This is a genomic window from Maridesulfovibrio ferrireducens (genome assembly GCF_016342405.1).
GTDB classification, from domain to species: Bacteria; Desulfobacterota; Desulfovibrionia; order Desulfovibrionales; family Desulfovibrionaceae; genus Maridesulfovibrio; species Maridesulfovibrio ferrireducens_A.
In genome coordinates this window covers 1-57671 of the sequence record NZ_JAEINN010000001.1, presented here as the reverse complement: position 1 = coordinate 57671, position 57671 = coordinate 1, and the positions used below count along the sequence as shown (strand labels likewise).

Here is a 57671-nt window from a genome sequence, read left to right as displayed (position 1 = left end):
CCCGGCTCCAGTTCTTGATACGGTTTGTTTTCAGCTCACCTCTAAAGGTACTAAGGAAATGGACGAATTAATGGTTCGTCAAATCGTTGATTATATTAAGAACACAGGGGTTAAACACTCTAATCTTGGTTTCTACGGTGAAATGCTGAACCGTAAAGGGTGGACGAAATATGCACAGGAACTTCTGAATCAAGCAATTAAATTACATATCTGTTCAAATTTTAATATGAATTTAACGAATGAAGAGCACCGCATTTTAAGCAGATTCGATCATATTCAATTGAGTATTGATACTGCTGACGAAAAAACACTTAAAGAAATTCGCCCCCCTGCCAACCTCAAAACCATGTTTTTAAATATCCATAAAATTCATGCAGCAGCTATTAAAGACGGCCGGAAACAACCCAGAATTCAATGGTGCTGCACCCTTGTTGATGAGATTGTTCCGCAATTAGTCGACCTGGTATGTATGGCCGCTTCTAATCATGTAACGGAAATACAGCTCAACGATTTAGGCTATTTCGATGAACATAATTTGCCTGTAAACAGTATTTTTGCATTGAAAGACAACCATTTCCTTAAAGCTGTAGAACAGGTCAACGCCGCTCGCAAAATTGCAGAAGAAAACAACATTTCACTTAGTCTCAAAGCAAATTGGGACCAGATGGTTGAAAACAAGATAGCCATTGAACAAGCCAAAGCGGAATTCGATGTCAACATTGATATAGCAGTAAAACCTGTTGAACTCGGATCACCGATGCAAAATATTCAGGGCATTGGAAGATTTTATGAGCAGAAAGCGGCAATCCCCGGACCGGGAGAAACAAGAGAGTGTCTGTACCCGTGGAACTCTGCTTACATAATGCCCGACGGAGATTTATACTCTTGTTGTATACGCGGTAAATCAATGGGCAAAATCGGGCCTGACGATTCTATAAGTGAAGTAATGCATAATGCTGAATACTCCGACTTGCGAAAACAACTGATAACCGGAGAAATCACAGATCCGGTGTGCTTGCGTTGCCCGGCGACAGCTGTTGTTCCTGTAAGAAGACTTAAATATATGGTTGCAAATTTAATCCGCAGCAGCAGAGAATCACAAAGAGCGGCTAAAGAGATCGTAAGAGAGAGGTAAACAAATCAAAGCCTTAAGACCTTGGCTCCCGCCAAAGGTCTTCCAACCCGAAAAGTCTATTTTTCAACAATTGATTATGAAAGGGAAACTATCAACGGGATAACGTGCAACTGCTTATTCTTCTCTTGCGTGGAACCGAGTTTCCAACTTACGTTTTCGCTTTTACCCACTGCTTCGCCAATTTTTTCAGCCAGCCCTTGAATATTAATAATGGGGTGACGCGAAAAAACCTGTGGCAACCCATAAGTCAAATTACAAGCAAGACAACATCCGGGACGCTCTTTTAAACGCAACTCAAAATTCAAAATATCGCTTGAATCTCCAACATATCCAAGCTCAATATCATAACTGCCTTCTTCCGCATCTCCGAACAGAGCCTCAAAAAAATCATTAGAAAGGCTTGCCGGGAAAAGAGATTCAAGCAGTTGATCGATAAAAACATCACCATACTGACCCATAGAGTTTCTCCTGTACTGTCTATTAATAAAAGCAATCTAGTGTTGCCATACAAAAAAGTATAATTCTTTTCAACCATAAATAAAAAAATAACGCCGGACAGAATCCATATCCTGCCCGGCGTTCATCTTTTATTTACTCAAAAACTGACTAGAACTTATCGAATTCATTATCGCTTATTGCACGCATATTTTTAACGCTTGTTGCAGCAAATGCATTTGTATCATCGATCTTGAAAAAGGACATAGTCTGATGCAAATGAGAAGACTGCCCCGCTAATTCTTCAGATGTGGCGGACATTTCTTCCGCCGCTGAAGCTATCTGCTGTATTACTTGATCAAGCTGATTTATCGCACGATTAACCTGCTCAGCACCCGAGTCCTGCTCTCTTGATGCAGCAGCAATTTCTTGAACAAGTTCTGCTGTCCGCTGAATATCAGGAACCATTTTACTAAGCATATTTCCGGCAGACTCAGCAACAGCAACACTTGAGGCAGATAGAGCATTGATTTCGGCAGCTGCCTGTCCACTACGTTCGGCCAGCTTACGGACCTCTGCTGCGACAACGGCAAACCCTTTGCCATGTTCACCGGCACGAGCCGCCTCAATAGCCGCATTCAAAGCCAGTAAATTTGTCTGGCGGGCAATATCTTCAACAATTGATATTTTATCTGCAATCTGGCGCATAGCCTCAACAGTCTGAGTCACAGCCCTTCCGCCTTCTTCAGCATCCTCTGCCGAACGACGGGCTATTTTCTCAGTCTCAAGAGCATTCTCGGTGCTCTGAGTAATATTCGTCACCATTTGAACCATATTTGCTGAAACTTCTTCGACATTAGCTGCCTGCTCAGTTGCACTCTGCGAAAGATTTTCAGCAGTGGCAGATAATTCGCTACTGCCGGAAGCAACCAAATCAACAGATTCACGAACGTTACGGACTACTGACCGCAGCTTATGCCCCATCCCTGTCAGATCGGCAGCAAGCTGACCTATCTCATCTTTTTGCTCAATATCAATTGAAGCGCTCAGATTTCCTGAAGCTATCTGCTGTGAAAAAGAAACTCCTTCGCGTATGGGAGCTACGATAGATCTGGCAAGAATATAAATAATGAAAATTAAAATGAGGATAGAACCAATACTCATAAATACGGACAGCCAGACAACTTCATTAGAAGCCGCAAGCACTTTGCTCATGGGAAGAGCAACGCCGAGACACCATCTCTCGCCAGTCCCGCTAATCGAAAAGGGCGAAAATATCAGCTCGTATTCTTCCCCGTCTTTCTTCAAATAATTAATAGCAACTTTGCCAGTCTTCAAAGAAGATAAAATTTGTTGCGCCATTTGAGAAGGCACAATTTTACGGACACTTTTTCCTATATAATTTGAGTCAGGATGCGATACAACTTTTCCGGATTGGCTTATCAAAAACCCGTACCCCGTTCCGAATGGAGCAACGGACTCTGTCAGCTTCGCCATCTGCGCTACGTCTATATCGACACCGGCCACACCAATAACAACACCGTTATTTTTGATAGGAACACATGCTGATACGAGCGTAACTTTTGATCCCCCAAAATCATATTCTGTAGGGTCTACAAGAAAATCTTTACCGGAATGAAGAGGCTTCTGATACCAATCCCCATTCAACCCTGTAGCATATGACAGACTCTGTCCGGTGCGATACCATGGGATATACCGCCCATCTTTATCGGCCCCGGGGGTTCCAGAAAAATCAGCATCTCTCCCGTCAAACTGATTAGGCTCAAAAGCCACCCACGAACTATCTACCGCGGGGTTAGAATCAGCAACTTTTTTAAGAATCTCATTAGCTAAACCACGCTCAGGCGTATCTGAAAATTGTTTTATACCTTCAAAAGTATGAGCTAAAGACCTTGCGGCAGTTAAAGCTCCATCCAAATCAATCTTGATAGTCTGCCCATACCGCGCGGACATCTCCATCCCGATAATTTTTGCATCATCATAGGTTACATCCTGAAAACGAGTAACCAATACGGTAAGAGTAATTCCCATGACCAACAGGACAACAGCCCCCACAGGAACCATAATTTTATTCCGTAGGCTCATATTACTATATAACTTCATACCCCTCCCGATAGAAACAACCTATTAGATTTACAGACACTATACTGCCACTTAAGAGTACCCTTATACCTCCCAATTTATAAATAATAAAGAACGATTAAGGTTGTAAAATAAAATGGAAATAATTATCTCCATCAGAGACTGCAAACCCAAAACAACTAGGTAAAAAAATATGGCTCAAAATAAAAAACAATCCACCATTGTATATTCCACCGATCACGGGACCATATGCCCGGCCTGCAATCGCCCGAAAACAAACTGCTCCTGCGGTCAAAAACCCATCCCGAAAAACGATGGAATCATACGTATTGAACGTCAAACCAAGGGGCGTAAAGGTAAAGGAGTCTCGCTTATTACAGGCCTTCCTCTTGACGGGAACGATCTCAAAAAACTGGCCAAGACTCTAAAAGCTAAATGCGGAACCGGCGGAACTATCAAGGACGGAATTATTGAAATTCAGGGAGACCACAGACAAGCTCTGAAATTTGAACTGGAAAAACTCGGTTATAAAGTCAAACTGGCTGGAGGGTGAAACGTAAAATTAAATTTCTCAAGGTTGCGTAGAATTCTTAATAAATGCTACATTACCTGTAAGTCTCTTTTTTTGAATTAACTAAATTCGGAGAACACAGGTGGCGGGTGAAACCAAACTGTTCTTAATAGCTATCAAAATAGCATCCATTTACGCAGCTTTCGGTTGTTTATGGATACTTTTATCCGACAAATTTTTACTGCTTCTTGTACAGGATACAGATACGGTTAACAGTCTTCAAACTTACAAAGGATGGTTTTATGTCCTTGTAACGGCTTTATTAGTTTATGGATTGATAAAAAAACTTCTTCGCTCAGAGCAACAAAGTCACAAACGCTACCAACGATTGCTGAACAACATTGCAGATCCTATCTATCTGGCAGATTCACAAGGAAATATCCTTGATGTTAATAATTCCGCATGTGAAAAACTAGGATATACCCGGGAAGAAATACTTGGCCTTAAACTTAATGACATTGATGCCGATGCCAATCTTCACGAGTGGTCTGATTTTATTAACACAATTAAGGATGATCACTCCTTTTCTCTGGAGAGTTACCACAAGCGTAAAGATGGATCTCTTTTTCCCATCGAAATATCTGCATACATATTTGACGAAGAGAACAATCGCTACTGTTTAGGGGTAGCTCGAGATATAACCATACGAAAAAAAACTCAGGATCTTCTGATTCAAAATGAAAAAATGAGTTCTCTAGGTGAGTTGGCAGCCGGTATCGCTCATGAAATTAATAATCCTCTCTCTGCCATCATGGGAGCATCTCAAAACATTTATAATCGTATATACGATGACACGGGTAAAAACATTGCAACGGCGGAAGAGAACTCAATTTCATTAAATGATATGCGGAACTACCTCAATAAAAGAGGGGTCAATCGCATGTTAAATTTTATTTCAGTTTCTGGTTTAAAAGCTTCAAAAATTGTGCACAACGTGCTCAGCTTCAGCCGGAAAACAGTTAGGAAACTTTGCATTTGTGAAATCAGTGAACTTTTAAATGAAACTATTGAATTAATTTCTAACGACTACAATTTAAATAATGAATTTGACTTTAGACAAATAAAAATTACGCGCGAATTTGAAGAAAATATTCCTCAAGTCTGCTGCCTTGCAAATGATATCCAGCAAGTTTTTATGAATGTGCTGAAAAACGCCACAGAAGCTATGGCTGAAAAAATTTACGCGAAAGGAACAGCACCAGAACTTATACTGCGGATAAGTTCAAAAGAGTCAAAGGTTACTCTTGAAATCGAAGACAATGGCCCGGGGATGACTGAAGAGATCCAAAACAAGATTTTTGAGCCATTCTACACCTCAAAAGAAGTGGGAAAGGGAACCGGATTAGGATTATCTATATCCTATTTTATCATCACAGACTTACATCACGGCCAAATGAGTGTAACCAGTGTCCCGGAAGTGGGAACATTATTTACCATCACACTGCCAAGCAAAACAGAAGAAAGGTGCTCTTAATCCCTCTCAAAAACATAATACCCAACTGGAATAACAATCAAAGTAAACAAAGTTGAAGCCAGCAGTCCAAAAATCAAAGCCCATGCGAGACCGGAAAATATAGGGTCCAAAGTAATGGGCCATGCTCCGAGAGCAGTTGTTGCCGCCGTCAAAACTATAGGGCGTAAACGCACAGCCCCGGAACGGATAAGAGCAGTTTTAAGCTCCATTCCTTCAGCCATAGATTTACGCACAAAATCAATAAGAACCAGAGAGTTACGAATAACAATTCCACCCAGCGCAATCATCCCGATCATACTGGTCGCCGTAAAAAATATCGGATCCGCAAAAGCTTCGCCGACCATTCCCGCAACTTCTCCCGCCCCTATCAGATTGAGCAGCCAGAATCCGGGCATGATTCCCAGTAAAGTAAGAGGGATCGCGCTCATAATAAGAAGCGGCATACCGAATGAGCCTGTCTCCACCACCAGTAAAATATATATACCGAGCAGGGCCGCGGCAAAAGCCAGTCCCAAATCACGGAACACATCAAGCGTGATCTGCCATTCACCTTCCCCCGCCCACTCGGACCAGATAAAAGGAGGTAGAGGATCAGCTTTCAATTTCGACTGCATATCAAGAACAGCTTCACCCGGAGCACGCCCGGCCATTTCAGCGAACACATAAACAACCCGTTTAAGATTTTTATGATAAATCGGCTGTTGCTGATCAATCTCCACAAGCTCGCCAAGTTCAGCCAGCGGGACAGATTTCCCCTCTATAGTTTTAACTTTGATCTGTGACAGAGTCCCTGCATCAGAACGACGCACTCGCGGTAAAATGAGTTTCACAGGTAAGGGGCGGCGTTCTCCTTCAACATGCACCGTGGCCGGAACCATACCGGATAATGCCATTTGCAAAGTCGCCACGACGCTACGAGCTGTAACCCCGTGCAAGGCTGCTTTTTCTTTATCCAACACAAAATCAACCATGATCCGGTCAGCTTCGGTGGAATCATCCACATCGACCACCCCTGGTTCAGTTGCCATAATCCCCTCAATCTGATCCGCCCCTTCAATCAGAGCTGAATAAGGGCGGTCCTCTGCCCCATAAACTTCTGTAGTAATGGTCGATATAACCGGAGGTCCGGGAGGAGATTCCACAATTTTAATCCGGGCATTGTTACGCCCGGCAAAAGCTTCAAGCTCATTCCGAAGCCTGAGCACAATGGCATGACTCTGCTCACTGCGCTGAGATTTATCCGCCAGATTAACGCGGATATCCGCCATATGCCCGCCGTTTCTCCAGTAATAATGGCGGACCAGCCCGTTGAAATCCATTGGGGAAGGTTCGCCTGCATAAGTTACAAAATTTGTAACCTCCGGCACTCCTCGTAAAATCTGCTCGAACTCACGAACCACTCTGTCGGTCTGCTCAAGAGGTGTTCCCTCATCCATATCAATGACAATCTGAAATTCATTTTTGTTATCAAACGGAAGCATTTTGAGTGGAACAAATCGCATTCCGGCAAGCCCAATTGAAAAGAGCAGTCCAAGAAGAATAGCACACAGCAACATCCAGCGTTTAGCTGAGGATTCAAGAAAAGGTGTAATAATCCATGAATAAAAACGCTCAATTTTACCGGGACCGGAATCAAGCTCAGAACCGGGTTTAGGCTTAATATCTTTTAAAAGGCGGAAAGCCAGCCACGGCACAATAGTAAGAGCGCAAACCGTTGAAAAGATTACTGTCAGCGGGACATTGGCTGCCATAGGAGCCATATAAGGCCCCATCATTCCGGTAATAAAGAAAAGCGGAACAAAGGAAACAATAATTGCCAAAGTGGACATGATAACCGGCGGCAGAACTTCGGAAACAGCATCAAGTGTAGCCTCGGCAGGCTTCTTTTTTTTCATGAGAATGTGACGCTGAATGTTGTCCACATTAGTAATAGGATCGTCCACCACCAGCCCGAGTGAAAGAATCAAAGCAAAAAGAGTTACACGGTTAATAGTGAACCCCAGCATATAATTGACGAACAGGGCCAAAGAAAAACTGACAGGAACAGCAAGAGCAACAATCGCCGCTTCTCGCCAGCCGAGGGTGAAAGCGAGTAAAAGAACCACGGTAAAAACCGCAAACCCGAGCGAATTTAACAGGTCGCTCACTTTAGCATCAGCAGTTTTGCCGTAATCACGGGTGATTTCCACCTCAATTCCGGCGGGTAGTACTGTCGTTCTAAGCTGATCAAGACGGGCAAGAACGGCTTCGGAAACGTCGACGGCATTGCTTCCTTTCTTCTTAGACAAGGCAATAGTCACTGCCGGAAGTGAAGGCTGTTCTGCATCCTGTCCTATACTAGTTAAATAGAGTCTTGAGAAACCAATCCTTGAATAAGACGAAGGTTCTTCCGGTCCGTCCTCTATAACGGCAACATCGCGTAAGTAGACAGGCTTTGAATCAAAAACCCCGACGATTAGATTGCGCACATCTTCCGCCGATTCAAGGAAGGAATTGGCTGAAATAGTTATCTCACGGTTACCCGAAAGAACAGTCCCGGCCACGGCAGACTGATCAGCGCCATCCAAGGCTTTGACTATATTCATGGGCGAAACATTTAATCCCGCCATACGTTCGGGATAAAGCTCAACCCGAATCTCACGGGACCGACCGGAAACCAGAGATATACGTGAGAGGTCTTCCACTTCCGCAAGTCGCTGCGACAACTCTTCTGCGACGCGGCGCAGTTCAAAATCTGAAATTTCGGGATGATCGGAAGAAGGATATAACGTTAACGCGACTATCGGCACATCATCAATCTCAACAGGCTTAATCGCCCACCCTGAGACTATACCTGGAACAAGCTCCGCGTTTTTAGTAATGGCATTGTGCAGCTTGATAAGTGATTCTTCACGATTCTCCCCGACAAAAAAACGAACCGTCACCATAGAGGTGTCGCGGCGGGAAATGGAATATACGTACTCGACGCCATCAATCTGCCACAAAAGGCGTTCAAGAGGCGTGGTAATAAGCTTCTCAACTTCCTCAACACCAGCACCCGGCGCCTGAACCACAATATCTGCCATAGGCACAACTATCTGCGGTTCCTCTTCTCTCGGGGTCAATTGAATAGCGGCAACGCCGAGCAGGACAGAAGCAATCACCAGAATAACGGTAAGTTTTGAATGTAAAAAGAAACGGACAGTCGATGCAATCAACCCTTTGGACTTTTCACCTTCATGGTTTGCGTCAGAAGTGCTCATTTTGATTCTCCGCCTGCCTCCAGTGCGGTCATCCCCAAAGTCTCATTACCTCGCAAACCGGACAAAATTTCTATCTTATCTTCGTAGACATTTCCGGTACGGACATACACGGGGTCCCATACCTCTCCATTCTTTATCAAAACTGTTTCAAGCTGCCCCACCCGCGAAACAGCATGCACTGGCACAACAACAACTTCCTTTTCCCTGAGCGGAACAAGCAGCCGCCCGAACATACCGGGATATAATCCGGGGATAGGGTCCAGCCCTATTTTAACCAGAAAAGAGCGTGTGGAAGGATCGGCAGACGGAACAACTTCTTCTACAATTCCGACAGTCCGCTCACCGAGGGCCTGAACCTCAACCGACAATTTTACACCGGGTCTAACCTTTCCGATTACTCCTTCACGAACCAAAGCTTCCAGACGGAGCGATCCGCTGGTCTGAATAAGCATCAGACTTTTACCGGGAAACGCGATGTCACCGGGCTCAACCATCCGCTTGGCAACTTCACCATCAGTATTAGCAGAAATTGTAGTATACCCTAAATTTATTTGGGCTTCTTCTACAGCCTTGGATGCCTGCTTAACTCCGGCCGAGGCCGCAGCCAGTCCATCATTAGCCTGTGCAAGATATGCCTTTGCCTGTAAATATTGAGCTTCAACGCGATCAAGTTCGTCAAGAGTGGCAACCTTACTGTCAAATAAGGTCTTCATGCGCTTCCATGTGGATGTTGCTGTGTATGATGCAGCCTTTGCCGCATTGATAGCCTCTCCTGCCTGACGATGTGACGCTTCGGCTGACTTAAGTCCCTGCTCGGCACTTTCAAGACGGGTCTGAAAACCGCGACTGTCGAGCACTATAAGCTTATCATTCTTGCTGACTTTATCGCCGGCGCGAACCAGCACAGTAAGCACTTTACCTGTGACTTGAGCTTCGATATTTGTTTCAGTCTTAGGCCTTATAGTTCCGACAGCTTCATACATAACCGGAACAACTATTATTTCAGCCTGATCGGTCAAAGCCGGTTCTTCAACAGGTCTGGTAGGAACCACCCGCCCCGGCTGAATTACACCTGAATTAAAAACACCTACCAGCCATAAGACCAGCAGTGTAACTCCGACTCCCAGCCCGGCAACCAAAAAACATTTTTTACCCATTTTAAATCTCCGAGAATCACAGACTTCTCAACCCTTTAAAAAATCAAAAGGAGAAGGCCCATTTAGACCTTCTCCCGTTTAAAGTTATTTATATTTTATACTGCTTTTTCTTTAATAAGAGTCAGCAACATTTTAAAGCGCTCCTTTGCCTTAAGTCCATGAGGAGTATTTGCAGGCATGACAATCGACTGTCCTGCCCCGACAGTGAAAACATCTCCGTCTATTGTAACCTCGGCGGTGCCGTCAAGCACCTGAACCATAGCATCGCCCGGAGTGGTATGCGTGCTGATCCCTTCTCCTGTTTCAAAGGCAAACAAAGTAAGAGTCACTGTTTTATGTTGCGACAACGTTCTGCTGACGACCTGCCCTTCCTGATAGCTGACAAGGTCAACCAGATTTACAACTTTGCCATGATCAATATTTTTAATAGTCACCGGATTAGGAACTTTTGAAAGAAAGCTTGAGTCTGCCATGACTTCTCCTTTGAATAATTTTTCGAGTTACAAATACATAATACACCTTTTTTAAAACATAGAAAACAAAACTCGATAATTACATGTATTATTCGTAATGACAGCCCTTTTTTTAAATTATCATCACTTCGATTCACCTTTTTTTAACTTGTAAATTTTTTACTATTTTTAAAATAAACATAGATATTATTATATTAAGAAGCTCACTTTTATTCACAAAAATTTTGCATTGTACTTTCTACTTCTATAATATATTCGGCAAGCGTTATCAGAGTCAAATCTGCGCCGCTACAGCAAGGAGACAGGGCATGCGTAAACAACTTATAACCACCCGCAGTGGTCAACATCTCGAAAAACCAATCGAAAAACAAAAGCCCAAACATGACGTTAAACTGGTAATAGAACAGTCTTATGAAGCGAACAGACTACACTCTGAATTTGATTATCCACGCGACCAGTTCTGGCGGGAAGACTTCAAGGACATAGTTAAAACTAAAAGCAAAGCCATGCAGGATGTACTGCAAAAAGTGCAACAGGTTGCAAATACCTGCACTACGGTACTTCTTTCCGGAGAAACCGGAACAGGCAAAACACTCATTGCCAGACTCCTTCACGCACACAGCAACCGCAAAGAAGATCCGTTTATCAGCGTACATTGCGGAGCCATCCCGGATACTCTTGTTGAAAGTGAATTGTTCGGACACGAAAAAGGAGCTTTTACCGGAGCCTTCCGGCGCAAGCTTGGAAAATTTGAACTTGCAAATATGGGCACTCTGTTTTTAGACGAGGTAGGAACCATCAGCTCTGCGGTACAGGTTAAACTGCTCGATGTGCTGCAAGAACGCCAGATTCAAAGAATCGGCGGGGAAACAACCATCCCCTTGAATGTGCGGGTAATTGCTGCGAGCAATGACAATCTGGATGAACTTTGTGCAAAAGGATCTTTCAGGCGTGATCTTTTTTACAGATTAAACGTCTTTCCAATTGTTATTCCACCGCTACGCGAACGCAAAGAAGACATTCTCCACCTTTGTACCGAATTCATTACACAGTTCAACACCCCGCTTAACAAAAATATAACCGATATCGCCCCCGAAGTAATGGAAGCTTTTCTTGACTACCAGTGGCCGGGAAATGTCCGTGAACTTGAAAACATCATTGAGCGGGCATGTATCCTTGAACCGACTTCAATGCTCCGCCCTTCAAGCTTTCCAATTGAATTTTTCAAAAACAACTTCGGACAACATCCTGTAGACATTGACGCCAGCCTTCCTCTGGGATTGGCTCGACAAACCGCAATTGATGTTTTTGAAGTCGCATATCTCACCCGTCTTCTTGAAAGATACGAAGGAATTATTAAAGATACTGCTAAGGGTGCAGAAATAAGCACCCGCCAGCTTAATAAACTGATGAAAAAGCATACCCTTTCCAGGCACGATTTCACATCAAAATAGGAACCAGAAGTTCTCATTTTAAAAAAAAGCAAGAACTTAAAGTTCCTGTCATTCCAAACAATATTCAATCATAAAAAACAGCTTTGAGTTCCTAAAAGATATAAAAAAATCAGCAGAATACACTAAGCCATCTCCCTCCACCCCATCCACCATACCGGGTTAATAGGAACTATCAGTTCTCATAGCTCTATATCTTTAAAAATTAAGCTTATATTACAATGTGTTAGAAATGGCACGCTCCATGCTATTGCCCAATTTTGAGTTCATCAGTGCCAACTATTGATATCTGCCTATTATAGATATTTTTTAGTCCGCAGTTGATGAAGAATTGCTTCCTATTGCATCCTCAGGGCTGCAAAGTTTGATTATTTGATGAGTGAGGAAATCAAATGACGATTGATATTATTGAGGACGAAAAAGCTGCCCCGGCAGAAGAATCTGAAATTCAACTAAAGCTGAGCCTTGGATTACAAGCAAAAGAAGCTGAAGAAGTACTGCAACTTGCCGGCAAGTGTCAGAACTTTTCTCCGAATGATCTCATGCTTGCTGAAGAAATAGCATGGGAGGCGGCTTTCGGCACAGAAGAATCAAGCCGTACTTTTATTAAAGCGCACGTAATAAACGACGATGAACAAATTTTAGTCGGTTTCGTATGCTTTGGTACAATCCCGGACGAAGAAGACTGTTACGAACTTTATCTCGTCGCAGTGGATGATGCCTATCAGGGAATCGGTATCGGCTCTGCGTTACTTGATGAGGTGGACAGACAGGTCTCAATGGACAACGGAAGTATGATTTTCTGCGAGATACCGGAACACAGATCCCTCGCACCGGTTCATTATTTTTTTGAAGCCCTAGGGTATGACAGACAATCGCAGTATTACCGTTTTTTTGTGCCGTCTCAAGGCAACCTAGTTTATGCCCGAGAAGTGGAACAATTTGATGACGAAAATTAGCCCCAATTACATATGGAGAAAATGCCGTGTCGAGTGAATTTTACTCAGATACAATTTATGGACAGGTCGTACCGTTTGACGGTGACTTAGATGATAAATTTCAGTTAGCCATTATGGTAGACGGAGAAGAAGAATTCATTGTCGAGCCGGATATTAATGGACGGAATCTGCATGAATTTATGGATCAATGGATCAAAGCTCAGGTTCTCGTTAATGAAACAGACGAAGGCTTTTTCGTAAAAATACGTGAAGTCTCAGTTGATGAGGGAGGCTGGGAATACGACGATGACAACTGGTAAATGGTAATTATCCGGAGGCCGCATTATTCTCCTTTTCTCGGAGTCTTAGTGCGGTCTCCTTCTGAAGTTCTTTTGGACAGTCTCCGCATTAAATCTTCCTGCAATCTTTCCATATAATCATCCGGAAAGCCCCAGACCGGCTACCTTCTTCCTTTACGAATCCTCGCTCTTTCGGCGATGCATTATATCACTGCTGTCACAACTTAGAATTATCTTTTAGGTATCTTTATAACAACAATTCATTTTTTCACGACCATTGTCTAAAACACAAAAGGAATCTATATATAATTAATGAAGTTTAGCTCTCAACAATAAGGAGATACTTTTTGGATTCTGAATATCAGGACAACCCAGATCGTCTGCCGGAACAAATATCAGAAGTATTTGAATCTTTTTCTGATTTCATTCTGTTTGCAGACAAGGAAGGAATTATCTGCCGCGCCAATAAACCCGCGCAATCTTTTTTCGAGGACAAATTGATTGGTAACACTCTCTGGAGTGTCTTCAGAGTAGAAACTGACAATATAGCTAATTTTGTTAAGCTCTACCCCACAGAAAATGTTCATGAAATACCATACGGAGAAAGCGGTGGAAGCTACTCCTTAAGACTCATATCGCTACCGGTCCCTTTTTGCTCAGACGGTTTTTTAGCGATTGTTACCAACAATGCGCCTCTGGTTGAACTCCATGAAACATATGAAGAACGTCTTGAAAGCGGACTCGAAAAAACCCGCGAACAGGTCGACGGTATGAATGTCGCATTACGGTCTGTCATCGAATCGGTAGAAGAAGAAAAAAAAGACATGCACGAAGATTTTGCATTGCAAGTGCGCGAGCAGATCATACCCGCCCTCGACAGAATGATTAAAGAGCCACTCCCGCAAATGCGAAAAAGCTTCGGAAAATTTATTAAAGAACGATTAGAAGCTCTTACAGGAAAAACAGGAGATCAATTCGAAGATCTTCTACTTAAGCTAACTCCTCGCGAAATTGAAATATGCCGCTACATAGAAGCGGGAAAAAGCAGTGAACATACCGCGGAACTACTCGGACTTTCTGTGGATACAATTCTGACTCATCGGAAAAATATCCGGCGCAAACTCGGCCTGCGCGGGAAAAAGATTTCACTCATTTCCTACCTCAAGCATCAAAACAACTCATAGTTAAATGGGTACCAAAACTACCCATTAAGTACCTAGTAAGTCACCTTGCGACTTAACTGTTAGTTTGATTTAATCAAAAAATAAGAACAATTACTCAATTTATTTTTGTTTTTTTAATGTTTTACACTCTAAAATTTAATTTTACTGATGTAAAAGAAATTAATTTCATTGCTATTTAATATCTATTTGCATTCTCAATGCATTAAAATATATATTTTACATACTCATAATATGCTTACACAGCATACTACTGACTTTTTTTACGACATACAAAAATTTAACATCAAAAATTATCGCGTGTAACAACAGGCTTTAATAACCCTTTTTAACGCCTTCTACCTTATTGATTTTACATTATTTATAACGACACGGCTGTCAAAGGACTTACAATGGAAGTATACAATTCACATCAGCAGCAATTATCCGACATTTTAGACGAAGATTCGTCCAAAACGGACTGGACTGATTGGAAATGGCATATCCGCAATTCAATAAAGACAGTGTCCGGTTTTGAAAAAGCGCTCGGTATAAAGTTCAGCGATAAGGAACGAAGGTTACATGAACAAACGCTCAAAAAATTCCCTCTTGCTGTAACTCCTTATTATTTATCTCTTATCCATACAGATAACTACAAAAACGACCCAGTATTCAAACAGTCCTTTCCAAATCCGCGCGAACTTATAATCAGCCGCAGTGATATGGTGGACCCATTACATGAAGATAAAGACAGCCCTGTACCGGGCCTTACTCATAGATATCCGGATCGAGTTTTATTTCATGTCAGTAATCTCTGCTCAATGTATTGCAGACATTGTACCCGCAAAAGAAAAGTGGGAGATGTAGATTCCATCCCCGGTGAAGCTCAGCTTGAAGCAGGGTTAGACTACATCCGCAACACTCCGCAAATCAGAGATGTTCTGCTTTCCGGAGGAGATCCGTTCATGCTCTCCGATGAAAAACTGGACTGGCTGCTCACTAAAATAGGTGAAATTGACCATGTGGAAGTTGTAAGAATCGGAACACGTATGCCTGTTGTCCTGCCGTATAGAATAACGGACAAACTCGTAAATATGTTGAAGAAGCATCATCCCCTTTGGATCAATACCCATTTCAACCATCCACGTGAGCTGACAGCATCTTCGCGAAGGGCTTTAACAAAACTTGCCGACGCCGGAATCCCGCTTGGTAATCAGAGTGTCCTTCTAGCCGGAATCAATGATTGTCCGCGTCTTATAAAAACGCTCAATCATAAATTAGTAAAAAACAGAGTTCGTCCATACTACCTTTACCAGTGCGATCTTTCCGAAGGATTGTCACATTTCAGAACTCCAGTGGGCAAAGGGATAGAAATCATGGAAAGCCTGCGCGGACATACCAGTGGGTTTGCTGTTCCGACCTATGTCATTGATGCTCCCGGCGGTGGCGGAAAAATCCCAGTGATGCCGAACTATATTGTTTCGTGGGCTACAAACAAGATTATTTTGCGAAATTACGAAGGGGTTATAACCACTTACGCTGAACCGGAAACCTACGAATGCAATTATTGCGACCGCGACTGCGAGAATTGCAAACTGCAATTAATGGAAGATGACGCAGAAGAAAACCCCATCGGAATTGCAAAACTGCTTTCCGATTGGGATGAGACACTCAGCCTGACTCCTGAAGAAAACGAAAGAACTGAAAGATGTGCTAATGATTCCTGATAAAATAATTTCAATCGGACAAAGCAAAATTCAGATTGGCCCGCTTAATGACAGAATTTATCTGATGAACCTGTCACCGGACGACATGCCTGAAATTCTTTTTAAGCTTAAAAGCAAAGCCGAGGCAGCCAATGTCTCAAAGATTTTTGCCAAAATCCCAAGAATTTACTTGCCGGACTTTGTAGCAGAAGGATTTACAGAAGAAGCGTCAGTTCCGAATTTATTTTCTAATGATGACGGAGCTTTTTTAAGCTTATACAGACAGCCTTGGCGTGAAAACATTGAAAATCAAAGTGAACTTGATAAAGTTATTGCTGTTGCTGAAAGAAAATCAGGAGCAGGAGTTGAGAACAAACTTGAAGAAGGGCTGAAAATCAGGAAATTAACCGTTCAGGATTGCGAACTCCTTGCAGCCTTATACAAAGAGATCTTCAGCACCTACCCCTTCCCTGTTCATGACGCTGAATTCCTCAAACATGAAATAAATCAAAACGGCTGTTTTTATGGAGTTTTTAACAAGGATAAATTAATCGGTGCGGCTTCAGCAGAAGCAGGCTCGGACGGATGGAGTGCGGAACTTACCGACTTTGCAGTTCTACCCGCATATCGCAAGAAAGGTATAGCCGGATCATTACTGCACAAGCTAGAAAAAGAATCCGCAGCAACAGGTAAAAAGTGCTTTTTCACGATTGCACGGGCCTGTTCATACGGAGTAAATTCTCTTTTTGCCAAAGCCGGGTATACTTATTCTGGAACAATCCCGAATAATACTAATATCAGCGGAGGACTAGAAACAATGAATATATGGTTTAAGCATCTACCCTAAGGATCTTAATTCATAAACTATTCATTAATACCCTGCTTCATCATGCGTTTGAAAAGGGTTTCTACAAACTTACCGGAAACAACATCCGGCAGAGAAAAAAGCGGCATCTTTTCGTCAGACAAAACTCCGGTGTAAGCAAACCATATTTCCGAAGAAATCTTATTCAATGCGGGAATCAGAAACTTGCCCCACAATTCTCCATCCTCGGAAAGATCCAACCCGAAAGCTCTGCATTGCAAAGGACGATCATCAAATAAAAGGCATGATTTATTTTTAAGCAACGGACAAACCGAGCCTGCCCCGGACAGACAAAACTCAAGAACTCCTTTTTCTTTGCTCAGTTCAGATGCAGCCCTCCTTTCAGCCCAAGCGGTTTCAACAGCCCGTTCAATCACAGCAAGACGTTCTTCGTGACCAAGCTCCAGATTAATCTGATGACTGAGATGTACAGCTTCCACCAAGGTAAGACTGACCGGAGTTCTACAACACTGATCATTATTGAGTCCGCAGGCTTCAACTTGTGCAGACTCACGAGCGACAGATTCAACGCGCTGAATCAATTGATCATAATCATTAAAAAAAGGAGACAGATCAACCAGCCTTTTGAATTCCAGATAAGGTTCACGAATCGTTAACTTGCCGCTCTTTTTGCCGTATTTACGGATGACCCACCACTGTTCGAAATTGGCAGGTTTGGATCTCAGTTTTCTTAAAGCTTTCCAAGCCAATCTATGCCCCAGACCTCGACGAAGCAAATAGGCATTGAGAATTGTTCCGGTACGCCCGATACCGTGACGACAATGAATCAAAACCTTTTTACCTAGATAAATAGCTTCATCCAGCCATTCCAGAGTCTTTTCAAGTTCAATAAGCCCCGGAGCCTCTTCATCCTTGAGCGGAAGATAATAGACATCAAACCCGGCCTCTCTCTGGATGTCACAAAGGTCGCAGAACTCCCCGCACAGGTTCAGGATCGCATCCACCCCCTGTTCCTCCAGCGATTTAAGTTGGACACAACTCATGGGAGCACACCCCACGGCAAGCTGGTCCGTAACCCATGTCAGATGATATGCCGGTTTATTATGATCAGTACCCATCAAGCCTCTCCGCACTCTCAATAAACAGCCGGACTTCGGCTTTCACTTGTTTCTCATTTTGAAGACGCATATCCATCAGTCGCGTAACCGCCAGCAGATACCCCAATATATTTAACAAAACACAGGTATCTTTCTCACTGATTCTGGAACATATGGCGTCAAGCATATCCCCGTGTATTTCAATTTTGAATCCGTAATGATCAAGCACTCGACGAATAAATTCCAACCGTAAAAGCCTGTTTTCAAGTTCAGATCCACCGCCTCTAAATCTAAAATTAATATAATTCGCCCCTGCGTTGGGTCCGCAGATGGAATCCACTACAGAAAAATGATAGCCAAAACGAATCATAAGATGAAGATAGTCTTCCGAAACAATGCCGTAACTAGCAAGCAACTTCGAATTAACACTGAATATTCCGGCAGAGACCCGGTCGAACTCCTCCCAGTCTATATGAGTCAGTCCCTTTGACCATTTCACCATAGGACTGGCCAGCCCCCTCCAAAGCTCCCGCATTGGCTGACTCTTTATATCCTGAGGAGTTATGTGCCCCCTTTTAGGTACGCTTGAAACTAATCCCTTACCGAGATCAAGAATATACATAACCAGAGGTAACTCACTTTTCAATTCTTTTGCCGCGCCCATACCGCGACCCATTTTATCCACCAATGAAAACATTTCTTCTACTGATTTTTCATGGCAAAAACGAACTAAATCATGCAGCGAACAACACCCTTCAGCCGTAAAATCAGCAGACTCAGGGTTCGTAAGGTTCAGCTTTACAGTAAAAGGCGCAACTTTGGAGGAAAAATCAAAGACTCGCTGTGCAATTTTCTCTTTCTTAAAATTTCTAGTTACCACTTCCTCCACACAGCCATCGAACACCGTTCCATCACCCCCGTCTACCGTCACAAATTGTCCTGTTGAAAAACGCCCTAGAGTGTCCCCGACCAAAACGGGTAGACCACACTCACGTGCAACGGATGCAAAATGACTTGCCCGGCTGCCTGTGCCGGCAATAACCCCGTTCATTTTAGAGATAAACAGAGAAAGTACGGGCTTAAGAGTCGGTGTAACAACGATCGCCCCTTCAGGAATATTCGCAAAATCCTTACCGGTTACTGCAAAATAAATCTCACCGCATCCCACTCCCAGTGACGCACGCTCAAGCCCTTTGACTATAGGAGTGTTCTCTATTGGTGAGTGAACCTCGGCAGCTTTATCTGTATTCTGCTGTATCGGACGTGTCTGTAAGATATAAACATTGCCGGAAGAGTCTTTAGCCCACTCAATGTCTTGCGGAAAGCCGAAAAGAGATTCAAGCCGCATGGCAATCCGTCCGAGCTCAAGAAGAGTTGCCTCACTTGGAAGAGCATCCCTCTTTGTAGAATTGATTCGAATCAATTTAGGTTCAGGATCTCGGGAGAGAAAAGCTTTTGCAGGAGAAATACTTCCATCTACCAAAGAGTCACCAAGCCCGTGAACTCCATAAATACAGATATTTTCACTACGGAACTGAGAGTCAGGATTCTTAGAATAGATAACCCCCGCTTTCTCAGCTTCAACCATGGGAAGAATCAACACAGCCATAGCAGTTTCGCTGTCGGAAAGTCCGTTAGAAATTCGGTAAAAAACAGCTCGGGGACAGAATTTACCAGCCAAAACCCGTTTATACGCTTCAAGCACATCTTTTTTCTGCACACTGAGTTCACTGGCATATTGTCCGGCAAAAGAGATATCACCGTCTTCGGCCAACGCACTTGAGCGGACAGCTATCAACTCCTCCTCCGAAAACATCTCCGACATAGCCAAACTGATACCATCCGCAATTTCATCGGGAACATCTGCGGCCAAAATCAGTTCCTGTATTTCAAGGGTAAGCTTCGCAAGGAGGGAATGGTTATCAACCTCCATAAGGCTTAAACGACTTTCTATTGCATCTCTCAACCCGTTAAAATCAATAAACAGATTAAAAGCATTCGCAGTCACAACAAAACCGGGCGGAACATTAACACTGCCTTCGTTGAAAGCACGCCCGAGATTAGCTCCTTTGCCCCCGGCCAAATCAGGAAAGTCTGCGGCTTTGTCAAGAGAGAGAATATAAGGAGGGTCAGAGTCCGGCAGATCATGATCAACAGCAAGCTTTACGCGGTCATCTATTCTACAAAAATTTTCCGCTAAATTCATGTAACGAAGGGGATTCATTTCGACCAGTTGCCCGGTCATAGCCTCAACTGCCAATGATAACCGATGAATCAGCCAGATCACGCGCTGATTATCAACCTTTTTTTTACTGTAAAAGACGTCTTCAAGATCAGCAATTAATTCAAGGGCAGTAGCATCATGGACTAAAAGAGACTTAAACGCCGAATACTTATGCCTAAGGTGAGCGCCCGGAGCAAAAAAAAGATACGTCCAATATTTAAAAAGTTGTTTGACCTGCATGAGCCCCGTTCCCTTTCAAGAATTTCTACACTCTTGGATTCGAGTTCATCGACACTAAAGATCTAATCCTATTATTGCCTATGATGTAATACTACCCTAAAACTCTATAAAACCAACATTAATTTATACGAAAATAAAAATCTCATATTAATAATCAGTTATTGCACTGGACTGATTAAATACTCAGGAGTAAACCACTTTTGCGTTTTGTATACTATAGCCGACAGAGAGTAAGTCCTTATAGTTATTGCGGCAATAAAACACATTAATAACGACAATACTCGCTAACAGCCTAATTATGTCCATCAAAAAGGAGAATTTGATGCAACCTACATTTTTGCAAGCACTAGGCAGCAACTTTCTGGGAGCTGCCCCTAAATGGTACAAACTGACCATTTTATTTTTTCTGGCCTTGAACCCGTGCCTTATGCTCGTTGCCGGACCATTTGTAGCTGGCTGGGCGCTTATTGCAGAGTTCATTTTTACACTGGCAATGGCTTTGAAATGTTATCCTTTGCCAGCCGGTGGACTACTAGCATTTGAAGCAGTCTTTCTGGGCATGACTTCAAGTGAGACAATTTACCATGAAGCTATCAAAAATTTTGAAGTTATCCTGCTGCTGATTTTTATGGTCGCAGGGATCTATTTCATGAAAGAATTTCTGCAATTCACATTTACACGCATTCTCGTTCGAGTCCGTTCTAAGATAGTTATCTCAGTACTGTTCTGTCTTGCAGGCGCTATATTATCAGCATTTCTTGATGCATTGACTGTAACCGCTGTTATTATTGCCGTGGCTTATGGATTCTACAATGTCTATCACAGATTCGCCTCGGGAAAGACCCTGCACTGTGACCATGACCTGTGTAACGATCAGGCTGTCATTGCTAAAAACCGTGAAGATTTGTTGGAATTCCGAGCTTTTCTGCGTAATCTTATGATGCACGGTGCTGTAGGAACAGCCCTCGGCGGAGTTTGCACACTGGTCGGAGAGCCTCAGAACCTGCTCATCGCCAGTGAGATGGGCTGGCACTTCGTAGAATTCTTCCTGAAAGTCATGCCTGTATCAATGCCTGTTTTAGTTACAGGACTGCTGACCTGTGTAACCGTTGAATACTTTCATCTCTTCGGCTACGGAGCACAGTTGCCCGGAAACATTCGTTCTCACCTACTTGAAACAGCTATTAAAATGGAAGAACAACAAGGGCAGAAAGGTAAGGTCCGTTTATTCATTCAGGCAATAACAGGTATATGGCTCGTTACTGCCTTAGCTTTACACCTTGCTGCGGTCGGCGTTATCGGCCTGTCAGTTATTATTCTGCTTACTTCTATGAACGGTGTTATTGAAGAACATCATTTAGGAAAAGCTTTCGAGGAAGCACTGCCCTTTACTGCTCTTCTCGTAGTATTCTTTTCAGTTGTAGCTGTAATTCATGATCAGGGTCTATTTCATCCTATCATTAATTACGTGCTCAGCCTGCATGGCCAAACCCAGCTTGTTGCATACTACATTGCCAACGGCTTGCTCTCGGCTATTTCTGACAATGTATTTGTCGCTACCGTTTATATCTCCGAAACCAAAATGCACTTTGTTCACTTGCTCGGAGCCATTCCCGACATCGGAATGACTGGACAGGCTCTGATGGACAAGCTCACCGATCCACATATTGCACGGGCTGATGCAGTTGCTGGCTTACCACAGGCAGCAGCAACTCAGGCGCTCAGTATTATGACAAATCTTGATAAGCTGGCAGTAGCAATCAACACCGGAACCAATATTCCGAGTGTTGCAACTCCTAACGGTCAGGCTGCATTCCTTTTCTTGCTGACCTCGGCTCTTGCTCCGGTTATCAGGCTTTCTTATGGGAGGATGGTGCTTCTGGCTCTACCTTACACTATCACCATGTCTCTCATGGGTCTCGCGGCTGTTAACTACTTATTGTAGTTTTGATCTAAACGTTTTTAACTTTAAATTACGATACAAAGGAAAGGCTGGCTCCGTAAGGAGACAGCCTTTTTTTAATATATCTTCAATTAAAAGACACTTGCAATCACTAGATTGACTTGTCATATGCGTCAGACTAAAGATTAGAATTTCAAGAACTGCAGCTAGATATAAATATAATACGACAACACGATTTTCAGGGGCGGATATTTAAAATCATGAACAAAACAGAACATTTCGGACTTGATTTTGAAACATTTGCAAAACTTATCGACAATCTGCACGATGAGATAATTATCTACGATAATAATTACCGCATGCTTTACGTGAACAAAGCCTGCGAAAGACACTACGGGTTCTCTCAACAGGAAATGATCAACATGCCTTTCTGGGATGTAGTGGAAAAGCACAACTCCTGGGATCGCCCCATTCTGCCCCTTGTTTACGAAAAAAAAATTCCGGTTAAACAAAAACAAAAGACATATCTGGGGCTTGAGGTTTTAACCATTGCGGTCCCTCTTCTAGATGAAAACAGAGACGTAAAATACGTCCTTTTAAGTATCCGGGACAACTTTCACGAAGGCCGGATTCTCGACCCCGAAAAGTTAGTTTACGATCAGGAAGACCCTGCTTCAGCCAGACCTGAAGATCTTATCTACCACAGCAAACTGATGGAACAAACTGTCAACGCGGCTCGCAAGGTAGGCAGCATCAGCGCTCCGTGCCTGCTTCTGGGCGAATCCGGTTGCGGCAAAAGTCTTTTAGCAAAGTTCATTCATGCCAACGGAAAACGGGCCGACAAACCCTTTATAGTGGTCAACTGCGCCGCCATTCCTCAGGAACTTTTTGAATCTGAACTTTTTGGGCATGTAGAGGGAGCTTTTTCCGGTGCAACCAAATCCAGAGGCGGACTTTTTGCCAAGGCAGAAGGAGGAACTCTTTTTCTGGATGAAATATCCGAACTCCCTCTCCCCATGCAGGCGAAACTTCTTTATGCGGTGCAGGAACTTGAATACCGCCCGGTAGGCAGCTCCTCCACGGTGAAAGCAGACGTACGCATTTTAGCTGCCTCCAATCGCAATATGGACCGCATGGTCGAGTCCGGAGCCTTTCGACAGGATTTATATTTCCGGCTCAATGTCTTTGATATTATAATTCCCCCTCTGCGAGACAGACTTGATGACCTCATTCCCTTGTTACACTTTTTTCTAAACCGCTACGGAAAAGCCCACGGCAAAGGAAAAAGATTTTCCTCCAATGCCCAGAAAGTACTCTGTCTCTACTCATGGCCCGGCAACATCCGAGAACTGGCCCACCTTGTGGAACGACTTGTCGTCACGGTGGAAGATGACATTATCAACGTGGATCACCTTCCCTCATCCATCTATGAAACAACCTGCAACTACTTATCTCCCATTCTGGGAGCAGGCTCCCTTGACGAGGCCATGCAGGCTGTTGAACGCCAACTGATTATTGATGCCTATGCCGAACATGGCAGCAGCCGCAAAGTTGCTGTTGCCCTTAAAATAAGCCAATCACGAGCCTCCCGCCTGATCAGAACGTATACACATACCACAAAGCCGTAACCACCGAGTCTCAGAAGACTCACCGAGTCATTATAGACTCAGACTTTACTACGACAACACCCACATCACTTTCGCCAATAAGTGAGTCGCTAATGACTCAAAACTAAATTATTGATTGAATGATCATACAGTGGTTATATTTCTTAACATGCTCAAATAAAAGGCTTTTGATTGGGAAAAACTTCACTTTTCCATTGGCACACACTTTGCTCATACAGAGTTAAAGACATAACCCAAAAACAAGATGCAAAGCCTGCCATGAGGGAAGGTAAAGTTATGGAGGTAACTTTTCAGGCAGATTAAAATGCATAGCATTTATCTGCATTCAGGCAGCATCATAGTTATGTGAGTGGAGGCGGCCGCAGCAATAGACATGTGTGGCAATTAAATAAGGCGACTTACTTATCAAGGGAGAAGACTGTATGTTTAAGAATCGCAGATACTACGGAATGGCGTGTGCACTGCTTGCCACAATGCTTTGGGCAGGTGCTTTTGTTGTTGCAAGACTGGCTGTAGGACAAATTTCCCCAATGACACTTGGAGCAACCCGCTGGTTTATAGCTCTTCTTATTTTGTGTACTTTCACACTGCCGAGAGTGAAAAAAGAATGGCATGTAGCCAAAAAATTTCTACCACAGATTATAGCAGCGGCTCTTACCGGTGTAGCGGCATATTCCCCGTTAAGCTACTTTGCAGCCCAGACAACTTCGGCTATCAATCTATCCCTAATTTCTGTTACCACACCGATCTTTATCGTAATAATCTCCTCACTGATGGGACAAAAACAGTCAAGCAACACTTGGATAGGCTGTACAATCGCCCTTTTCGGATCATTTTATCTTGTCTGTAACGGCGACATGGAAAGACTGATTGGACTGCATTTTGCCGCAGGTGATATCCTCATGCTTCTGGCAGCCGTCGGATTTGCTATATACAGCCTCATTCTGAGAAAGATCCCTGAAGGACTCTCCCAGATCACTATCATGTCTCTCATGTCCTTCTTTGCCGTACTGATGCTCATCCCTTGCGTTATCTGGGAATCCACTCAGCCTTCAATGATTTTCAACATGAACGGCATAGTATTCTTCAGCATCGTGTTCTCAGCTGTCTGTTCTTCAGTCATCGCATGGCTCACATGGAACATCGGTCTTGAAAATGCCGGCCCTGCAACATCCGGTATGATTTACTACAGCCTCCCTCTCTGGGGTGGACTCTTTGCCTTCCTTTTCCTTGGCGAAACAATGGGCATGGTCCATCTTGTCAGCGGAATCATGATTATCGGCGGTATCTTCTGGGCCAGCCGTAGCCCCAAGACAACTCCCGCCAAAGACGCATTACCAAACGAAGCTTAACCGCATCTCGACTCCATAAATAGACGGGCGGGCATATTGCCCGCCCCGCCTGAAACTTATTCAGCTTCCATCCGGGGACTTTTAACCCGGAAACAGGAGCGGTGCGTTCTGCAAACTATATACTTCGGCCTGTAAAAGGCTCCATCGATTAACGAACCACTTAAGGAATTGGACTATGAATCGCGACGAACAACAGAAAAAGCTCATTCACCTGACAGTAAACGGGGAAACCTGCTCGCTTCACGTAGAGCCACACTGGACTCTCTCAAAAGTTCTGCGCAACGACTGCGGTCACACCGGAACAAAAGAGGGTTGCGGCGAAGGTGCTTGCGGCTCCTGCACTGTCCTTATCGACTCTGTGGCAGTACCGGCATGTATGATTCTTGCTGTTGAGCAGGAAGGTAAAGACATTGAAACCATCGAAGGACTGTCCAAAGACGGCAACCTTCATCCCATTCAGGAAGCGTGGCTTGAAGAGTACGGTTCACAATGCGGTTTCTGCTCTCCCGGCATGATCATGTCCACCAAAGCACTACTGCTGAAAAACGCTTCTCCGACTGACGATGAAATCAAAGAAGCCCTCGGCGGCAACATCTGTATCTGCAGCAACTACGAGCACATCATCAATGCAGTAAGAAGCGCAGCCAAGAAAATGGCAAAGGAGCAGATCTAATGATTGAAACAAAATCCATCGGAACCTCAGTCCGCCAGAAAGACGGCCCTGCGCGCGTCACCGGATCAGCAAAATATTACGCCGACTTCATCTTTCCGGGCATGCTCCAGACACGCATTCTGCGCAGCCCCTATCCTGCAGCCGACATTATATCTATCAATACCAGTGAAGCAGAAGCATTACCGGGTGTACGCCTCGTAATGACTCACGAGAACTACCCCAAGGCTTTCCGCTCTTCACTCTATTATGTAGGCGATCTCGTTGCCGCAGTCATTGCCGACGATGAAACCATTGCTCAGGAAGCCATGGCTCTCATCAAGGTCGAGTACAATAAAAAGAAATTTGTGCTGAGCATTGAGGATGGCATCAAGCCGGACTCCCCACAGGTTTTCGAAGGCATAGACAACTGTCAGGACTGGGCGTTCCATGCAATACTTAGTGATCGAGATCCTGAATCCCGCCTTTTCAAGACCAAAACTCCTTCAGACTACAACGGATTCGGAGACATTGAGCAAGGTTTTTCCGAAGCGGACGTCATCGTCGAGCAGAAAGGTCTGAAATATGCTTACTGCAAAGGTCCGGCAATGGAACCTCGCGGATGCACAGCCAGTTTTGATGGCACCAAGATGCATGTATATACTCATTCACAGGGACTGCATGATGAGAAACTCTGCCTTGCGCAGGCTCTCGGCATAAATGCCAACATGCTCAACTACGTGTCCCCTTTCACCGGATCAAGTTTCGGTGGCAAGAACGCTTTCCCACTGGACCGCAATATTGCGTCGCACTATCTGGTGATTGCCGGATTGGCCTGTCTTGATCTGAAAAAACCAGTGCACTGCCCCTATTCCCGCGAAGAAGAAATGGTTTCCGGCTGGTCGCGCGGTAGTATCGGAAATGTTAAAATAGGCTTCAAAAAAGACGGAACCCTGACCACCATGGATCTGGAACACTGGCAGGAAACAGGCTCAGGCGGCGACAAATATCCCGCCAAAAACGCCATGCTTGCCACGGGATCTGTCCTTTATTCCCGTAACTGCCAACACTTGCGCGGCAAAATCAGATATGTAAATACCAACCGCTTTCCCGCTTCCGGATGGCAGGGCTACGGAGCTCCTGAAGGAGTCTTCGCGGTTGAGACAACCATGGATATAGCCGCTGACCAGATGGGAATTGACCCGGTAGAAATCCGCAAAAAGAATTGTATGCGCACCGGAGATATCGATTCCGGCTGGGATACGTTATCCTATAAGTCATGTTACATTTCCTCATCCGGTATCCGCGACTGCCTAGATGAAGGGGCCAAGCATCTGGACTGGAAAAATAACTGGCAGCACCCCAGCAAAAAAACCGGACGTATCCGTCACGGCCTCGGAGTAGCAATCTTCGCCATGGGCGCAGGTCGTCCCGGACCGGGCAACTCCAGTGAAGCCATGGTCAAAATATATCCTGACGGTTCAGCCGCGCTGGTTTGCGCAATCGCCGACATCGGACAGGGACAGCACACAGTACAGTGTCAGATTGTAGCGGATGTCCTCGGACTTCCTTACAAGAATATCGGCATTGTCTGCCATGACACCGACTCTACTCCTTTTGCAACTCTGGTTGCCAACAGTTGTGGAACATGGATTCAGGGCTGGGCCACCTACGAAGCAGCAATCGACGCTAAACGTCAGGTGCTTGATCTGGCGGCACTAAAACTCGGAGTCCCTACGCAGGCCCTTTCCATGAATGAAAAAGGTGTCTTCGTAACCGCTGAACCGGAAAAATGCCTGACCTTTGCCGAAGCTTTCGGAGCACGCGGTCATTACGGCGGTATCCATGAAGTCACCGGATACTACATCAACAACTCACCGCACCCGAATGGACTCAAAGACGGCAAAAAAGATCAGGTTTATATCCCCAAAGAGAAAGGAGCACAGTTCATTTCTCTGGATGTAGACACTGAAACAGGTATGATTTCCAACGTAGAAGTAGTCATGGCTCAAAATGTAGGCAAGGCTCTCAATCCTAAAATCGTAGCAGGACAGCTCTCAACTTCCAGACATGGTGTAGAGAATGCCATTCTCGCCAACGACTGCATTGTGGATAAACGCAATGGCTGGCTCATGACCCCCAACTGGGTGGATTACCGCCACTGCACGTCCATGGACTGCGATGTTAAACCTATCGTCATCGAAAAACCCGGAGATCCTACGCATCCGTTCGGCGCAACAGCCTGCGGTGAAGGGGCAGCCTGCCCTTCGCTTGCTGCTTTTTCCAATGCAATCTTCAACGCCACCGGTGTGAGAATTATTGAAACTCCGTTTACACCTGACAAAATCCTCTTGGGCCTTGGTAAAATTCAGCCCAAAAGGAGGGCAAAATAATGAAACGTTTTAATCACTTTGATGCTTCCAGCGTGGAAGAAGCTGTTTCCCTTTTACAGAAACACAAAGGGTCTTCGTACGTAATCGCAGGCGGAAGTGACCTGATGGGCTGTCTGAAAGATCACCTCTGGATGGAATACCCCGAAGCGATCATCAACCTTAAAACCATCCCCGGCCTGAAAAAAATTCAGTTGAAAGAAGACGGACTGCATCTCGGCGCACTGGTTACCCTCACCGAGCTTTCCGAGTCGCACACTGTTAAAACAACATGGCCCGGACTTGCAGAAGCTGCACGCCGCACAGGCTCTCCTCTGCTCCGTAATATGGGAACTTTAGCCGGAAATATATGTCAGGAAAACCGCTGTTGGTACTATCGCTATCCCGATAAAATCGGTGGGCGTATCGACTGTGTACGTAAAGGCGGCAAACGTTGTCTTGCAGTCCCCGGTGATCACCGCTTCCACTCCATATTCGGTGCAGTGAATAAGTGTATCGCAGTTAATCCCAGTGATACTGCTCCAGCCTTTGTAGCTTTAAATGCTGTAGTTAAAACAACTAAGCGTGAAATTCCTATTGATGAATTCTTCACCGCAGAAAAGGGCGCAGCATCAACCATTCTGGACCGCGACGAAATAGTAACGGAGATATTCGTTCCCCGTCCCGCAGAAGGTTCAAAAAGTGCGTTCATGAAAATATCATACCGCAAATCCATCGATTTTGCGCTTGTTAACTGCGCTGCAGCTTTAACCATTGTAGACGGGAAAATCAGTGCAGCCCGCATCTGTTTGAACGCGGTGCACAATAATCCCCGCCGCTGTGAAACTTCAGAAGCAGCTCTCATCGGTAAAGAGCTTACTGAAGAAACAGCACAGGAAGCAGGTCAGCTTGCTGTAGCAGAAGCAAAAGCCCTGATCCAGAATATATACAAAGTTCAGATAGCCAAAACAATCGTGGCTGACACTCTCATGGAGTGCACCCGATAGGGGCATGAAAATGAAGAACCAAAGCTTAAAGCAAGAAATAGCAAGAACCTCCGGTATTATACTCGCAGCCGGTAGTGCAACCCGTATGGGCAGGGATAAATTATCCCTGCCTTTCCGGGGAATGCCTATGGTGCAGCACGTAATTAATGCTGCAAGAGAATCTCAACTTAACGATGTAACCGTCGTGCTGCCCTGTAATTCAGAGCTGGAAAAAATACTCGACCTCGAAGGATGTGCAGTCGTAACCAGCCCGGACCGTAAACTGGGACAAGCTGAATCATTCAAGACCGGACTGCGTCACGTAAAAGACCACACGCAAGGGGCCATGTTCTTTCTCGGAGATCAGCCACTGATCACTTCTGAAACCATTGACCGTCTGGTCTGGGCTTTTTCACAAGAGCCTGAGTGCTGGGTGGCTCCTATTCAGGAAGGTATGCGCGGTAATCCCATAACTATTCCGGCAAGCTGGTTTGATAGAGCTTTAGAACTGAAAGGTGATACTGGAGCAAGACCTCTGCTGGCTGCTCAGGGTCTAGCCCTGCGATTAGTGCGAATTCACGAAGTCGGACCGTTCCTCGATGTCGACACCGACACCGAATACCAGCAACTACTTAAACATTACGACAGAAAAAGCGCTTAGGAGTATGAAATGAATAAATTAACTCCTCCGATTATAGCTATTCGCGGAGCGGGAGATCTTGCCACAGGTGTAGCTTTGCGTCTTTACCGGGCAGGTCTGAAACGTATTGTAATGCTTGAAACAGATCACCCATTGGCAGTACGGCGTACAGTTGCACTATCTGAAGCAGTCTATCATGGACAGGTTCAAGTGGAAGAAGTAAATGCTCAGTTTGCTGATGCAATAGAGAATATTCCGGCAATCTGGGAAGCTGGGAAAATTGCCATTATATGTGATCCCTCCGGATTGCACCTGCCGGCTATCAAACCTCAGATTCTCATTGATGCTATCATCGCTAAACGTAACCTTGGCACCGAAATAACGATGGCTCCGCTCGTAATAGGTCTCGGGCCCGGCTTCACGGCTGGAAAAGATGTGCACAGGATTGTTGAAACCAAACGTGGTCATCATTTAAGCAGAGTTATTTCATCAGGCTCAGCGGAACCCAACACAGGAGTCCCCGGTAACATCGGCGGCTACACTATTGAACGGGTTTACTGGGCTGAACATGGCGGAATCTTTTCCACCCGTCACGATATCGGTGATAAAATTTCCAAAGGTGACGTTCTGGGCGATGTGGACGGAACAGAAGTGATAGCTGCCATTTCCGGTGTAATTCGAGGCTTGTTAAGCAACGGAACCCCGGTCACGAAAAAGACCAAGCTCGGTGATATCGATCCGCGGGCAACCATCTCATATTGCAACGAAGTTTCCGACAAGGCTCTCTCCATTGCCGGCGGAGTTCTCGAAGTTGTAAGCGCACATATTTTTTCACAGGAGTAATTATGAGCAATTTTATGGACTTATCAGGTCCGAACTCGCTCATATCAGATAAACACAGACTCATTGCCCTCACTGGAGCGGGAGGAAAGACTACGCTTGTGCGCTGGCTGAGCATGTTTTTCAAAGCAGAGAAAAAACGTGTTATTTCAACCACCACAACAAAAATACTCCCGCCCCCTCGTGGACATATTGTTTTGCAAAGTGACGGTCCCCACTTTGCCGAGCGGATTCACTCCGCTCTTAATTTATTTTCATCCATTACCGTCGCACGGGATTTTGATACGGCCTCCGGCAAGCTTCTCGGCTTAAGCAGGGAGGCCATTTCCGCTTTATACAAATCAGATACAGCAGACATCATCCTAGTGGAAGCAGACGGGGCAGCCCGCAAACCTCTCAAAGCCCCCGCTGAACATGAACCTGTTATCCCGGTTGCGGTCGACCTCTGTATCGGAGTCATGGGGCTTGATGCGGTATATCGCACTCTGCATGAAGCTAATGTCCACCGTAGCGAAATATTTTCAAAAATCACTGGAGCTGAAAAAGGGTGCGGAGTTACCCCTAATCATCTGATTGCGCTGGCTGAATCAAAAAACGGACTATTCAAAGAGTGCCCTGAAAATTGTGACAAAATAGCCTTTCTCAACAAAACAGACAGCCCCGGCGGCGAAGAGCTTCTTTCCGAATTTGCACGCCTGCTGCCGACACGAAAAACAAGATCAATTAAATGGTTTGCAGGCAGCGCACGAAACGGGATTATTTTTCCTGTTTTAAACAATATTCAAAAACCGCTGGCCACACCGGAAATCCGGTTTGCATTTTCACAATAGTTCTGGAAGTAGGAGGTCTCTATGGATAATCAAACAAATAATAATCAACTTGCACCATGCCCCACCGGTAGAAAGGGCGTCTGTAAAATCTGCTTTTACGGAGCATTTTCCCTTATTATTGCCACCTGTATCCCCCTTCTCCTCTATCCGAAAGAAGGCGAGCAAATCATCAATAAACTTTTCAAATTTGTCACCGTGCAAATGGGCTGGCTATACATGCTCGCAGCTATAGGCGCGTTCGCTCTTATTCTCTGGTTCGCTTTCGGTCCCTTGAGTTCTAAACGACTCGGCGACAAAATCGAATATTCAACTTTTTCATGGATTGGAATGCTCTTCTGTGCCGGAGTCGGAGCGGGTATTATGTTCGGAGGGTCCATCGACTGGGCTTATTACATGGCCTACCCCATGCACGGCGAACCTGCCGGATCATGGAAGGCTGCGGAATGGGGTACTGCTTACGGCATGTTTCACTGGGGACCAATCTGCTGGTCCATTTACGCTATCCTTGCCATTCCCATCGGCTATAGCTACTACGTAAAAAAAGTTCCCATCCTGAACATTTCCCAAGCATGTAAGGGTCTTCTGGGAAACCGTGTTCACGGCTGGCCCGGCAAAATTATTGATATATTATTCATGACCGGACTTGTGGCCGGTTCCGCTACTGCGCTTGGACTGGGTATCCCGATTGTTGCGGCAGGAGTCGTCTCGGTTACCGGACTGGAACACTCCTTTCAATTGGAATTCGGCATCCTTGTTTTCGTAACTCTCATATTCTCGATTACTTCCTGTCTGGGACTTAAAAAAGGTCTCAGCAAGCTTTCTGACCTTAATGTCTACATAGCGTTAGGACTGATGCTTTTCGTATTTATTGCCGGCCCCACTGTGTTTCTAACCGACATGGCAATTTCATCACTGGGGCTGATGATTTCCGAGATCGTGACCATGGCAACATGGATGGACCCGATCGGAAACAAAGGATTCACTCAGGACTGGACCGTTTTCTACTACGCATGGTTTGTGGCCTACGCCCCGTTTATGAGTCTGTTTATCGCTAAAATATCACGAGGACGCACAGTCCGCGAAGTGGTCCTCGGCCCAGTTATCATTGCATCCCTCGGTTGCGGATGTTTCTATCTCATCTTCGGAAACTTCGGATTATATCTGCAAATAACCGGACAACTTGATGCGGTCAGCATGGTCCAACACCTGAAAGGCGCTACCGTCATCATGGCTATTGCCGATTTCCTTCCCTTTGCTTCATTATATAAGCTGGTATTCTCCACAGTCACGGCTATCTCCATGGCCACAACATTCGATGCTGTTTCTTTTGCATTAGCAGCAACCACAACAACTATGCTTTCCCCCGATGAGGAACCTGCCCGCTGGAACCGCCTCTTCTGGGCTATTTCATTGGGAATCGTCCCCACTGGAATCATGCTTATTGACGGGCCTCTTTCAGTATTACAGACCGCATCAATAGTCGCGGGACTGCCTGTGCTGGGGATCATTTTCATCGGAGTAACGGCTTTCCTGAAAGAATACAAAAGCACCGGATGGGTTGAAGCCCACTGTGCACCTATCAATAAATAATTATTCGAATATATAGAGGTTAAAAATGAAAACCATTAATGTACAGGATGCGATAGGCACAGTTCTCTGCCATGATATAACCCGCATTGTTCCCGGAGATAACAAAGGACCGGCTTTCCGCAGAGGGCATGTCGTCTGCAAAGATGATATTCCCACCCTTCTGGATATCGGCAAGGAGCACCTTTATGTATTTGATCCCGAAGACGGTTATGTGCATGAAGATGACGCAGCTCTGCGCATAGCAAAAGCTGCCGCAGGTCCGGGTATTGAACTCAGCTTACCCACTGAAGGAAAAATCAACCTCACCGCCGCATATGACGGACTCATCGATATAGACACCGACACTCTGTTCAAACTGAACTCTGTAAAAGATGTCATCTTCGGCACCATACATAGCAACCAGCTGGTAAAAAAAGGCCGAGGCCTTGCCGGAACGCGGGTTATTCCTTTAGTCGTTCCCGAAGAAATTGTTGCTGAAGCGGAACAGGTGTTGCGTGCAAATTCGCCGCTGATTCAGGTACGCCCCCTCAAAACCTGTAAAGTCGGTGTTATTACAACGGGGAGCGAAGTCTTCAACGGACGTATCAAAGACAAATTTGGTCCGGTTGTGAACAAGAAATTTGAAGGGTACGGCAGCACAATTCTCGGACAAACCTTTGTTTCCGATCAGCAGGAAATGACAGTACAGGCTATCCACGACTTTATTAAACAAGGCGCTGATTTCATAGTACTCACCGGAGGCATGTCAGTTGACCCGGACGACCAGACCCCGTCATCCATCCGCGCCGCCGGAGCTGAAGTTATAACTTACGGAGCTCCGACCTTCCCCGGTGCCATGTTCATGCTCGCTAAAATCGGAGACATCCCTGTAGTAGGACTGCCCGGTTGCGTCATGTACTATAAAGCCAGCATCTTCGATCTGATAATCCCCCGCATTCTGGCGGGAAAAGAAGTGTCCCGCGATGACATCGTAGCACTGGGACACGGCGGATATTGCGAAGGGTGTAAGGAATGCCGTTATCCGGTTTGCGGATTCGGAAAATAATGATCATTTAAAACAACAACACATCGCCAAATAAACACAGCTTTCCTTGCTTGATGAGCCAGACAACAGTAACTGCAATTGCCACTTGGCTCATCAAGGGGAAAGTTATAATTCAATCTCCAAGAAATTTTAACTACAGCAATTTTGACAAAATTGAATTATTTTGCGACAAATCCCTTAACAACTACTAGCAGTTCAAATCCGATCAGATTTCAACAACATAGCTCAGTCGGAATAAATGCCCAACACGAAGTTCACCCGTCTATTTTTATTAGCAGCTTTTTTATTTTTGTTACTGCTCAGCGGGTGTGTTCAAACAACCGACAACCATCACTTTAAAGCTGTAAAAGGCTACCTTGACCTTTCCGGATGGGACTTTAACACACAAGGCCCGGCTCCGCTGGATGGCGAATGGGAATTTTATCAGCACTCTGCCGCACTCCCCAGTAATCCTGAAAAATTATTACTAAACGAAAAAAAAGATTTCTTCCCTCTCCCCTCAATCTGGAAAGGAAAAACAGCTCAAGGTATTCCCCTAACGAAACAAGGACAGGGAACATATCGCCTGAAAGTAAAGTTTGAACCCAATTTTGAAGTAAATTCATTATATATTTCCGGTGTACTTTCTGTATGCCGCGTCTCGGTAAACGGGAACGAAATTGTCTCCTCGGGTACTATTGGCAAAAACAAACAATCCGAAATTCCACGCAAACACTTCCTCTCCCCGATTTTCCCCTCCGCAAACGGATATGCTGATATTGTCTTGGAGGTTTCCAACTTTCACAACGAAGAGGGAGGGATTAATTCCTGCATACTCCTCGGCAGTAATGAACAAATTCAGAATGTTCTTAGTTACCGCCGAATTTCCGGAGCCATTCTCGGCGGAGTACTTTTCATCATGGGACTCTACCATCTTATCATCTTTCTGGTAAGACGATCCAACAAAGAAAACTTATACTTTGGCCTTTTTTGCCTTGTCTGGTGCATCACAACAATTTTCAATCCTCCATCCGCTTTTTTAGTAACCCAGTTTATGACAATGGACTGGAGTTGGTACATAAAAGCATGTCTTTTACCTCCTGGTATTGCGATCCCTTTACTGCTTATATTTTATCATTCACTTTTTCCTAAAAAATATGGAAAAATTATCAATTGGACATATAGCGCATTGGGAGGATTATACATTATGTATATTCTCGTCGCACCTCCAATTGCTTATTCTGCTGTAGCAGTTTCATACTTCATCATCAGCAGAACCGCTTACCTCTATCTTTTCACAACATTCTTAATAGACCTGTTCCGGGGTAAAAAAGGAGTTATCTTTTTAGCTCCCGGCTATATGGCTTTGGCATATTCTGAATTAGATGAAATTCTTTTTGACCTTAACATCATCAGTTCAGCGGAATTCGGCCTTTATGGAGCATTTATTTTCATCATTTCGTATTCAATATTTATGTCGGTACGTTTTGCAGAGGCTTTATCCAGAGTTGAAAAAATTTCAGGAGAGTTGGAAGCGCAAAAAAAGACCGAACAAAGCCATAAACTTATACAGATACGGCTTTCGAAAATGCTGGATTCAGTTGATGACGCAATATTAGCAACAAATCATAAATACGAAATAAATTTCAGTAACCGCGCTTTTACAAATCTCACGGGCTATCACGCCGAGAATATTCTGGGACAGCAATTGACAAGCATACTTAGCAAACCGGACTGCGCAACAGTTACGGATTTTTTACGAAAAATACCACAACTGCATGCCACAGCTGAGAACAACATCAAACAGGATAATTTTCAGATAACCACTGCCGACGGCAGCATCCTGAACACCTCTGCTCTTGTAACTCTGCTGGATGTTGAAGATGAGCTTATCTATACGCTGGTGCTACGCCCGGAAGCAAAGCCACTCGACAAACGACAATTTGCTGTGTGGATAATGAAAAAGACTCTCAAAGACTGGGAATCAGCCACAAGGTTTAGCAAAGCAGACCTAGCCGTCCAATCAGGATTATGGAACGTATATATAGAAAAAGACGGTTACGCTCGAACTCAGACTCTGGATAGGTACTTGAGCGATGAAACTCTGCCGAGCCGCCCAAGGTGGAAAAATGTTTATGCAACAGTAGAGTTTGTTTTGACTAATATTCCGGATAGAGATGCAGCTTATCTAGAGCTTGAGAAGGGACTTGCAGAGCTAAAAAAGATGTCATGATCAAACATAAACATGACCATGACATCTTTGGAATATTTTTTTAATAATTTTTAAATCTAATTTTACGACGCATTCGCAAACAGATACCACCCAAAGCTACAATCAACAGCCCAAGCAGTTCCATAGATAAGTCTGCCTTCGGATTCATTACACAGCCGGAACTACTTCCGCCACTACTAGCTCCCCCGACTGTTCCAGGCACAACCGGGTCGGTAATTACGCCTAGAACACGGTTTAAATCATATTCCCCGTTATCTTTAACCGCGTAGTTGACGGTGTAAGTTCGCGCTCCCACCAAAATAGTTTTGGGGTCAATATATTGCCCGCTGTTCCCCTCGTCAGTAATCCAGAAATACCCTTCACTCTCGGGATTCTTGCCGGAACTGTAGGTGAAACTTTTAGACGGCTTGTCTGGAAATAATTTGAACAGATTTACTTCTCCAGCCGCGCGCTCACCAAGGCTTGAGCTGTTAAAACCAAAATAGGCTATCTTATTGGCTGTAACAGTTGCAGTGAATTCATAAACATTAGCACCGAGTATACTGTCCATATCCGGGGTCTGATGTTCATCCTTAACCTCTTTGGTGGTCTTGACTCTCTTGGCTACGGAATTCATTAGGACAGATGTTCCAGCAGGTTGAACCTCAGTTGCAATAACTGTTTTGTCAGCACAACCGGAAGGTTTCGTCACATTGGGAGTTGTCAATATATATGCAGCCCCGGCATTTGCCAGATTCACCTCAGTCTTTCCACTGGAACCAATAACGTAATCATCACCGCAAATTGCAACGCCTTCACCCAAGCCGGCCAAAGGCTCGATTTCCTTATCACCAATGGCTTTAACAATTCCCCAAGTGGACACATCACTCTGACTTTTAGAATAAAGATATGCTCCGAAATTTGAAGCCACAATTGCTAAATCACCAGAAATTGATACTTTTTTACCAAACTCTGCATCCTTAAAACTATACTCATCACCACTATCCTTTTGTGCGACTAACTTCTTAACAATTCCCCATTCATCTGCGCCGTCTTTATCCTTGGAATAAATGTAAGCCGTTCCGGCTGAGCTTTTTGCACCTATATGATAGCCTGGAGCCCCTACTATAGCCAAATCTCCTGAAATATCTATAGATAAACCATACATTACCCTCGATTGAACATCCACATCTCCATTATCTTTTCGTGCAACAATCTTTTTAACTATACCCCAATTATTGGGACTACCTGCATCTTTTGAATAGATATAAACAGCTCCAGCCACAGAGAGTCCGTACTCAGCATTACTGGCACCCACAATAATTGTATTTTCGGAAACAGCAAGACTCTTAGAAAAACTCGCACCCCTTCTATAGTCAGGAGTTCCGGCTTCTGTCTGCGCTGTTATAGACTTGAGCAATTGCCAAGTGTTTGGAACCCCGGGATTAGGGGTATATATGTAAGCAATTCCAGCCTGTTGTACACCTCCTACCCATTGAGTCATACGCCCTATGACAAGAACATCTCCGCACATAGCAACACTGTTGCCAAAGCGGCTGTTAGCACTTACGCTGTTAGTTATTTTTTGAGAAAAACCCCATTCATCAGCATGTCCTTGATCCTTGCTGAAGACATAAACTGCTCCGCACCAGGGATTTCCTATATCTTTTGAAGGGCACGCTACCACAAGAGTATCACCGGAAAGAGCAATCCCCTCGCCAAACTTCATGCAATACTGCAGCTCCCTGTCTCCGCCAGCGTCAGCTGCGGTAGTTTTTTTTATAAAACCCCAATTATTATCTCCGCCTTGGTTTTTAGAAAAAAGATACACCGCTCCAGCGCTAACAGTCGTACCGACTGTTTTGCCATAAGCACTGATAGCAATAATATTCCCAGAGATAGCCACCTCATGCCCAAAGAATGCATCTTCTTGTGGTTCTCCAGCTCCGGCGCTTATTGCCGTTACTTTTTTAACATAGGTAACCGTTGGATCGACAGTTACGGGGTAGGCGGCATCTGAGTCGTCAACAGCCCAAATCAATTTCCCATCAGCAACAGACATGGAACAACTGAGATCTTTCCCCGCAACATCCCAAGCCTTGATGCCGGCATAGCGCATGGAATCTTCACCGATAAAAACAATATCCTGCCCATCTTGTATCGGAGTCAAATTGCCTGATGTAATGAAAGCAACATTCAGCAAGCCTGCGCCTTTCGGTTTTTCATTTAAAACCATACCATGCTCAAGACTGGCGCCACGATTAACATACCACTCAGTCATACCTTTTCTGATAAGACTCAATTTTGAGCCGTCAGGATTAAGTGTAGGTTCAGCAGAATTTAACATCACTCCGCCCCGTCCTACTGAATGAAGCGACAGAGAAAACCAGCTGTTGCCGCGTTTAAAACGGGTGTCATATTTATTTACATTCAGACTTAAGCCACCATCCAGAATAGATGATGACAGAGAGTAATCAGTCTGTTGTTCAAAACGACACATCTCCTGTTTCAAATGCATTTGTATTTTAGAAGCGGCATCCTGCGGTACTTTTTCCCAGCCGCATTTTAAAGAGGACTCTACATGAGCGATTGATTGAACGGGCAATGCCGCCATACAGATATTTGGAAACGCAAATAAGCCAAAAAGAAAGATGACGAAAGTTATTTTCTTCAATTTTATGCTCCTGTCTTAGACAGAGTAAGAATGGTCAAAGTGTATTTAAAAAAATGAATTGCGGCTGATATTTTTGTTTTACATAAACGACGCTCTTTGCGCATGTGTAGAGATTTCATATAAAAGCTCAGAATAATTCATCACTTTGAACAACTTACTTGTCAAAAACTTTTCACGTGAATTCACGTTAAAATACGGATACCTATTTGATTTAATTAGCCTTTTAAAAGAGGACAAAAAAGAGCTGAATCTTTAGATATTAAGCACAATAAAAACATTTTGTCCCGCTGCCTACCTACCTGCTCAACCTTTTCTGGAAAAAACAAGTTGACATAAAAGCAAAATCACACATATCAATGGTACGACCATTAGCGAATAATAATATAATTTTTCGCTTAAAAACGACTTAAACAGCATCAAAAAGAACACAAAGGTACGACCAATGAGTGAAGATAAGTCTATTAAACAACTTTTTATTCCTGTGTCCATCGGCCGGATAAGTGAAGAAGTTGTTTTACAGATTGAAGCCGCCATCTTTGATGGAAGACTTAAACCGGGCGAGCGGCTGCCCAGTGAACGGGAAATGCAAACTCAGTTCGGAACAGGCCGGGGCGTCATCCGTGAAGCTGTCAAGATTCTCAAACAGAAAGGGCTTCTTGAGGTCCGCAAGGGCGTCAAAGGCGGCGCGTATGTCAAACATCTTGAAGTATCTAATATTTCTGAATCATTGGCACTTTTTCTGAAACAGAATCAGGTTTCTCCTGAAACGCTCATTGAATTTCGCGAAAGCATGGACCGCACAATTACCACTCTGGCAATTGCCCGCTCCACCGCTGACGAAAAAGAGGAGCTGCTCAAAGAAGCTCTGCGCTTTGAAGCGATATTACGCGAACCCGAACCGGATTTGGAAGCCACTGCGGAACTAGACCGTAAGCTGAATATAATGCTGGCCTGCATGGCTGGAAACGAACTTTTTGAATGGGTGATGCGTGCGTTGCAAATGGGATTCAGCTCTCACGATTTCACCTTGTATGAAAACGCTTCCTACCGCGACAAGGCTGCTACCAACTGGAGAGAGACAGCCCGTGCTGTTGCCGAAGGAGAACCTATGAAAGCTCTGTCCTTCATAGGCTTGCACTATGCGCTGCTGCGCCAGTGCGTTGAAGAAATGAATGGCGATGCAGCCTCAAAGAATGCACCTTTTCTCGATGAAAATACCGAAGAAGAAAGGAGTTAACTACGTATGAAAAAATATAATTATATAATTGTCGGTGGCGGATCAGCCGGATCAGTTCTGGCCAACCGTTTGAGTGCCAATCCTAAAAATGAAGTGCTCGTGCTTGAAGCCGGGCTTCCTGATTACAAGATGGATTTTCGTATACACATGCCGGCAGCATTGACTTACCCGCTGGCAGGAAAGACATATAACTGGTGGTATGAATCTGATCCTGAACCACACATGAAGAATCGTCGCGTCTATCAACCTCGCGGAAAGGTTCTTGGCGGCTCCAGTTGTATTAATGGTATGATCCACATTCACGGGAATGCAATGGATTACGAAAAATGGTCCAAAGAAGACGGCCTTGAAGACTGGTCGTACTCACATTGCCTGCCCTACTTCAAAAGATTTGAATGCCGGATGGCCGGAGCTACAGAATATCAAGGCGCTGTCGGACCTGTTTACCTGACCACTCCCGAATGCGACAATCCACTCTTTGAAGCTTTCTTCGGTGCAGTGCAGGAAGCTGGCTACCCTCTCACCGATGATGTGAACGGATATCAGCAGGAAGGATTCGGTAAATTTGACCGCACCACCTATAAAGGACGTCGCTGGAATGCAGCCCGTGCTTACATTCATCCAGTTAAGAGCCGCAAAAATCTCACGGTGAAATGCGGAGCCATGGCTACACGCATCCTTTTCGAAGGTAAGCGAGCCGTAGGTGTTGAGTATGAAAAAGGCAAAAAAACTCTAAAAGCGTATGCTACCGAAGTCATATCCTGCGGTGGTTCAATCAACTCTCCTCAGTTGCTTCAGCTTTCCGGCATCGGTAACGCAAAAGAACTTTCAGCTCTGGGCATTAATGTTGTTCACGACCTTCCCGGCGTTGGTGAAAATTTGCAGGATCATCTTGAATTATATGTTCAGTATGCCTGCAAAAAACCTGTCAGCATGTACCCATGTCTACAGTGGTATAATCAGCCTAAAATAGGTCTGGAATGGCTGCTCAAAGGCACTGGCGACGCTGCTACCAACCACTTTGAAGCTGGCGGTTTCATCCGCAGTAACGATGAAGTGGAATATCCCAACTTGCAGTATCATTTCCTTCCTATAGCAATCCGTTATGATGGATCAGCTCCAAACGAAGGGCATGGTTATCAGGTTCACGTCGGTCCTATGAACACAGATGTTCGCGGACACGTGAAAATTAAATCCAAAGATCCTAAAGAATACCCAAGCATTTTGTTCAATTATCTCTCCACAGAGAATGAACGTAAAGAATGGGTTCAGGCAATACGCAAAACCCGTGAGATCATGACCCAGCCCGCATTCGACGAATATCGCGGCAAAGAGTTGTCTCCAGGTGAGCAAGCTCAGACCGACGAAGAAATTCTCGATTACGTTGCCACCGAAGGTGAATCTGCCTACCACCCAAGTTGTACATGTGCCATGGGAACCCATGACATGGCCGTTACGGATTCACAGTTACGAGTCCACGGTGTAGAGGGGCTTCGCGTTGTTGATGCCTCGGTCATGCCTTATGTGACCAACGGCAACATCTACGCTCCGGTTATGATGATTGCTGAAAAAGCCGCGGACATAATTCTCGGGAACACCCCGCTGCCTACGGAAGACGCTCCTTACTACAAACACAGTAAATAAATATCATTTAAAGCTCTCCTGCATAGCAGGAGAGCTTTTTTGTGAGGTCATTATGATACAGGGAAAAATGTTCATCAACGGCGAATGGGTCTCGGCTCTTTCTGGTGCTGAGCGTAAAATTATAAATCCTTTTGACAGTTCTGTAATTGCCGTAGTTGCCGAAGGCGGACGCGAAGATTCAGCTCGGGCAATCGCCGCAGCACGGCAAGCGTTTGACTCGGGTGAATGGAGCGGAACTTCGGCTTCGGAACGTGGCAGAATGATCTTCAAACTCGCAGACCTGATCGAACGAGATCGCGAAGAACTTGCCTGCCTTGAAAGTCTGGATACCGGGAAAACAGTTGAGGAAAGCCGCTGGGATATGGACGATATCGCAGGAATTTTCCGCTATTATGCGGGGCTTGCCGACAAAGATGGCGGCGAAGTTATAGCCTCCCCCGTGCAGAACTCCACAAGCATCGTTGTCCGCGAACCTGTCGGTGTATGCGGCCAGATTTCCCCATGGAACTATCCTTTACTTCAAGCCGCATGGAAGATGGCTCCAGCCCTTGCCGCTGGAAATACCATCGTGATGAAACCCAGCGAAATAACTCCGCTGACTGCAATCAAAACCACCGAACTTGCTGAAGAAGTCGGGTTCCCAAAAGGAGTAGTCAACCTTGTTCTCGGAGCCGGAACCGAAGTCGGAGCCGAACTTGCCGAAAGCGTTGACGTAGACCTGATTTCTTTCACCGGCGGAATTGCAACAGGCAAAACCATCATGCGTGCAGCAGCCGGAAATGTAAAAAAAGTAGCCCTTGAACTGGGTGGTAAAAATCCCAATATTATTTTTGATGATGCCGACTTTAATGTAGCGGTTGATTACGCTCTCAATGCGGTGTTTTTCCATGCAGGACAGATCTGTTCCGCAGGAGCACGGCTTATGGTACAAGACGGTATTCATGAACGCTTTGTGGAAGAACTGCGCAAAAGAATTGAAGCAATTGTAGTAGGTAACGGCTTTGATAAAAAAACCCAGATGGGACCGCTGATTTCCGCCGAACACCTTTCGAAGGTAGAAAAATATGTGGAAATGGCCCCTTCCGAGGGAGCAAAGCTGCTTACCGGTGGAAAAAGACCTTCTGATCCGTCGTTAAAGAACGGTTTCTTCTTTGAACCGACTTTACTCACCGAATGCACGCACGAAATGAAAATAGTGCAGGAAGAAGTCTTCGGACCCGTAATAACTGTAGAGCGGTTCCACACCGAAGAAGAAGTTGTTCGCTGGGCCAACGACACAGTTTACGGCCTTTCCGCCGGATTCTGGACCCGTGACCCGGACCGTATTGAAAGGGTTTCCAAAGCTCTGAGATTCGGAACTGTTTGGATAAATGACTTCAATGTGTACTTTGTACAAGCCCCTTGGGGCGGTTACAAACAGTCCGGAATGGGCCGTGAACTCGGTCACATCGGGCTGGAGGAATACACAGAGGTAAAGCATATATTTAGAAATCATGCCCCGGAACCATTTAATTGGTTCGGCACTTCCTCTTGATAGAAAGTGCTTTGTGAGAACTTAAACCTTCAACTCAGGAGTTATGATGTTAACCCACTCTAAGCGGGTTCTTTTTGTTTTAGTTTTAGTTGTTTCAATTTTCAGCTTTTCTGCCTTTGCACAGGCTTCCCCTAAAATCACCCTCGCCAGTGTTGGCTGGACAGGCGTAACCATCAAGACCGACATTGCCGTCTCCGTACTGAACAGCCTGGGCTATGACGCCGAAAATATAATGGTTTCCGTCCCCATCGCCTACAAAGCGATGTCTACCTCCGATGCCGATGCCTTCCTAGGTAACTGGATGCCTTCCATGGCCTCTATTGCCGATAAATATTTTGAAAAAGGCACTGTGCTCAAATACGCTATCAATATGGACGGAGCTAAATACACTCTGGCAACCCCTACTTTCTGCTTCGAAGCAGGGTTGAAAGATTTCAAAGATATCGCAAAATTCGGCGACAAACTTGAATGGAAAATTTATGGCATCGAAGCCGGAAATGACGGTAATGAAATCATTCAGTCCATGATCGACAAAAATCTGTTCGGACTAGGCAAATTTACCCTTGTTCCTTCCAGTGAAGCCGCAATGCTTGCTCAGGTGCAGGGCATGGCAAGAGAAGGGAAATGGTCTGTTTTCCTAGGCTGGGCTCCTCACAGCATGAACGAATATATTGACATGACATATCTTACCGGAAGCACAGATGGAACTTTTGGCGGAAATGACGGAACCGCAACCATCTGGACCAACATCCGCTCCGGGCTTGTCAAAGATGAACCCAACGTAGCCAGGCTGCTAAAGAATATGACATTTTCCATATCCATGATAAATCAGATCATGATCAAAGTGGAAAAAGACGACTCTTTGTCTCTTGGACAAGCCGGCTTGAACTGGGTAAAAAAACACCCTGAAGTTTATAAAAAATGGCTTGAAGGAGTCACGACTGTAGACGGCAAGTCCGCAGTAGACGCATTTGAATCTTCCCTGAAGAAAAAATAGAATAGAGCTCTAAAAGAAGCTCCACAGTATGTTAAATACTGTGGAGCTTTGTTGTTTCTGGAGTCGAAAAGAATGAACTACTTTTCTCCATGTGGAGAGGCTTCTTCCCCGGACCGCCCATAGATATCATCAAGTCTTAAAATATCATCTTCGCCAAGATAACTTCCTGTCTGAACCTCAATCAACTCAAGATCGACTTTTCCGGGATTCTTTAAACGGTGAACCAAGCACAACGGAATGTAGGTTGACTGGTCCTCAGTTAGAAACATTTCTGAATCACCTTTGGTCACAATTGCTGTCCCTTTGACAACAATCCAATGTTCCGCCCGGTGATAATGCTTTTGCAGAGACAATGTCTGGCCGGGATAAACAATAATCCTTTTAACTTGATACCTGTCACCGGTATCAATACTTTCATAATTACCCCAGGGCCTATAGACTTTACAATGCGACTCATACTCTTTACGTCCCGCGCCTTTTAAAAAACAAACAATCTTCTTAACATCTTGAACTTGATCAAGGCTTGAAACAAGCACAGCGTCCTGAGACTCGACTATCGCAAGATTATCAATTCCTACCCCGGCGACAAGACGGCTTGACGAGTGCACATAGCAATCCGTAGCTCCCTCCAAAACGACATCCCCGACACTCACATTTCCGTTCTCGTCTCTCTGCTTTATTTCATACAGCGATGACCAGCTCCCCACATCACTCCAGCCGCAGTCAAGAGGGACTACTATTCCTTTGGTTGTTTTTTCCATCAGGGCATAGTCAATAGAATCTTCACGACATCTGCTGAAAGCATCATGATCCAGTCTTAAAAAATCAAGATCCTCTTTCGCCTTTTCAACGGCCTGTCTGCAGCAAGTGACCATTTCCGTTTCAAATTTACCCAGCTCCTGCAAAAAAACTTTAGCTTTGAACATGAACATTCCACTATTCCAGTAATAGGAACCGGAAGAGACATATTCGGTTGCCCGGGCAAGATCAGGCTTTTCAACAAAATGGTCGATAATAAATCCTGCACCGGATTTACCCACTGCGGTATCATTGTTCCGTTTTATATAGCCATATCCGGTCTCAGGCTTATCAGGCACAACTCCAAAAGCAACCAGACCAGAATCGCCTATGAATTCCCGAGCGCTGGAGACAGATTCAAGAAAAGCATCAACGTTCTCTATATAATGATCTGCAGGGAGAATCAGCAGATCTGCGTCATCTGAATTTTGAAGAGCTAAGACCGCGCCTACTGCCACGGCGGGGGCAGTGTTTCTACCCATTGGTTCCAGCACTATCCGACCGGCATCACACCCCATTTCCTGAAGCTGTGAGGCTATAATAAATCTATATTTTTCATTTGTTACAATAATCGGATTTTCAACACCGGGAATTTTCATAACCCGATCAACAGTTGCCTGCAGCAAAGATAAACGTCCACCTAAAACAGGCATCAGCTGCTTAGGAAAATCTTTTCTGGAAAGGGGCCAGAGACGTGATCCTGTTCCTCCTGCCAAAATAACTGGAATCATTTACCTTCTCCTTAGAAAGGTTTCCCGGCATTAATGCCAGCAGGTCAACTTTGGGCTTAGCAAATTAGGCAAGAACAAAATCATTTGAAGTTCGGTATCTCCAAAAGTAATGCAAACAAAATTCACTTTAATCTTTATATCTTTTGAGCCATATTTTAATTATGCCTCGAACATTTGCAATAGATCAAAACCAATTGAACTTCAAACACTCATCCAGAAAAATTCCATTAAAAAATCAATAAACATGGTCTGAAATGTTACATAAATAACGGCTAGACCCTTTTGATTAGGCGCAAAATAAATATCAGAACCAGCGCTCCGACTGTCGCGACAATTATCGCCCCAAGGAGCCCATTAGCGCCTATGCCAAGAAATCCAAAGATGAAGCCACCAATCACCGCTCCGATGACACCTACAACGATATCCCCGATGATACCAAAGCCGCCACCCTTCACAAGCACTCCGGCTAACCAGCCCGCGACCAGACCTACCAACACGAAAACGATTATTCCACTCATTAAGAACCTCCCATAAATTAATTTTTATGACTATTAAATCCATAACAATCTTTCGGGGAACAATCAAAATTATTTGAAACTATTTTGGTGAGTTGAGTACGAGCTTCATAGTATCTACGAAGAATATCTAGAATGGTCGGAATATAAAGAATTAAAAAAACAACCGTACACGACAGCATAAACGTACACAAAAGATTATTGACCAAGGATCATTCTAGACAACCAAAAGCTATTCCTGTTTAATCGTTTGGCAATTGCTGCAGCAGACCTTCCGGACTGATCTGTTTCAATGTTAGAAAAAATTTGTAAGGAAACAAATCAGCTTGACCTCTTCCGCTCTTTTGAACCCTCCGCTTCCGCTACTGTCCTGGAAAAAGCCCTTCAAAAAGCAATCAAACTGTATCCAAACGGCCTAACTACTATTATTGACGGAAGAACAACTTTTTCCGAAAATGCCTTCTCCTCGGCAATTGTGAATATTCAAAACAGTACAGAATGCGGTTTTGCAGTTGTCAGGCATAATTCCGATGACACTTCTCCCAGTTCTTTTGTTCTGGATATATTGCAAAACCCTTTTTATCCTCTTCTAACAATTTTTAAGAATGACCTTATTGAAAAACATATAGCCAATCTCCATAAGAATTTATTTTTTTCGTTCTGCCGGAACTACTGCTCAGACTCTCTTTACAAACAAAATTTCAAATTCTTCCTCCTTCATATATACAAAAAATTCCAGCCAGCTCAAAAAGGACTCAAAAAGAAAATGAACAGCGGATTATGGACGAAGAAAACAGCGTCCTTGAAAAGTATCAAAAAAAAATCTTTGAACGAGAATTTACAACTCTTCCCGTCAAAGAACTAACCAATATTTATCAGCACCACATTACGCAGACAACGGAACTTTTTAAAAAACTGCAAAATGGAATTCTGGAATCAATTGATGATTATGACCGACATATTTTCCGATACTGTCTACTGGCCCTATTCTCAGGAGAAATAGAGAACGCCCGCCAGATGATGGAAACAAGTTTCAGTGTTGTGAGTGAACGCCCCGCCTTGATGAGGCTTTACAAACTAATAACCCAATACTTTCCTTTTCAAGCCCCCACCGTTTCCGGGCCTGAAAAAGTAAGCGTTGTAATTCCACTATTTAATCAAGGCCATTACCTCGAAGAAGCTGTAGCTTCTGTTATAAATCAAACATGGACAAACTGGGAAATAATTCCCATCAATGATGGGTCAACGGACAACTCTTACGAAATAGCCAAAAAACTTGTTGAAAAAATTGGTGACAGCCGTATTAAGCTGATTAGGTAGCTTTCCTCCATATCTGAATTTGATTCAACTACTGAGTTTTTTAACTATATGACATTGTTAACTATAAAAGAGTCAAACATTTCATCAGTTATTCCTTTGTTCCCTTCAAATGGCAGTTGCCTGAAAACCTTTACTCTATCAGGAGCCAGCGCATCAATATCTTTCAGTAATTCCTCGCCGCAGTTATGTTCGCTGACAACGCTGGTAACCTTGACTTTGATTTCAGGATTTCTATTACGAACTAAATTGATAATTCTTTTATAATCCTTCCCACTGAGAACATCTTTGCAACATGCTGCTCTTCCGATTAACCTATTAGTGTCAGTGGCAAATGAATCTATCGAGATACCTATTGTTTCTATATTCTCCAGAATATCAAGACAACCTTCCAATAAAGAAGCATTAGTTACAATTGAGGCGGAGAAACCGAATTCACAGACCACCCTGTCGATTATTGTGATCAACGACTCGCCTAAGAGTAAAGGTTCTCCTCCGACAAAATTAATCCTAATATTTGAAACAGACCTGTCTTCGAATATCTTTTTGCAACTATCCAAACTTGAAAATTTCGACAACTCTGTAAACAAACGGTCACAAACTGTACTGTTTTTCCAGATTTCCCTTGGTCGTCCCCATCTTGCAAAACAATAACAGCAAGAATAGTTACACGCTTCTGTAATGTGCCAATTAAATACCAACTGCATATCAGCACTTCCTCTTGCGAATTAGGGCAATTCTTCGCTCGTAATGATCATGACAACAGATAAAAGCTTGATTGCCCCACAACATGATTCTATAATTACTGTTCAATCGTAAAGAGAAACAGTCTTTTACACCGCTCAACTTCTTCCCCCCGCCTCTAAACCGAGAATAAGATTCGAGAACTTTTCCTGCTTTATTCTTGATATGTGCAGGAACAGGCCCCAGACAAACATTAACCATTAATGCCTCCTATGCTTTTCATTTAATTATGCCGCTACCAATTTGGTGTACAAGACTTTTTTTATGTTAAAAAACAGTAGTTTATGACTCTATTTTTATTTTATTTTGAATAAGTCAGCGTGAGAGGAAGGACACTGTATTAGAATCGACATTGTTTAGATTTGTTGGGACAAAAACGTGGATAAATCAGATCTTAAACAAAATAAAAGGGCTTACATTTTACATGTAAACCCTTAATTTGATTCTGGAGCCAACGATCAAAGTTGAACTGGAGACCTACGGATTACGAGCTGAAGGAAAATCATAAATCCCGCCGGCAACTGCCAAAAAACCAGCTTAACCCACCTAGTTTTATACGCATTTATGAGTACACCTTGCGTATAATGAATTTCAATCAGAAGTGACACGGAAAAGCTCCTTTTCCAGGTCTCAAGACTTGCACCTTGTGCAGCAACAGTATACGCAATGCTGCATCCCATGACACCCATAACTCATCTTGCAGCCTCTATGAACAAACCCATTCCTCCCCATTTCCCCAAGCTGGCAGCACAGCTCAACACCCCCATTGCCGTTGGCGGAAAAACCATCCCCAATCGCCTGTGGCTAGCCCCCATGGCCGGATTGAGCCACAGCGCCTTTCGTCAGGTTCTCGCCCACTATGGCTCCTGCGGCTTAGCCTTTACGGAAATGTGCAACGCCAAAGCCGTGCCATCAGAAAACCCCAGAATATCTCCGGTCTTTCGGTGGCATGAATGGGAACTACCCAGCTTGGTCTGTCAATTGGCGGGCAGCTCGCCAGAAGAATTGGTGATTGCAGCAAAGCGTGTGGAGCGCGAAGGCTTCTTCGGCGTGGACATCAATATGGGATGCTCAGCTCGTGGAATGATCAAACGCGAGGGGGGAGCGGCCCTGCTCAAGACACCAGACAAAGCCATGGCCGTGGTGGAAGCAGTACGAAAGGCGGTATCCATTCCTGTTTTTGTCAAATTCCGCACCGGCTGGTCCAAGGATATCGGGCCAGCAGTGGCTCTGGCCAAAAAGCTTGAGGCGGCAGGAACCGATTGTCTGGTCTTCCACCCGCGTGTGGCCCCGGACAAGCGCACCCGTCCCCCTGTCATTGACAACATACGCTTCATTAAAGAAGCGGTCTCCATTCCCGTCTTTGGCAATGGCAATGTCACAACCCCGCAACACTGTCAGAATATGCTGGACACGACAGGCTGCGATGGTGTGTCCATAGGGCGTATGGCTATAGCCCGCCCGTGGCTCTTTGCCCAATGGACAGCTGGCTACACGCCCGACGACAATATTTTTCAAGACTACATCCTGCGTCTGGCCACAGCCTTGGAGCAGGAGTTCGATCCCGTCCGAAGAATCAAAAGATTTCGGATGTTCATACCCTATTTTGCAGCCAATTTCCTATTTGGTCACAGCCTGCTGGCCACCTTTTCCACGGCAAAAACCATGGATGATGTCCGCCAGTTGGCCAAAAAACACATCAGGCCGGACATGCCTCTGAACCAGTCTCCCAACATGAATTTGTACAATCTCTGAGCCAAAACAAAAAAGCCCCACAATGCGATAAGACATTGCCGGGCTTTACTTTTACTGGAGCCAACGATCAGAATTGAACTGACGACCTACTGATTACGAATCAGTTTTACACCATTTTCTAAATCTGCTATATTCAACATATCTCACTGTTTTACTTGATTATTAATTAAACTAGACTTTCATAAATGTTCATGTCATTTCAGGTGAAACCACTTAAAAGTGGTACCAAACTGGTACCTCATTTTAACTTTGAATCATCCAAGGTGTAGCTATGCGAAAATGGATTACCTCTGAAAAATATCCCGGTGTGCGCTGGTATGAACATTCTACTCGAAAGCATGGTCCGCGTATTGATCGCTGTTTTGGCCTCAGATACTCCGCATGCGGAAAAAGGTTTCAACCAACTCTAGGATGGGGTTCTGAAGGATGGACTGAAGTAAAGGCCGCCTTGACTCTGGCAAAGCTGAAAGAAAACATCAGGACAGGTGAAGGTTGCATTTCTTTAAGTGAAAAAAGAGAGATCGCGACGAAGAAACGAGAAGAAGAAACTCAAAAACGGGAAAGTGATAAAAAAGCCAGTATAACCTTTTCGGAATTTTGGGATGCCCACTACTGGCCGCAACAAAGCCACAAAGCTAAAGGGTCCACAAAAACAGAAGAAGGTCTTTACCGCAACTGGATTGCTCCAGCTATCGGAGCCACACCGCTCAGCGACATTCAGCCGAAAGACATTGAGATAATTAAAAACGCCCTGCTCAAAAAGAAGCGGGCCTCCTCAACCATTAGATATGTCTTCGCTGTCATTTCCCAACTCTGGACTCAAGCCCGCCGAGATAACTACGTCCATGGCAACAGTCCTACTCAGCAAATATCAATTCCCAAGCAAGACAACCGTCGGGAACGCTTTCTCACACCTGAAGAAGCTCAAACCTTACTTGCTGAGCTTAAACAACACGGCGGCCACACTCACGACATGGCCTTACTTGCCCTGCGTTGCGGCTTACGTTTCGGAGAAATAGCCGCCCTAACTTGGAATGACATTGACCTTGCCGAAAAGCTGACCTCAATCAGAGACACGAAAGGGAAGGTTAACCGCCAAGCGTATTTACTAGAAGATATAGTCGTGATGCTTTCAAATCGCCGCGAAAAACATCACGGACAAAACTCAGATCTAGTTTTCCCGTCCACCACAGGCGAAAAAATGTCCAGCATATCAAATGTATTTAGTAAAATAGTAGATCCCATGTTCAATGAAGGAATCAAAGACGTGCGCCTTCGAGTATGCTTTCACACCCTAAGACATACCTTCGCCTCATGGTTGGTTCAGCGTAGTGTAGATCTCTACAGCGTAAAGGAATTAATGGGGCATCAAGATTTTAAGATGACCCAGCGGTATAGTCATCTTTCGCCGGAGGGATTACGGAGGGCGGTTGAAGTGCTAGAGATGTGATATTTCTTAATAATAAGTCACACTTTTTGTTGCATCTTTCGAGAACATATACCTATAATTGTCACGCTATTACACATTAAATAAAAAGAGGAACCACGTGATAATATCAGTAGTCCACCTAAGCGACATTCATTTAAAAACAGATGACAACCATATTTTTGACAAACTTGATCGCCTCGCTAGCTCTATAAACAGCAACACAAAATCATCTAATCAAGTTATCATCCTTACAACAGGCGACGTTGCTTTTTCTGGTGGTGAAAAAGAATATGCTTTAGCAGAAAACCTATATGCTAACTTATTTGATGCCCTCGAAGTAGAACAAAAAAAAATAATGTTTGCCCCAGGAAACCACGACTGCAATCATGAAGACGAAACGACAATGAAGGTCAGAGAACAACTGATCGAAACAATCGTTGCAGACAGATCGAAAATTGAAATATTTGAGCAACCAATTCTTAATGCACAAGCACACTACAACATATTTAATGCCAAAGTATCTGTAGCTGACACCGAAAACATTTTTTGCAACAAGTATAAGGTTATGTGCTCGAATGGATTAGACATCGACATATTTACACTTAATTCAGCATGGATGTCAGAAAAAAAAGAAGTTCCCGGAAAGATCATCCCATACAAATATACTGCTATAAACAACAGTGAGGCGCGCATAAAAATTTGTGCAATGCATCACACACCTAATTGGTTTAATCCTGACGATCGTAGAGACTTTAGGAAAAATATTGAAGCAGAAACTAACTTTCTCTTAACAGGACATGAACACGATTTCTACGCAGCAAACGTTAAAAACCATGAAGGACAGGAAGTCGTATACATTGAAGGACAAGTCCTACAAGACTCAAGCAACTCTGAAAACAGTGGATATAACATACTCAACATAAATATAGACAACCTTGAATACAACATTACAACTCATAAATTCAAAGAATCTATATACAAACAAACTACTATTACCGATGAATGGACTCCAATAAATGCCACCAAATCTAAAACAACAGTTACACCTAACAGTGGGTATTTAGAACACATAAAAGACCCTGGCATGTTATACATGCATCCACGCAAAAAAAACCTTAATTTACAAGATATATACGTCTTTCCAGATTTACGAGATTTAGACAAAGAAAAAAAATCACATAAAAATTTATGTATTCCTCCCACCAACTCTGAAAAGGTGCTATCTTCCTCGCCCATAAAAACTATTATACTAGGAGAAGAAAAATCTGGGAGAAGCTCCTTCTGCAAACAAATTTATTTATTTCACCAGAACAATGGAAATATCCCAATACTACTATCAGGAAATGACATCAAAAAACACTCTTTGGATTCCTTCCAAAAAGCACTCTTGAACGCTTTTTCTCAACAATACAGCACTGATCAAAAAGACCTCTTTGAACAAACCGACAAAGAAAAAATCTTCATTATTATAGATGACTTCAATAAATCAAAGCTGAATTACAAATACAAATGTATGCTCCTGAATTCCCTTGCAGCAACATATGACAATATTTTGCTTACAGCTGACGAACTATTCCAGATTCAAGAATTTGTAACTGAAGACATTAGCGATATCGGACGAAAATATCACTTGTACCAAATTGAACCATTTGGGCACCTTCTACGGAGTAAACTAATTACGAAATGGAATGAACTTGGACAGGAAACATACCTTTCACAGGAAGAATTAACTCGCCTACATGACAAGGCAAAAAGAACTATCGACACAGTAATTGGAAAAAACTATGTTCCATCATTCCCTTTTTTCTTGATAACCATACTAAATTCGATGAATGACACAGGAAAACAGGGCATTGTCGAAAGTTCCTATGGATACTACTATGATTATTTGATAACTGGAACACTTAAAAATTTAAAGCTTAATAATGACGACATTGATGCTCTGTACAACTACCTCACGGAATTATCCTACAAGCTCTTTTTTGATAATACATCTTCTCTAACTTCAACAGAAATTAATGACTTTCATACCTTATATTGTGATGAATACTCTCTTAATTTGGACAAAAATAGCCTATTAAAGACATTAACAGATTCAAATATTCTTAGAAATTTTAATGATGAATTCTCATTTAGATATACGTACTATTACTATTATTTTCTTGCTAGATACATCTCACAACATATTCAACAAGAATGTGCTCAAAAGATCATTACGGAAATGTGTTCAACACTCCACCTTGACGAAAGCTCTAACGTAATCATGTTCCTAACACACCTCTGTAAAAGCCCCTATGTACTAGAACAGGTTCTGCAAAACTCTAAAAAAATATTCGATACAAACAAGCCTACAACACTACAAAAAGATGTCGAAATAATTAATAAATTAGTAAACAGACTCCCTCAAATCGAACTCGAAGATTGTTCCGTAGACCAATACAGGGAAAAAGACCTAAAATTAAAAGATCAAATAGAACAAAAATCTATTCACGAGCATGTTGATCTAACCCAAGACAAAGACAAAGATGCCTATGAACTCATCGTTTCAATTCAAAAGGCATTCAAACACCAAGAAATTATAGGACAAATATTAAAAAACTACTACGGTTCACTCAAGGGGAATGTGAAACAAGAACTATGTAGTGAAGCATTTAATCTTTGCTTAAGATCTTTAAGTGAGTTTTACAATCTACTTAACAGCAATTTGGCCCTTATAGTGGAAGAAATTAAAGAAATAATTATCGAAGAAGACAAAACAAAAGAGGACAAAATAGAGGATCGTGCAAAACGAGAACTATTTCACATTTGCGAACAGATATCATACTGTTTTTTAAAAAAAATATCTTCCTCAATTGGCAGCGACAAGCTTGAAGAAACTTACAAAAAAATTGTCAAAGAAAACCCAACCGTTGCCAACGAAGTAATAGACATTGCTATAAAACTAGATTTTTTCCAAGCCTTTCCAATTAAAGACGTAAAAAATCTTTGCAAAAAACTTGAAAACAATATTCTTCCATACTCCATTTTAAAAAGGCTTGTTGTAAACTATCTATATATGTTCCCAACAACAGTTCAGCTGAAACAGCAAATTTGTGCAGCAACCAACATATCAATGAACTGTCAACGTGCAATTGAGGCTACAACACACACAAAAAAATCACCTTAGAATTAATTTACCAAATCATAATTTCCAACGTTGAAAGAAATTAGCCAATGAGTTCATAACCATTACTTATTAAACCTATCAAACAACCATCAAACAAATTTTTAAATGCACTACAACCCAGACATGTCTGAACATGCCTCTAGCAGTTTAATTTGCCACCTTGTTAACGGGCATAGAGCACACTTACAGGATTTTTTTTAAACCAATTATTGCTCTTAGTTTAAAAAAGAGCTAATTAATGACCTATGCAGACATCAAGAGGAACAAAAATAAACCAACTTATACAAACATGGCCTAACGGAACCATTAAAGATGCTTCCGAACTTGCCACGTTACAGGTAAACAGCTCTTTAGCCCGAAATTACATCAGACAAGGCTGGCTGGTATCTGTTGGACGCGGAGTCTATGCAAAAGCTCACGATAAGCTTAGCTGGCTTGGAGGGCTGCATCAGCTACAGAGCTCCCAACTTCCGATTCATGCAGGAGGTCGGACGGCCTTGGAATTACAAGGTCACGTTCACTATATCTCGTCACAGGAGCGAGACTCCTTTCTGTTTGCGCCTCCAAAAACCAAGCTTCCAGCATGGTTCAAAAATTATGATTGGAAGCAAAAAATAATCTTCACCATGACATCACTTCTGGCTCAATCTAATGAAGCAAGCTTCACAGAACATGACGTTGGAACATTCAAAGTAAAAATATCAGCACCTGAGCGAGCAATATTAGAACTACTGCACCATGTGCCGCAAAAGATCAGTTTCGATGAAGCTAAGCAAATAATGCAAGGACTCGGCACCCTGCGCCCTGCTCTCATGCAAACGCTGCTTGAACAATGCAACAGTATCAAAGTTAAACGTCTTTTTCTGTTTCTCGCAAAAGATGCCAATCATCGCTGGCTCACTCATCTAAGCCGGCAAAACATAAATCTTGGTTCCGGCAAACGAGAAATCGTTAAAAACGGAATGCTGGATAAAGAATTTAATATCACCGTACCCAGAGACCACGACGGGGAACTATTTTGAATAAATATGAAAAACAAGTGCGTATCCTGCTGAGGGTATTAGCCCTGATTGAATTTGACCATCCAAACGGAGACGGCTCCCCGTTCCTTGCTTTAAAGGGTGGAACGGCCCTTAATTTCTTTCTATGGGATTTACCTCGCCTATCTGTTGATATCGATCTTGCCTACTGTCCTATCAATGATAGGCCGACAGCCCTTCAAGATATATCTGACAGCATGCAACGGCTGGCGAAACGAGTTGAAGAACTTTTACCAACCGCTTCTGTCAACCTGACAGCGCCAAAGAATGCAGCCCCCAAAGTCCTCATCAACTATGATGGAGTCATGGTGAAAATAGAACCGAACGCAACTATTCGCGGAACTGTTTATGAAACTGAGTATGTAGGACTGCAACCGGAAGTTGAACGCCGCTTTGAAATGGCTGTAGAAGTACGCCGCCTTTCCATCCATGACCTATACGGCGGCAAGATATGTGCGGCACTGGATCGCCAGCACCCACGCGACTTATTTGATGTTGCACAGCTTCTTGATACGGAAGGACTCTCCGAGAAAACACGTAAGGCTTTTATTGTATATCTGCTCGGTCACAATCGCCCCATGTCCGAATTACTGAATCCAAACTTCCAGCCTCTCGCTGAACCATATGAAAAAGAATTTCGAGGAATGACGAGAACGGAAGTCTCAGTAGAAAAGCTTGAAGCAACTCGCATACAGTTAGTTCATGAAATCAAATCCGGCTTAAGCGAAAAGGACAAACGCTTTCTCTTGTCCGTCAAACAAGGCTCCCCTAAATGGAGCCTTCTAGGCATTCCCCATGCGGAGCAACTGCCTGCGGTGCGCTGGAAACTGCATAATATTGAGCAGTTACGGAAGAATTCGGTTAAGCATGCTGAGGCTGTGCGGAAGTTGAAGGAGTGTTTTGAGATATAAAACTAAAACAGCACGGCGGCCATACTCATGACATAGCCATACTTGCCCTACGTTGCAGCTTACATTTTAGAGAAATAGCCACCCTAACATGAAATGAGCAGTACCACTTTTTACAAATGGCGTTCCAAACACAGCGGCATGGATGCTTTCATGCTGGCCCAACAAGTAATCCGACGCATTTTAGCCAAAAGAGGAAGTATCCTGCATCAATCCTTTCTCCTTTAGCCAAAAATCAAGACAATCAATTCTCACAAATTCAGTTCGTTCTTCTGATGAAGTTTTGTGCATGAATGACATCAAGTCAGAAGTAACATATAGTTGGTAGATTTTAGGCTGCAACGGGTTCAACGCAGCAGGCCAGCCAAGCAATTCTCGCAAGTAACTGACATTCTCTTCCAAGAAAGACCTACGCTTCTCTATCTTCGCCAGATGTCCCTTTTTTACGTCATAAATATAATCCCTAAGCCGCCTAGCATCCTTAAGACAAAAGGGAACTTTATTATATTTGCACTCAATAGTTAGCCAGATATTTTCATCAGCCCAGTAAGCGTAAGCGTCACATAGGCTCCATCTTTTAAAAGAAGTCCTGATGATATAAGCTTAGCCCTTGTTCTTTGACATATAC

Annotated in this window: 42 protein-coding genes and 1 tRNA gene (1 of these 43 running past the window's edge); 31 read left to right on the top strand and 12 right to left on the bottom strand. The window is 43.9% G+C overall.

Features of this window, described 5'->3' with window-relative positions:
- Window positions 1-1135, top strand: the 3' portion of a protein-coding gene (locus tag JEY82_RS00215; RefSeq protein ID WP_304081473.1) for a radical SAM/SPASM domain-containing protein. 1469 nt of this gene lie to the left of the window's left edge; 1135 of the gene's 2604 nt are visible here — the last part of the coding sequence; the start codon falls outside the window, past its left edge; its stop codon occupies window positions 1133-1135.
- A gap of 74 nt (window positions 1136-1209) precedes the next feature.
- Here JEY82_RS00215 and JEY82_RS00210 read toward each other — a convergent pair whose 3' ends face one another.
- Together JEY82_RS00210 and JEY82_RS00205 are read right to left on the bottom strand one after the other, a co-directional pair.
- Complete coding sequence (locus JEY82_RS00210; RefSeq protein ID WP_304081471.1) at window positions 1210-1593, bottom strand: pancreas/duodenum homeobox protein 1; 384 nt, start codon at window positions 1591-1593, stop codon at window positions 1210-1212.
- Window positions 1594-1741: 148 nt separating this feature from the next.
- Window positions 1742-3694 carry a methyl-accepting chemotaxis protein gene (locus tag JEY82_RS00205; RefSeq protein WP_304081469.1) on the bottom strand — a complete coding sequence of 651 codons (1953 nt, stop codon included), beginning with the start codon at window positions 3692-3694 and terminating at the stop codon, window positions 1742-1744.
- A 172-nt stretch (window positions 3695-3866) separates the two neighbouring features.
- On the opposite strand from JEY82_RS00205, the gene JEY82_RS00200 reads away from it, so the two are divergent.
- Together JEY82_RS00200 and JEY82_RS00195 are read left to right on the top strand one after the other, a co-directional pair.
- Window positions 3867-4226: a translation initiation factor Sui1 gene (locus JEY82_RS00200; RefSeq protein WP_304081466.1), complete on the top strand. Its 360-nt coding sequence runs from the start codon at window positions 3867-3869 to the stop codon at window positions 4224-4226.
- A gap of 100 nt (window positions 4227-4326) precedes the next feature.
- Entirely contained in the window at window positions 4327-5718 is a 1392-nt protein-coding gene (locus JEY82_RS00195; protein WP_304081465.1) for a nitrogen regulation protein NR(II), read from the top strand.
- Here the strand turns inward: JEY82_RS00195 and JEY82_RS00190 are convergent.
- From JEY82_RS00190 to JEY82_RS00180, 3 genes are all read right to left on the bottom strand, one after another.
- Window positions 5715-8960, bottom strand: a complete 3246-nt coding sequence (locus tag JEY82_RS00190; protein ID WP_304081463.1) for an efflux RND transporter permease subunit — start codon at window positions 8958-8960, stop codon at window positions 5715-5717. The two genes, JEY82_RS00195 and JEY82_RS00190, sit on opposite strands and share 4 nt — an antisense overlap.
- On the bottom strand, window positions 8957-10117 hold the full coding sequence (locus JEY82_RS00185) for an efflux RND transporter periplasmic adaptor subunit (RefSeq protein WP_304081460.1): 1161 nt from the start codon (window positions 10115-10117) through the stop codon (window positions 8957-8959). Before JEY82_RS00185 ends, JEY82_RS00190 begins: the two co-directional genes overlap by 4 nt.
- 95 nt (window positions 10118-10212) lie before the next feature.
- Window positions 10213-10590 carry a cupin domain-containing protein gene (locus tag JEY82_RS00180; protein WP_304081457.1) on the bottom strand — a complete coding sequence of 126 codons (378 nt, stop codon included), beginning with the start codon at window positions 10588-10590 and terminating at the stop codon, window positions 10213-10215.
- A 308-nt stretch (window positions 10591-10898) separates the two neighbouring features.
- Here JEY82_RS00180 and JEY82_RS00175 point away from each other — a divergent pair, with 308 nt between their 5' ends.
- From JEY82_RS00175 to ablB, 6 genes are all read left to right on the top strand, one after another.
- The gene (locus JEY82_RS00175) at window positions 10899-12044 is read left to right on the top strand and encodes a sigma-54-dependent Fis family transcriptional regulator (protein ID WP_304081454.1); all 1146 of its coding nucleotides are present in this window, start codon (window positions 10899-10901) and stop codon (window positions 12042-12044) included.
- A gap of 389 nt (window positions 12045-12433) precedes the next feature.
- On the top strand, window positions 12434-13000 hold the full coding sequence (locus JEY82_RS00170; protein ID WP_304081451.1) for a GNAT family N-acetyltransferase: 567 nt from the start codon (window positions 12434-12436) through the stop codon (window positions 12998-13000).
- A gap of 26 nt (window positions 13001-13026) precedes the next feature.
- Window positions 13027-13299, top strand: a complete 273-nt coding sequence (locus JEY82_RS00165) for a hypothetical protein (RefSeq protein WP_304081448.1) — start codon at window positions 13027-13029, stop codon at window positions 13297-13299.
- Window positions 13300-13625: 326 nt separating this feature from the next.
- Complete coding sequence (locus JEY82_RS00160; protein ID WP_304081446.1) at window positions 13626-14462, top strand: LuxR C-terminal-related transcriptional regulator; 837 nt, start codon at window positions 13626-13628, stop codon at window positions 14460-14462.
- 389 nt (window positions 14463-14851) lie between these two features.
- Window positions 14852-16165 (top strand): lysine 2,3-aminomutase, encoded by a 1314-nt coding sequence (gene ablA / locus JEY82_RS00155; protein ID WP_304081444.1) that lies wholly within the window; start codon window positions 14852-14854, stop codon window positions 16163-16165.
- The gene (ablB, locus tag JEY82_RS00150) at window positions 16155-16991 is read left to right on the top strand and encodes a putative beta-lysine N-acetyltransferase (protein WP_304081441.1); all 837 of its coding nucleotides are present in this window, start codon (window positions 16155-16157) and stop codon (window positions 16989-16991) included. Before ablA ends, ablB begins: the two co-directional genes overlap by 11 nt.
- Before the next feature lie 17 nt (window positions 16992-17008).
- Here the strand turns inward: ablB and JEY82_RS00145 are convergent, their stop codons facing one another.
- Entirely contained in the window at window positions 17009-18088 is a 1080-nt protein-coding gene (locus tag JEY82_RS00145; RefSeq protein ID WP_304081438.1) for a dual specificity protein phosphatase family protein, read from the bottom strand.
- Window positions 18078-20531 carry a PEP/pyruvate-binding domain-containing protein gene (locus tag JEY82_RS00140; RefSeq protein WP_304081435.1) on the bottom strand — a complete coding sequence of 818 codons (2454 nt, stop codon included), beginning with the start codon at window positions 20529-20531 and terminating at the stop codon, window positions 18078-18080. The genes JEY82_RS00145 and JEY82_RS00140 overlap by 11 nt, the downstream gene beginning before the upstream one ends.
- A gap of 322 nt (window positions 20532-20853) precedes the next feature.
- Here JEY82_RS00140 and nhaB point away from each other — a divergent pair, with 322 nt between their 5' ends.
- From nhaB to JEY82_RS00080, 12 genes are all read left to right on the top strand, one after another.
- Window positions 20854-22476, top strand: a complete 1623-nt coding sequence (nhaB, locus tag JEY82_RS00135; protein WP_304081432.1) for a sodium/proton antiporter NhaB — start codon at window positions 20854-20856, stop codon at window positions 22474-22476.
- Between the two features lie 218 nt (window positions 22477-22694).
- Window positions 22695-24062, top strand: coding sequence for a sigma-54-dependent Fis family transcriptional regulator (locus tag JEY82_RS00130; RefSeq protein WP_304081430.1), 1368 nt, complete (start codon window positions 22695-22697; stop codon window positions 24060-24062).
- Between the two features lie 422 nt (window positions 24063-24484).
- A complete protein-coding gene (locus JEY82_RS00125) occupies window positions 24485-25414 on the top strand; it encodes a DMT family transporter (protein WP_304081428.1) in 930 nt (309 codons plus the stop codon).
- Between the two features lie 175 nt (window positions 25415-25589).
- Window positions 25590-26087, top strand: coding sequence for a (2Fe-2S)-binding protein (locus JEY82_RS00120; protein ID WP_092157363.1), 498 nt, complete (start codon window positions 25590-25592; stop codon window positions 26085-26087).
- Window positions 26087-28456 carry a xanthine dehydrogenase family protein molybdopterin-binding subunit gene (locus tag JEY82_RS00115; protein ID WP_304081422.1) on the top strand — a complete coding sequence of 790 codons (2370 nt, stop codon included), beginning with the start codon at window positions 26087-26089 and terminating at the stop codon, window positions 28454-28456. Before JEY82_RS00120 ends, JEY82_RS00115 begins: the two co-directional genes overlap by 1 nt.
- Window positions 28456-29439 carry a xanthine dehydrogenase family protein subunit M gene (locus tag JEY82_RS00110; RefSeq protein WP_304081419.1) on the top strand — a complete coding sequence of 328 codons (984 nt, stop codon included), beginning with the start codon at window positions 28456-28458 and terminating at the stop codon, window positions 29437-29439. The genes JEY82_RS00115 and JEY82_RS00110 overlap by 1 nt, the downstream gene beginning before the upstream one ends.
- A gap of 10 nt (window positions 29440-29449) precedes the next feature.
- Complete coding sequence (locus JEY82_RS00105) at window positions 29450-30079, top strand: nucleotidyltransferase family protein (protein WP_304081417.1); 630 nt, start codon at window positions 29450-29452, stop codon at window positions 30077-30079.
- Between the two features lie 9 nt (window positions 30080-30088).
- Window positions 30089-30901 (top strand): selenium-dependent molybdenum cofactor biosynthesis protein YqeB, encoded by an 813-nt coding sequence (gene yqeB / locus JEY82_RS00100; RefSeq protein WP_304081414.1) that lies wholly within the window; start codon window positions 30089-30091, stop codon window positions 30899-30901.
- A 2-nt stretch (window positions 30902-30903) separates the two neighbouring features.
- Window positions 30904-31728 (top strand): selenium cofactor biosynthesis protein YqeC, encoded by an 825-nt coding sequence (yqeC, locus tag JEY82_RS00095; RefSeq protein ID WP_304081411.1) that lies wholly within the window; start codon window positions 30904-30906, stop codon window positions 31726-31728.
- 21 nt (window positions 31729-31749) lie between these two features.
- Window positions 31750-33318: a BCCT family transporter gene (locus JEY82_RS00090; RefSeq protein WP_304081409.1), complete on the top strand. Its 1569-nt coding sequence runs from the start codon at window positions 31750-31752 to the stop codon at window positions 33316-33318.
- 25 nt (window positions 33319-33343) lie between these two features.
- Window positions 33344-34363, top strand: coding sequence for a molybdopterin-binding protein (locus JEY82_RS00085; protein ID WP_304081408.1), 1020 nt, complete (start codon window positions 33344-33346; stop codon window positions 34361-34363).
- 238 nt (window positions 34364-34601) lie between these two features.
- Window positions 34602-36575: a 7TM diverse intracellular signaling domain-containing protein gene (locus JEY82_RS00080; RefSeq protein WP_304081406.1), complete on the top strand. Its 1974-nt coding sequence runs from the start codon at window positions 34602-34604 to the stop codon at window positions 36573-36575.
- 40 nt (window positions 36576-36615) lie between these two features.
- On the opposite strand, the gene JEY82_RS00075 is transcribed toward JEY82_RS00080, so the two are convergent.
- Window positions 36616-39228 (bottom strand): hypothetical protein, encoded by a 2613-nt coding sequence (locus JEY82_RS00075; protein WP_304081402.1) that lies wholly within the window; start codon window positions 39226-39228, stop codon window positions 36616-36618.
- Window positions 39229-39670: 442 nt separating this feature from the next.
- Here JEY82_RS00075 and JEY82_RS00070 point away from each other — a divergent pair, with 442 nt between their 5' ends.
- Genes JEY82_RS00070 through JEY82_RS00055 form a run of 4 tightly spaced genes read left to right on the top strand, consistent with a single transcriptional unit; the run spans window position 39671 to window position 44640 of the window.
- Entirely contained in the window at window positions 39671-40465 is a 795-nt protein-coding gene (locus JEY82_RS00070; protein WP_304081401.1) for a FadR/GntR family transcriptional regulator, read from the top strand.
- A 6-nt stretch (window positions 40466-40471) separates the two neighbouring features.
- Window positions 40472-42109, top strand: coding sequence for a choline dehydrogenase (betA, locus tag JEY82_RS00065; protein ID WP_304081400.1), 1638 nt, complete (start codon window positions 40472-40474; stop codon window positions 42107-42109).
- A 52-nt stretch (window positions 42110-42161) separates the two neighbouring features.
- Entirely contained in the window at window positions 42162-43643 is a 1482-nt protein-coding gene (gene betB, locus JEY82_RS00060) for a betaine-aldehyde dehydrogenase (RefSeq protein ID WP_304081397.1), read from the top strand.
- Window positions 43644-43689: 46 nt separating this feature from the next.
- Window positions 43690-44640 carry a glycine betaine ABC transporter substrate-binding protein gene (locus JEY82_RS00055; protein WP_304081394.1) on the top strand — a complete coding sequence of 317 codons (951 nt, stop codon included), beginning with the start codon at window positions 43690-43692 and terminating at the stop codon, window positions 44638-44640.
- Window positions 44641-44717: 77 nt separating this feature from the next.
- Here the strand turns inward: JEY82_RS00055 and JEY82_RS00050 are convergent, their stop codons facing one another.
- Both JEY82_RS00050 and JEY82_RS00045 read right to left on the bottom strand, forming a co-directional pair.
- Window positions 44718-46169, bottom strand: a complete 1452-nt coding sequence (locus JEY82_RS00050) for a mannose-1-phosphate guanylyltransferase/mannose-6-phosphate isomerase (RefSeq protein WP_304081391.1) — start codon at window positions 46167-46169, stop codon at window positions 44718-44720.
- 272 nt (window positions 46170-46441) lie between these two features.
- Window positions 46442-46687, bottom strand: a complete 246-nt coding sequence (locus tag JEY82_RS00045; RefSeq protein ID WP_304081388.1) for a GlsB/YeaQ/YmgE family stress response membrane protein — start codon at window positions 46685-46687, stop codon at window positions 46442-46444.
- A 777-nt stretch (window positions 46688-47464) separates the two neighbouring features.
- Here JEY82_RS00045 and JEY82_RS00040 point away from each other — a divergent pair.
- Window positions 47465-48004 carry a glycosyltransferase family 2 protein gene (locus JEY82_RS00040; protein ID WP_304081385.1) on the top strand — a complete coding sequence of 180 codons (540 nt, stop codon included), beginning with the start codon at window positions 47465-47467 and terminating at the stop codon, window positions 48002-48004.
- 44 nt (window positions 48005-48048) lie between these two features.
- Here the strand turns inward: JEY82_RS00040 and JEY82_RS00035 are convergent, their stop codons facing one another.
- Window positions 48049-48708, bottom strand: a complete 660-nt coding sequence (locus JEY82_RS00035) for a viperin family antiviral radical SAM protein (RefSeq protein ID WP_304081381.1) — start codon at window positions 48706-48708, stop codon at window positions 48049-48051.
- Window positions 48709-49453: 745 nt separating this feature from the next.
- On the opposite strand from JEY82_RS00035, the gene JEY82_RS00030 reads away from it, so the two are divergent.
- The gene (locus JEY82_RS00030; protein WP_304081378.1) at window positions 49454-50500 is read left to right on the top strand and encodes a tRNA-dihydrouridine synthase; all 1047 of its coding nucleotides are present in this window, start codon (window positions 49454-49456) and stop codon (window positions 50498-50500) included.
- A gap of 55 nt (window positions 50501-50555) precedes the next feature.
- Here the strand turns inward: JEY82_RS00030 and JEY82_RS00025 are convergent.
- Window positions 50556-50628, bottom strand: a tRNA-Leu gene (locus tag JEY82_RS00025).
- Window positions 50629-50771: 143 nt separating this feature from the next.
- On the opposite strand from JEY82_RS00025, the gene JEY82_RS00020 reads away from it, so the two are divergent.
- The 4 genes from JEY82_RS00020 (at window position 50772) to JEY82_RS00005 (ending at window position 57046) form a co-directional block, all read left to right on the top strand.
- Window positions 50772-51950, top strand: a complete 1179-nt coding sequence (locus JEY82_RS00020; protein ID WP_304081375.1) for a site-specific integrase — start codon at window positions 50772-50774, stop codon at window positions 51948-51950.
- Between the two features lie 97 nt (window positions 51951-52047).
- On the top strand, window positions 52048-55095 hold the full coding sequence (locus tag JEY82_RS00015; RefSeq protein ID WP_304081372.1) for a metallophosphoesterase: 3048 nt from the start codon (window positions 52048-52050) through the stop codon (window positions 55093-55095).
- 245 nt (window positions 55096-55340) lie between these two features.
- Complete coding sequence (locus JEY82_RS00010) at window positions 55341-56117, top strand: type IV toxin-antitoxin system AbiEi family antitoxin (RefSeq protein ID WP_304081369.1); 777 nt, start codon at window positions 55341-55343, stop codon at window positions 56115-56117.
- Window positions 56114-57046 carry a nucleotidyl transferase AbiEii/AbiGii toxin family protein gene (locus JEY82_RS00005; protein ID WP_304081366.1) on the top strand — a complete coding sequence of 311 codons (933 nt, stop codon included), beginning with the start codon at window positions 56114-56116 and terminating at the stop codon, window positions 57044-57046. The genes JEY82_RS00010 and JEY82_RS00005 overlap by 4 nt, the downstream gene beginning before the upstream one ends.
- Window positions 57047-57671 lie beyond the last annotated feature (625 nt).

What these genes read in the sequence shown, in the direction of transcription:
- JEY82_RS00210 (WP_304081471.1), bottom strand. Translation starts at nt 1,593, where the DNA reads ATGGGTCAGTATGGTGATGTTTTTATCGATCAACTGCTTGAATCTCTT.
- JEY82_RS00205 (WP_304081469.1), bottom strand. Translation starts at nt 3,694, where the DNA reads ATGAAGTTATATAGTAATATGAGCCTACGGAATAAAATTATGGTTCCT.
- JEY82_RS00200 (WP_304081466.1), top strand. Translation starts at nt 3,867, where the DNA reads ATGGCTCAAAATAAAAAACAATCCACCATTGTATATTCCACCGATCAC.
- JEY82_RS00190 (WP_304081463.1), bottom strand. Translation starts at nt 8,960, where the DNA reads ATGAGCACTTCTGACGCAAACCATGAAGGTGAAAAGTCCAAAGGGTTG.
- JEY82_RS00185 (WP_304081460.1), bottom strand. Translation starts at nt 10,117, where the DNA reads ATGGGTAAAAAATGTTTTTTGGTTGCCGGGCTGGGAGTCGGAGTTACA.
- JEY82_RS00180 (WP_304081457.1), bottom strand. Translation starts at nt 10,590, where the DNA reads ATGGCAGACTCAAGCTTTCTTTCAAAAGTTCCTAATCCGGTGACTATT.
- JEY82_RS00175 (WP_304081454.1), top strand. Translation starts at nt 10,899, where the DNA reads ATGCGTAAACAACTTATAACCACCCGCAGTGGTCAACATCTCGAAAAA.
- JEY82_RS00170 (WP_304081451.1), top strand. Translation starts at nt 12,434, where the DNA reads ATGACGATTGATATTATTGAGGACGAAAAAGCTGCCCCGGCAGAAGAA.
- ablA (WP_304081444.1), top strand. Translation starts at nt 14,852, where the DNA reads ATGGAAGTATACAATTCACATCAGCAGCAATTATCCGACATTTTAGAC.
- ablB (WP_304081441.1), top strand. Translation starts at nt 16,155, where the DNA reads ATGATTCCTGATAAAATAATTTCAATCGGACAAAGCAAAATTCAGATT.
- JEY82_RS00145 (WP_304081438.1), bottom strand. Translation starts at nt 18,088, where the DNA reads ATGGGTACTGATCATAATAAACCGGCATATCATCTGACATGGGTTACG.
- JEY82_RS00140 (WP_304081435.1), bottom strand. Translation starts at nt 20,531, where the DNA reads ATGCAGGTCAAACAACTTTTTAAATATTGGACGTATCTTTTTTTTGCT.
- nhaB (WP_304081432.1), top strand. Translation starts at nt 20,854, where the DNA reads ATGCAACCTACATTTTTGCAAGCACTAGGCAGCAACTTTCTGGGAGCT.
- JEY82_RS00130 (WP_304081430.1), top strand. Translation starts at nt 22,695, where the DNA reads ATGAACAAAACAGAACATTTCGGACTTGATTTTGAAACATTTGCAAAA.
- JEY82_RS00125 (WP_304081428.1), top strand. Translation starts at nt 24,485, where the DNA reads ATGTTTAAGAATCGCAGATACTACGGAATGGCGTGTGCACTGCTTGCC.
- JEY82_RS00120 (WP_092157363.1), top strand. Translation starts at nt 25,590, where the DNA reads ATGAATCGCGACGAACAACAGAAAAAGCTCATTCACCTGACAGTAAAC.
- JEY82_RS00115 (WP_304081422.1), top strand. Translation starts at nt 26,087, where the DNA reads ATGATTGAAACAAAATCCATCGGAACCTCAGTCCGCCAGAAAGACGGC.
- JEY82_RS00110 (WP_304081419.1), top strand. Translation starts at nt 28,456, where the DNA reads ATGAAACGTTTTAATCACTTTGATGCTTCCAGCGTGGAAGAAGCTGTT.
- JEY82_RS00105 (WP_304081417.1), top strand. Translation starts at nt 29,450, where the DNA reads ATGAAGAACCAAAGCTTAAAGCAAGAAATAGCAAGAACCTCCGGTATT.
- yqeB (WP_304081414.1), top strand. Translation starts at nt 30,089, where the DNA reads ATGAATAAATTAACTCCTCCGATTATAGCTATTCGCGGAGCGGGAGAT.
- yqeC (WP_304081411.1), top strand. Translation starts at nt 30,904, where the DNA reads ATGAGCAATTTTATGGACTTATCAGGTCCGAACTCGCTCATATCAGAT.
- JEY82_RS00090 (WP_304081409.1), top strand. Translation starts at nt 31,750, where the DNA reads ATGGATAATCAAACAAATAATAATCAACTTGCACCATGCCCCACCGGT.
- JEY82_RS00085 (WP_304081408.1), top strand. Translation starts at nt 33,344, where the DNA reads ATGAAAACCATTAATGTACAGGATGCGATAGGCACAGTTCTCTGCCAT.
- JEY82_RS00080 (WP_304081406.1), top strand. Translation starts at nt 34,602, where the DNA reads ATGCCCAACACGAAGTTCACCCGTCTATTTTTATTAGCAGCTTTTTTA.
- JEY82_RS00070 (WP_304081401.1), top strand. Translation starts at nt 39,671, where the DNA reads ATGAGTGAAGATAAGTCTATTAAACAACTTTTTATTCCTGTGTCCATC.
- betA (WP_304081400.1), top strand. Translation starts at nt 40,472, where the DNA reads ATGAAAAAATATAATTATATAATTGTCGGTGGCGGATCAGCCGGATCA.
- betB (WP_304081397.1), top strand. Translation starts at nt 42,162, where the DNA reads ATGATACAGGGAAAAATGTTCATCAACGGCGAATGGGTCTCGGCTCTT.
- JEY82_RS00055 (WP_304081394.1), top strand. Translation starts at nt 43,690, where the DNA reads ATGTTAACCCACTCTAAGCGGGTTCTTTTTGTTTTAGTTTTAGTTGTT.
- JEY82_RS00050 (WP_304081391.1), bottom strand. Translation starts at nt 46,169, where the DNA reads ATGATTCCAGTTATTTTGGCAGGAGGAACAGGATCACGTCTCTGGCCC.
- JEY82_RS00045 (WP_304081388.1), bottom strand. Translation starts at nt 46,687, where the DNA reads ATGAGTGGAATAATCGTTTTCGTGTTGGTAGGTCTGGTCGCGGGCTGG.
- JEY82_RS00040 (WP_304081385.1), top strand. Translation starts at nt 47,465, where the DNA reads ATGGACGAAGAAAACAGCGTCCTTGAAAAGTATCAAAAAAAAATCTTT.
- JEY82_RS00035 (WP_304081381.1), bottom strand. Translation starts at nt 48,708, where the DNA reads ATGCAGTTGGTATTTAATTGGCACATTACAGAAGCGTGTAACTATTCT.
- JEY82_RS00030 (WP_304081378.1), top strand. Translation starts at nt 49,454, where the DNA reads ATGAACAAACCCATTCCTCCCCATTTCCCCAAGCTGGCAGCACAGCTC.
- JEY82_RS00020 (WP_304081375.1), top strand. Translation starts at nt 50,772, where the DNA reads ATGCGAAAATGGATTACCTCTGAAAAATATCCCGGTGTGCGCTGGTAT.
- JEY82_RS00010 (WP_304081369.1), top strand. Translation starts at nt 55,341, where the DNA reads ATGCAGACATCAAGAGGAACAAAAATAAACCAACTTATACAAACATGG.